The sequence below is a fragment of the Cobetia sp. QF-1 genome (assembly GCF_002213105.1).
GTDB classification, from domain to species: Bacteria; Pseudomonadota; Gammaproteobacteria; order Pseudomonadales; family Halomonadaceae; genus Cobetia; species Cobetia crustatorum.
This window is the reverse complement of record NZ_NBVS01000001.1, coordinates 115,344-171,569: the sequence shown is the minus strand read 5'-3', so window position 1 is coordinate 171,569 and position 56,226 is coordinate 115,344. Positions and strand designations below refer to the sequence as shown.

55 protein-coding genes, 1 tRNA gene and 1 pseudogene (1 of these 57 cut by a window edge) are annotated in these 56,226 nt (G+C 56.3%); 31 read left to right on the top strand and 26 right to left on the bottom strand.

What is annotated here, in order from left to right; genetic code table 11:
• Nucleotides 1–534 carry the 3' portion of an amino acid ABC transporter ATP-binding protein gene (locus CFN46_RS00795; RefSeq protein WP_024951715.1) on the top strand. The gene continues 231 nt to the left of window position 1, outside the view, so only the last 534 of its 765 coding nucleotides appear in the window; its start codon lies off the left edge, out of view; it ends in the stop codon at nt 532–534.
• A gap of 125 nt (nt 535–659) precedes the next feature.
• Here the strand turns inward: CFN46_RS00795 and CFN46_RS00790 are convergent, their stop codons facing one another.
• Entirely contained in the window at nt 660–899 is a 240-nt protein-coding gene (locus CFN46_RS00790; RefSeq protein ID WP_035159419.1) for a late competence development ComFB family protein, read from the bottom strand.
• Nucleotides 900–1,035: 136 nt separating this feature from the next.
• The gene (locus CFN46_RS00785) at nt 1,036–3,024 is read right to left on the bottom strand and encodes a cation:proton antiporter (RefSeq protein WP_088742449.1); all 1,989 of its coding nucleotides are present in this window, start codon (nt 3,022–3,024) and stop codon (nt 1,036–1,038) included.
• 76 nt (nt 3,025–3,100) lie between these two features.
• On the opposite strand from CFN46_RS00785, the gene CFN46_RS00780 reads away from it, so the two are divergent.
• On the top strand, nt 3,101–3,466 hold the full coding sequence (locus tag CFN46_RS00780) for a YqcC family protein (RefSeq protein ID WP_088742448.1): 366 nt from the start codon (nt 3,101–3,103) through the stop codon (nt 3,464–3,466).
• A gap of 66 nt (nt 3,467–3,532) precedes the next feature.
• On the top strand, nt 3,533–4,033 hold the full coding sequence (locus tag CFN46_RS00775; RefSeq protein ID WP_024951712.1) for a gamma-glutamylcyclotransferase family protein: 501 nt from the start codon (nt 3,533–3,535) through the stop codon (nt 4,031–4,033).
• Nucleotides 4,034–4,137: 104 nt separating this feature from the next.
• Here CFN46_RS00775 and brnQ read toward each other — a convergent pair whose 3' ends face one another.
• From brnQ to CFN46_RS00765, 3 genes are all read right to left on the bottom strand, one after another.
• Nucleotides 4,138–5,478, bottom strand: coding sequence for a branched-chain amino acid transport system II carrier protein (gene brnQ, locus CFN46_RS00770; RefSeq protein WP_217897767.1), 1,341 nt, complete (start codon nt 5,476–5,478; stop codon nt 4,138–4,140).
• Nucleotides 5,479–5,650: 172 nt separating this feature from the next.
• Nucleotides 5,651–5,782 (bottom strand): hypothetical protein, encoded by a 132-nt coding sequence (locus CFN46_RS17680; protein ID WP_254918368.1) that lies wholly within the window; start codon nt 5,780–5,782, stop codon nt 5,651–5,653.
• 25 nt (nt 5,783–5,807) lie between these two features.
• On the bottom strand, nt 5,808–7,118 hold the full coding sequence (locus CFN46_RS00765) for a DUF1853 family protein (protein WP_088742447.1): 1,311 nt from the start codon (nt 7,116–7,118) through the stop codon (nt 5,808–5,810).
• A 1,040-nt stretch (nt 7,119–8,158) separates the two neighbouring features.
• Here CFN46_RS00765 and CFN46_RS00760 point away from each other — a divergent pair.
• From CFN46_RS00760 to CFN46_RS00725, 8 genes are all read left to right on the top strand, one after another.
• Nucleotides 8,159–8,500, top strand: a complete 342-nt coding sequence (locus CFN46_RS00760; protein WP_088742446.1) for a hypothetical protein — start codon at nt 8,159–8,161, stop codon at nt 8,498–8,500.
• A 108-nt stretch (nt 8,501–8,608) separates the two neighbouring features.
• Nucleotides 8,609–8,941 carry a hypothetical protein gene (locus CFN46_RS00755; RefSeq protein WP_024951708.1) on the top strand — a complete coding sequence of 111 codons (333 nt, stop codon included), beginning with the start codon at nt 8,609–8,611 and terminating at the stop codon, nt 8,939–8,941.
• A 296-nt stretch (nt 8,942–9,237) separates the two neighbouring features.
• Nucleotides 9,238–10,008 (top strand): haloacid dehalogenase type II, encoded by a 771-nt coding sequence (locus tag CFN46_RS00750; protein WP_024951707.1) that lies wholly within the window; start codon nt 9,238–9,240, stop codon nt 10,006–10,008.
• Between the two features lie 1,564 nt (nt 10,009–11,572).
• A complete protein-coding gene (locus tag CFN46_RS00745; protein WP_024951706.1) occupies nt 11,573–11,914 on the top strand; it encodes a hypothetical protein in 342 nt (113 codons plus the stop codon).
• A 77-nt stretch (nt 11,915–11,991) separates the two neighbouring features.
• Complete coding sequence (locus CFN46_RS00740) at nt 11,992–12,321, top strand: hypothetical protein (protein WP_024951705.1); 330 nt, start codon at nt 11,992–11,994, stop codon at nt 12,319–12,321.
• A 52-nt stretch (nt 12,322–12,373) separates the two neighbouring features.
• On the top strand, nt 12,374–12,706 hold the full coding sequence (locus CFN46_RS00735) for a hypothetical protein (RefSeq protein WP_024951704.1): 333 nt from the start codon (nt 12,374–12,376) through the stop codon (nt 12,704–12,706).
• Nucleotides 12,707–13,175: 469 nt separating this feature from the next.
• On the top strand, nt 13,176–13,382 hold the full coding sequence (locus CFN46_RS00730) for a hypothetical protein (RefSeq protein WP_024951703.1): 207 nt from the start codon (nt 13,176–13,178) through the stop codon (nt 13,380–13,382).
• 321 nt (nt 13,383–13,703) lie between these two features.
• Complete coding sequence (locus CFN46_RS00725; protein WP_088742445.1) at nt 13,704–14,387, top strand: alpha/beta hydrolase; 684 nt, start codon at nt 13,704–13,706, stop codon at nt 14,385–14,387.
• A gap of 103 nt (nt 14,388–14,490) precedes the next feature.
• On the opposite strand, the gene CFN46_RS00720 is transcribed toward CFN46_RS00725, so the two are convergent.
• Nucleotides 14,491–15,024 (bottom strand): DUF6314 family protein, encoded by a 534-nt coding sequence (locus CFN46_RS00720; protein WP_088742444.1) that lies wholly within the window; start codon nt 15,022–15,024, stop codon nt 14,491–14,493.
• Here CFN46_RS00720 and CFN46_RS00715 point away from each other — a divergent pair.
• The gene (locus tag CFN46_RS00715) at nt 15,023–15,910 is read left to right on the top strand and encodes a carboxylate/amino acid/amine transporter (protein WP_088742443.1); all 888 of its coding nucleotides are present in this window, start codon (nt 15,023–15,025) and stop codon (nt 15,908–15,910) included. The two genes, CFN46_RS00720 and CFN46_RS00715, sit on opposite strands and share 2 nt — an antisense overlap.
• 54 nt (nt 15,911–15,964) lie before the next feature.
• On the opposite strand, the gene CFN46_RS00710 is transcribed toward CFN46_RS00715, so the two are convergent.
• The gene (locus CFN46_RS00710) at nt 15,965–17,605 is read right to left on the bottom strand and encodes a PLP-dependent aminotransferase family protein (protein WP_088742442.1); all 1,641 of its coding nucleotides are present in this window, start codon (nt 17,603–17,605) and stop codon (nt 15,965–15,967) included.
• A gap of 150 nt (nt 17,606–17,755) precedes the next feature.
• Here CFN46_RS00710 and CFN46_RS00705 point away from each other — a divergent pair, with 150 nt between their 5' ends.
• Nucleotides 17,756–18,658 carry a DMT family transporter gene (locus tag CFN46_RS00705; protein ID WP_024951698.1) on the top strand — a complete coding sequence of 301 codons (903 nt, stop codon included), beginning with the start codon at nt 17,756–17,758 and terminating at the stop codon, nt 18,656–18,658.
• Between the two features lie 123 nt (nt 18,659–18,781).
• Here the strand turns inward: CFN46_RS00705 and CFN46_RS00700 are convergent, their stop codons facing one another.
• From CFN46_RS00700 to CFN46_RS00690, 3 genes are all read right to left on the bottom strand, one after another.
• Nucleotides 18,782–19,423 (bottom strand): OmpW family protein, encoded by a 642-nt coding sequence (locus CFN46_RS00700; protein ID WP_088742676.1) that lies wholly within the window; start codon nt 19,421–19,423, stop codon nt 18,782–18,784.
• A gap of 391 nt (nt 19,424–19,814) precedes the next feature.
• Nucleotides 19,815–20,408: an OmpW family protein gene (locus tag CFN46_RS00695; protein ID WP_024951696.1), complete on the bottom strand. Its 594-nt coding sequence runs from the start codon at nt 20,406–20,408 to the stop codon at nt 19,815–19,817.
• A gap of 365 nt (nt 20,409–20,773) precedes the next feature.
• Nucleotides 20,774–21,604 carry a lipopolysaccharide kinase InaA family protein gene (locus tag CFN46_RS00690; RefSeq protein WP_024951695.1) on the bottom strand — a complete coding sequence of 277 codons (831 nt, stop codon included), beginning with the start codon at nt 21,602–21,604 and terminating at the stop codon, nt 20,774–20,776.
• Between the two features lie 472 nt (nt 21,605–22,076).
• On the opposite strand from CFN46_RS00690, the gene CFN46_RS00685 reads away from it, so the two are divergent.
• The 10 genes from CFN46_RS00685 to CFN46_RS00640 all read left to right on the top strand — a co-directional run bounded on the left by CFN46_RS00685 (nt 22,077) and on the right by CFN46_RS00640 (nt 32,390).
• A complete protein-coding gene (locus tag CFN46_RS00685; protein ID WP_024951694.1) occupies nt 22,077–23,693 on the top strand; it encodes a cytochrome ubiquinol oxidase subunit I in 1,617 nt (538 codons plus the stop codon).
• Nucleotides 23,694–23,699: 6 nt separating this feature from the next.
• Nucleotides 23,700–24,833: a cytochrome d ubiquinol oxidase subunit II gene (gene cydB / locus CFN46_RS00680; RefSeq protein ID WP_024951693.1), complete on the top strand. Its 1,134-nt coding sequence runs from the start codon at nt 23,700–23,702 to the stop codon at nt 24,831–24,833.
• Nucleotides 24,834–24,960: 127 nt separating this feature from the next.
• A complete protein-coding gene (cydX, locus tag CFN46_RS00675) occupies nt 24,961–25,062 on the top strand; it encodes a cytochrome bd-I oxidase subunit CydX (protein WP_024951692.1) in 102 nt (33 codons plus the stop codon).
• Nucleotides 25,063–25,164: 102 nt separating this feature from the next.
• Nucleotides 25,165–25,467, top strand: a complete 303-nt coding sequence (locus CFN46_RS00670; protein ID WP_024951691.1) for a cyd operon YbgE family protein — start codon at nt 25,165–25,167, stop codon at nt 25,465–25,467.
• A gap of 586 nt (nt 25,468–26,053) precedes the next feature.
• Nucleotides 26,054–27,169, top strand: coding sequence for a glycosyltransferase family 2 protein (locus tag CFN46_RS00665; RefSeq protein WP_024951690.1), 1,116 nt, complete (start codon nt 26,054–26,056; stop codon nt 27,167–27,169).
• The gene (locus CFN46_RS00660) at nt 27,159–27,653 is read left to right on the top strand and encodes a GtrA family protein (protein WP_141103611.1); all 495 of its coding nucleotides are present in this window, start codon (nt 27,159–27,161) and stop codon (nt 27,651–27,653) included. Before CFN46_RS00665 ends, CFN46_RS00660 begins: the two co-directional genes overlap by 11 nt.
• On the top strand, nt 27,650–28,849 hold the full coding sequence (locus CFN46_RS00655; RefSeq protein WP_088742441.1) for a hypothetical protein: 1,200 nt from the start codon (nt 27,650–27,652) through the stop codon (nt 28,847–28,849). The genes CFN46_RS00660 and CFN46_RS00655 overlap by 4 nt, the downstream gene beginning before the upstream one ends.
• Nucleotides 28,824–29,519 (top strand): hypothetical protein, encoded by a 696-nt coding sequence (locus CFN46_RS00650; RefSeq protein WP_024951687.1) that lies wholly within the window; start codon nt 28,824–28,826, stop codon nt 29,517–29,519. Before CFN46_RS00655 ends, CFN46_RS00650 begins: the two co-directional genes overlap by 26 nt.
• 186 nt (nt 29,520–29,705) lie before the next feature.
• On the top strand, nt 29,706–30,545 hold the full coding sequence (locus tag CFN46_RS00645; protein WP_248623635.1) for a mechanosensitive ion channel family protein: 840 nt from the start codon (nt 29,706–29,708) through the stop codon (nt 30,543–30,545).
• Between the two features lie 141 nt (nt 30,546–30,686).
• Nucleotides 30,687–32,390 (top strand): glucosyltransferase domain-containing protein, encoded by a 1,704-nt coding sequence (locus tag CFN46_RS00640; protein WP_248623638.1) that lies wholly within the window; start codon nt 30,687–30,689, stop codon nt 32,388–32,390.
• Nucleotides 32,391–32,486: 96 nt separating this feature from the next.
• Here CFN46_RS00640 and putP read toward each other — a convergent pair whose 3' ends face one another.
• The 4 genes from putP to CFN46_RS00620 all read right to left on the bottom strand — a co-directional run bounded on the left by putP (nt 32,487) and on the right by CFN46_RS00620 (nt 39,119).
• Nucleotides 32,487–33,968 (bottom strand): sodium/proline symporter PutP, encoded by a 1,482-nt coding sequence (putP, locus tag CFN46_RS00635; RefSeq protein WP_024951684.1) that lies wholly within the window; start codon nt 33,966–33,968, stop codon nt 32,487–32,489.
• A gap of 440 nt (nt 33,969–34,408) precedes the next feature.
• The gene (gene putA / locus CFN46_RS00630; protein WP_088742675.1) at nt 34,409–37,588 is read right to left on the bottom strand and encodes a bifunctional proline dehydrogenase/L-glutamate gamma-semialdehyde dehydrogenase PutA; all 3,180 of its coding nucleotides are present in this window, start codon (nt 37,586–37,588) and stop codon (nt 34,409–34,411) included.
• Nucleotides 37,589–37,995: 407 nt separating this feature from the next.
• Complete coding sequence (locus tag CFN46_RS00625) at nt 37,996–38,754, bottom strand: AraC family transcriptional regulator (RefSeq protein WP_051510802.1); 759 nt, start codon at nt 38,752–38,754, stop codon at nt 37,996–37,998.
• Complete coding sequence (locus CFN46_RS00620) at nt 38,754–39,119, bottom strand: hypothetical protein (protein ID WP_024951682.1); 366 nt, start codon at nt 39,117–39,119, stop codon at nt 38,754–38,756. The genes CFN46_RS00625 and CFN46_RS00620 overlap by 1 nt, the downstream gene beginning before the upstream one ends.
• A gap of 171 nt (nt 39,120–39,290) precedes the next feature.
• On the opposite strand from CFN46_RS00620, the gene CFN46_RS00615 reads away from it, so the two are divergent.
• Entirely contained in the window at nt 39,291–39,962 is a 672-nt protein-coding gene (locus CFN46_RS00615) for a helix-turn-helix domain-containing protein (protein ID WP_024951681.1), read from the top strand.
• Between the two features lie 123 nt (nt 39,963–40,085).
• On the opposite strand, the gene CFN46_RS00610 is transcribed toward CFN46_RS00615, so the two are convergent.
• The 3 genes from CFN46_RS00610 to CFN46_RS00600 are packed head-to-tail and all read right to left on the bottom strand — an operon-like array spanning nt 40,086 to nt 43,029.
• Nucleotides 40,086–41,606: a tripartite tricarboxylate transporter permease gene (locus CFN46_RS00610; RefSeq protein ID WP_024951680.1), complete on the bottom strand. Its 1,521-nt coding sequence runs from the start codon at nt 41,604–41,606 to the stop codon at nt 40,086–40,088.
• Nucleotides 41,606–42,043, bottom strand: coding sequence for a tripartite tricarboxylate transporter TctB family protein (locus CFN46_RS00605; protein ID WP_024951679.1), 438 nt, complete (start codon nt 42,041–42,043; stop codon nt 41,606–41,608). Before CFN46_RS00605 ends, CFN46_RS00610 begins: the two co-directional genes overlap by 1 nt.
• Complete coding sequence (locus CFN46_RS00600; protein WP_024951678.1) at nt 42,043–43,029, bottom strand: tripartite tricarboxylate transporter substrate binding protein; 987 nt, start codon at nt 43,027–43,029, stop codon at nt 42,043–42,045. Before CFN46_RS00600 ends, CFN46_RS00605 begins: the two co-directional genes overlap by 1 nt.
• A gap of 476 nt (nt 43,030–43,505) precedes the next feature.
• On the opposite strand from CFN46_RS00600, the gene CFN46_RS00595 reads away from it, so the two are divergent.
• Nucleotides 43,506–44,864, top strand: coding sequence for an MFS transporter (locus CFN46_RS00595; RefSeq protein ID WP_024951677.1), 1,359 nt, complete (start codon nt 43,506–43,508; stop codon nt 44,862–44,864).
• Between the two features lie 189 nt (nt 44,865–45,053).
• Here CFN46_RS00595 and CFN46_RS00590 read toward each other — a convergent pair whose 3' ends face one another.
• Complete coding sequence (locus CFN46_RS00590; protein WP_051510799.1) at nt 45,054–46,073, bottom strand: tripartite tricarboxylate transporter substrate binding protein; 1,020 nt, start codon at nt 46,071–46,073, stop codon at nt 45,054–45,056.
• A 359-nt stretch (nt 46,074–46,432) separates the two neighbouring features.
• On the opposite strand from CFN46_RS00590, the gene CFN46_RS00585 reads away from it, so the two are divergent.
• The 5 genes and pseudogenes from CFN46_RS00585 to CFN46_RS00570 all read left to right on the top strand — a co-directional run bounded on the left by CFN46_RS00585 (nt 46,433) and on the right by CFN46_RS00570 (nt 49,407).
• Entirely contained in the window at nt 46,433–47,473 is a 1,041-nt protein-coding gene (locus CFN46_RS00585) for an adenosine deaminase (RefSeq protein WP_088742440.1), read from the top strand.
• 172 nt (nt 47,474–47,645) lie between these two features.
• A tRNA-Gly gene (locus CFN46_RS00580) sits at nt 47,646–47,719 on the top strand.
• A 64-nt stretch (nt 47,720–47,783) separates the two neighbouring features.
• Nucleotides 47,784–47,936, top strand: a pseudogene (locus CFN46_RS17830) (DUF6538 domain-containing protein); the annotation flags it as partial.
• A 327-nt stretch (nt 47,937–48,263) separates the two neighbouring features.
• Nucleotides 48,264–49,010, top strand: coding sequence for a site-specific integrase (locus tag CFN46_RS17540; RefSeq protein WP_176426385.1), 747 nt, complete (start codon nt 48,264–48,266; stop codon nt 49,008–49,010).
• 52 nt (nt 49,011–49,062) lie between these two features.
• A complete protein-coding gene (locus CFN46_RS00570; protein ID WP_088742438.1) occupies nt 49,063–49,407 on the top strand; it encodes a hypothetical protein in 345 nt (114 codons plus the stop codon).
• 224 nt (nt 49,408–49,631) lie between these two features.
• Here the strand turns inward: CFN46_RS00570 and CFN46_RS00565 are convergent, their stop codons facing one another.
• The 6 genes from CFN46_RS00565 to CFN46_RS17535 are packed head-to-tail and all read right to left on the bottom strand — an operon-like array spanning nt 49,632 to nt 52,076.
• The gene (locus tag CFN46_RS00565; RefSeq protein WP_088742437.1) at nt 49,632–50,441 is read right to left on the bottom strand and encodes a hypothetical protein; all 810 of its coding nucleotides are present in this window, start codon (nt 50,439–50,441) and stop codon (nt 49,632–49,634) included.
• Nucleotides 50,442–50,458: 17 nt separating this feature from the next.
• Nucleotides 50,459–50,692, bottom strand: a complete 234-nt coding sequence (locus CFN46_RS00560; protein ID WP_088742436.1) for a hypothetical protein — start codon at nt 50,690–50,692, stop codon at nt 50,459–50,461.
• Nucleotides 50,682–50,882, bottom strand: a complete 201-nt coding sequence (locus CFN46_RS00555) for a hypothetical protein (RefSeq protein ID WP_088742435.1) — start codon at nt 50,880–50,882, stop codon at nt 50,682–50,684. The genes CFN46_RS00560 and CFN46_RS00555 overlap by 11 nt, the downstream gene beginning before the upstream one ends.
• The gene (locus tag CFN46_RS00550) at nt 50,879–51,280 is read right to left on the bottom strand and encodes a DUF5681 domain-containing protein (RefSeq protein WP_141103610.1); all 402 of its coding nucleotides are present in this window, start codon (nt 51,278–51,280) and stop codon (nt 50,879–50,881) included. The genes CFN46_RS00555 and CFN46_RS00550 overlap by 4 nt, the downstream gene beginning before the upstream one ends.
• Complete coding sequence (locus CFN46_RS00545; protein ID WP_088742433.1) at nt 51,277–51,921, bottom strand: hypothetical protein; 645 nt, start codon at nt 51,919–51,921, stop codon at nt 51,277–51,279. The genes CFN46_RS00550 and CFN46_RS00545 overlap by 4 nt, the downstream gene beginning before the upstream one ends.
• A complete protein-coding gene (locus CFN46_RS17535) occupies nt 51,918–52,076 on the bottom strand; it encodes a hypothetical protein (RefSeq protein WP_176426384.1) in 159 nt (52 codons plus the stop codon). Before CFN46_RS17535 ends, CFN46_RS00545 begins: the two co-directional genes overlap by 4 nt.
• 357 nt (nt 52,077–52,433) lie before the next feature.
• Between CFN46_RS17535 and CFN46_RS00540 the strand changes: the two genes are divergently transcribed.
• On the top strand, nt 52,434–53,042 hold the full coding sequence (locus tag CFN46_RS00540; RefSeq protein ID WP_088742432.1) for a recombinase family protein: 609 nt from the start codon (nt 52,434–52,436) through the stop codon (nt 53,040–53,042).
• 265 nt (nt 53,043–53,307) lie between these two features.
• Here CFN46_RS00540 and CFN46_RS00535 read toward each other — a convergent pair whose 3' ends face one another.
• Nucleotides 53,308–54,879: an AAA family ATPase gene (locus CFN46_RS00535; protein WP_088742431.1), complete on the bottom strand. Its 1,572-nt coding sequence runs from the start codon at nt 54,877–54,879 to the stop codon at nt 53,308–53,310.
• Entirely contained in the window at nt 54,876–55,250 is a 375-nt protein-coding gene (locus CFN46_RS00530) for a hypothetical protein (protein ID WP_088742430.1), read from the bottom strand. Before CFN46_RS00530 ends, CFN46_RS00535 begins: the two co-directional genes overlap by 4 nt.
• Between the last annotated feature and the right edge of the window lie 976 nt (nt 55,251–56,226).

The window sequence follows — 56,226 nt, the reverse complement described above, 5'->3', positions numbered from 1 at the left end:
TTGCGCCGCAACAGTGCATTCGTGTTCCAGAACTATGCACTGTTTGCCAACAAGACCGCGCTTGAGAACATTGCTGAAGGGCTGATTGTCGTCAATGGCTGGCCGAAGGCCAAGGCGCATCAACGCGCACGTGAGATTCTCGAGCGTATCGGCATGAGCGAGAAGGCGGATGCCTATCCGGCGGCGCTATCTGGCGGACAGCAGCAACGTATCGGCATTGGTCGTGCGATGGCAGCTCAGGCTGAGGTGATTCTGTTTGATGAGCCGACGTCAGCGCTGGACCCGGAATGGGTCGACGAAGTGCTGGAGCTGATGAAGCAGCTCGCTGTCGAGCGTCAGACCATGATCGTGGTCACGCATGAGATGCAGTTTGCGCGTGATGTGGCAGACCGAGTCATCTTCATGGAAGGCGGGCGCATCGTTGAACAGGGGCCACCCAGTCAGCTGTTCAGTGCGCCGAAGGATGACCGCACGCGTGCCTTCCTGCGCAAGGTGCTCAATGAAGTGCCGCCGCAGTGCGCTGCGGGCATATAACGGCTCATTTGAAGTGAGTGTAGAGATGTACTGAAAAAGCAGCCGCCCTGGCTTTCACCGGGGCGGCTGCTTTTTCACAGGCATATATCATTGCGCGGTGTCGAAGTGCCATGCATTGTCGACGGCTAGCTGCGGCGAGGCATGGAGCGCACCTTGGCAAAGGCATCCTCCAGCGCTAGTGTGACGCGTTCTTCCAGCAGCTCCTGTTCGGCAGGTGCCATGTAGAAGGCCATATCGACATCGTGGCGGATATAGCGCGGTGCCAGCTGATTGAGCGCGATGCAGGCCACGTCCTCGCGGCTGTCGCCATCCATGCCGATGGCCTCGGGGTGCAGTCGCAGTCGATCAAGCACGAGTTGCTCCATGTAATTGTGAACGCCTGCTGTGGTCGTGTGCCACGAGGGCTCTTGATGAGTTGCGTGCTGTCCGTGCATGAGAAATCCCCCTGCGTGATAAGCAATGCCATGGCTTGCTGCGAGTGGCCTCCTCTCATGGGTGGCGTCAACCAGACAGCAGCCGCGCTTCCGCCTCTTCAATATGATCAGCCAAACCGGATAATACCAGCGTGTCGCCACACGCCAGCAGTAGTGCACCGGTGGGATCCTCAATACATTCACCGTTGGCACGTACTACGCGCGCGATAAGAATGCCGCAATGCTCCGGCAGAATGATTTCATCGAGCCGGCGCTCACAAGCCCAGGCATTGGCGGTCAGGGTCAACGGGTGACGCCTTAACAGAGGGTTGCCGCGCTTGTCGATCAACTGGGACTGCTGACCGTGAAAGTAGCCATGCAGCATGCTGTAGCGCGCTTCACGAGCACTCTGGATCGAGCGCGCGACGCGACGGAAGGGGACCTCGAGATTGACCAACACATGTGATACCAGCATCAGTGAGCCTTCCAGTACCTCGGGAATGACTTCGGTCGCGCCAGCCGCCTTGTAGGTCTCAAGGTCCGCATCATCCTGTGTACGCACCAGTACCTTCAGCTTTTCCAGTTCCAGCGGCTGAATGGCGTGCAGAATGGCCAGGGCATGCGAGAGTTGGTTGACTGTAATCACGACCTGACGCGCGCGCTCGATACCGAGTGCGCGCAGAATATCCTGGCGCTGGGCATCACCGAACACGACCGGCTCGCCTGCGCTGGCGGCCTCATGCACACGGATGGGGTCGGTATCGATGGCGATCCACTCTATTTTCTCCTGTGTCAGAAAGCGGCCAACCGTCTGACCGACCCGCCCGAAGCCACACACGATGACATGGCCGCTCATGGGCGCCGTGGCCGCACTTAGCTCTGCCGTGGTATGCGGGTTTTCCTGTGTGGGAGTGCGCGAGCGACACAGTCGTTGAGTCAGGTAATGGTTGTGGCGAATCAGTGAGGGAGTGACCACCAGAGAACCAATGATGATGGCCACCACCAGCCCGATGGTATCGGTCTCCATCAATTGTTGCTGGCTGGCCAGTGCCAATAACGCGAAGCCAAATTCGCCGCCCTGTGCCAGTACAAGTCCAGTGCGCAGGGAGGAATCCAGTGGCCGACCGGAAAGTTTTGCCAGGCCCGTGATCAACAGCGCCTTGGCTGCCAGCAGACATGCTACGCCGATGACCACCCAGTCCCACTGGGCCAGCAGCACTTGTGGGTCCAGCAGCATGCCAACCGAGACGAAGAACAGGCCCAGCAAGATGTCGCGGAAGGGCCGAATATCGGCTTCGATTTGATGCCGGAAATGGCTTTCACCGAGCATCATGCCCGCCAGGAAGGCCCCCAGCGCCATTGATAGATGCAGGCTATGGGTCAGCCAGGCGGAGAATAGCGCCACCAACAGGGCGGTAAGCACGAACAGTTCTTCAGAGCGTGAGCGTGATATTTCCTGGAAGACCAGCGGCAGTATCCATTTGCCAATCGCCAACATCACGATGACCAACCCGATACCCTTGGCAAGCATGATGCCGAGCTCGCTGAGCAGATGGCTTCCATCTCCCGCCATGGCCGGAATCAGGATAAGGAATAGTAGCGCGGCGAGATCCTGGAATAGCAGCACGCCGACGGCGGCATGGCCGTGCGGGCTATCCAGCTCATTCCAGCGTGCCAGTTCACGCGTCACGATGGCAGTGGAGGAGAGGCCCAGCGCTCCCGCGGTGACAAGAGCTGCCACTGGTGAAAGCCCGAGCGCGTAGCCCAGTGCCCAGAATAGCCCGCTACACACGATGACCTGACAGGCACCGAGTCCGAAGACCGTTGTCTTGAGCGCGCGCATGCGCGGTACCGAGAACTCGAGCCCGAGTGAGAACAACAGAAACACCAGTCCAAACTCCGATAGAAAGGCGAGTTCTTCCGGACGACCTATCAAGCCTGCCAAATGTGGCCCGACGAGAAAGCCGACGGCTAGATAGGCCAGTACTGGAGGCAGATTCAGTCGTCGGAATAGCGCCGCCGCCACGACTGAGGCGCCGAGCAGTATCATCACATCATTGAATACGGTATCTGCCATCCGGCCCTCCTGGCCTTCCACAAGCATCAACGAGATAATAACGTGAACGCACCACGCATGAATTGACGGAGATCGCATGAACCCGACAGAGCAACCGAGAGATGGTGAGATGGCCGGCAATCCCTACGACGAACTACGGGATCTGCTGGTACGTCTAGAAGCGACCATGAAGGCGGCGGATCTGTGGCGCATGGAAACACCGCTACCGGAAGCTTTCATGAGTGTGGAGCCGTTTAGTGTCGATCGTATGGACATGGGGCAATGGTTACGCTTCGTGTTCATCTCTCGACTGTCTGCGCTGATCGATGCGCGCGGCACCTTCCCGGCCAAGTGTGAGATAGCTCCGGCTATTGAAGCCTGGTTGAAGGATGCGCGCCCTGAGCGTCGCGTTGCAGTCACCGAAGTGATTCGTGAGATCGATACGCTGATCACTGAGCACTGAGCACTGAGCACTGAGCACTGAGCACTAAGCACTAAGCACTAAGCACTAAGCACTGGAGAAGTCTACATGGCCTACTACTTCGCCTACGGTAGCAACATGAATGCGGAGCGGGTTTCAGCGCGCATTGGAGATACGCGGCGGGCGCTACTGGGGTGGCTGGAAGGTCATCGGCTGGCGTTTGACAAGGCGTCAAAAGTGGCAGGTATTGCGCATGCCAATGTGCAGCCTGCCGGTGACTCACGTGTCGAAGGCGTCCTCTATGAACTTGCGACGCCAGAGCAGATTGAACTGATGGACCCCTTTGAGGGTCGGCCGCACGAATATGAGCGCTATCTACATCCAATCGAGACCCATGAGGGCGTGATTGAGGCGTGGGTCTATGTGGCATTGCCGGAGCGAACGACTGAAGGTCTCAAACCGGCTCGCGAATACCTTGATCACTTGTTGGGTGGGCAAGGTCTACTGTCACAGGCATATTTTTCACGCTTGGCGGCGGTGGAGGCTGAGCACTCGCTGGATGACGCGACGTTAGCCCAGCTAGGGTTATCGCGCACGACGCCTCGGTAGACTATATTCCAGCGTCATAACGCGATTGGCACCATGAAAAAGCCCACCCCTCATGATGAAGGGTGGGCTTTTTTACGCTCGGATGCAGACCTGGGTCCAAGTGATCAGCTGTTGCGAATCAGCTCCGGGTCCAGGTTTGACTGTTCACGACGACTGGTCAGCAAGCCGATGATCAGGCCCATCAGTGCCGGTGCCAGCCAGCCAAGATTCATGGAGGCCAGTGGCAACAGCGGCTCGATCCTATGCGAGATTGCCATCAAGGTATCGATACCGCTGGCTTCAAAGCCATCCAGCAGGCTGACCAGCAGGGTTAGGCCCAGGCTCCAGGTGAACACGCGTGGTGCATCATGTAAATGTGGACGCAGGTAAGACAGTAGCGTCAGCACCAGCACCAGTGGGTAGAGCGTCACCAGTACCGGAATCGAGATGCTGATCAGTGCTGCGAGCCCAAGATTGGCGATCAGCGCTGAGGCGATGGCCATCACCACGACCAGGGCACGATAGGGCACCGCGGGCAGTAGACGATTGAAAAACTCGCCACAAGAGGTCAAGAGGCCAACGGCAGTCGTGAGGCAGGCCAGCGTGATCACGAGCGCAAGAATCAATTTGCCAGCATCACCAAACAATGCCTCGACATACACCGGGATCAGCTCACCCTTGCCTGCTTCCGTCACCAGCGCGTGACTAGTGGCACCCATGTAGGTCAGCGGCAGATAGACTGCTGCCAGACAGATGGCAGCAATGGCGCCCGCCCATAGCGTATAGCGGGTCACGTCAGCGGTAGCGGTCACGCCGCGTGCCTTGATGGCCGAGACGATCAGGATGCCGAACACCATTGAGGCCAACGCATCCATGGTCAGATAGCCCTGCTGGAAACCGGTCATGAAGGGAGACTCGGCCCACTCAGGGCTGACAGGGCCTAATGGCCCCTGCGGATTGATGATCGTGAAGGTGGCAATCAATGCCAGCAGCGCGATCAATAGCGGCGTCAGCCACTTGCCGACGACATCCATCAGCTTGCCTGGGCTCAGCGCAATCAGTGTCGCGACACCGAAGAAAAGCACTGAATGCAGTGCCAGACCGCTCTGCGGCGTCATGTTGATGAACGGGCGCATACCCATTTCAAACGCGACGGTACCGGTACGCGGAATGGCAAACATCGGTCCGATGGAAAGATAGATGGCCACGCCAAAAGCTGCAGCTGCCCATTTGGGGAGCGGCGAGGTGATCTTGTCGAGCCCACCACCAATCACGGCAACCGCGACGATACCGGCCAGTGGCATGCCAACACCAGTAGCAAGAAAGCCGAGTGCCGCCGGCCAGAATTCAGCACCAGCACCTTGACCCACCTGAGGCGGGAAGATGATGTTGCCTGCACCAAGAAAGAGGGCAAAGGTCATGAAGCCCAGCGCCACAATGTCGAGGCTGGAAAGTCGAGTTTTCAAGATGAAGTCCTGCGGATTCAGCGGATGCGTTGCGGCATACAAGATGTCGTGAAGCCAGCAGTGTGCCGGTAAAACGACAGTATGCCGAGAAGCCGTTGGCCAGCGACAAGGGTGGGTCACCAGCAAGCCCGAGAGCAATGGGGTGGTGTTGCACGCGGATCATATGGCGAGATCATGCGGCGACGGATGTCGAGGCCGTGATCAGACGCGGCGCATTATCGTTGATTTCACGTAGCAAGACAAAGTGCGTACCGCTAGCCGTGGTGTTGCGGTGAGGTACGTAGTACGTATCAGCAATGGCCATCAGTATTGGCGGTCCATCCTCATCGCTATTGCCAGCGTACTTTGTTCACAGGGGGCAATGGCACCTGGTTTGGCCAGTCGTCGGGGACGACAAATACGCGCCATTGATGGCTGACATGAGTGGTGGCAGAGGGAATGACAGAGTGTGAGGTGACCGATGAGATTTCCGGCGTCAGCTCGAGCCATAGCTGGCGAGGGTGCGGTGGTCGTGAGGTGTGCTGCTCGCTCACACAAAAATGTTGATGCAGCCAATCATCCAGTGCGTGCCATGGAACAAGATCCTCTTTCAGTGGCGGCGCTAGCCAGGCAGGCTTTTCTCGCACGATACCTTGCAGACACTGCTGCTCGCGGACAGCCTCATCTGTACTGATCTTGCTCAGTGCAGCACAAAAAGCAGGGAAGTCGCTCAAGTGCACCCACCAGCCTGCCTGCATCGCAGTATCAGGATGACAGCCAGCGGGAGGCGGGAGGTGATCTGCCAGTATCGTCTCTGGCTGCCAGGGGCGAAAGAGACACCCGGGGAGTGCCAGCTGTTGCTGAAGAGGTACTTCAGGCTCGACTTTCTCAAGGCCCGTCTCATCACGTTCAATCTTATCAAGTGCCGCCCTCAAGGTGTGCAGTCCTTTGGGAGTGTGGGCCAGCGGCAGTTGATGATGCAGGCTGCGCTGATACTTGATGGCCAGGCTGTCAGCGCCACCGGGTCCTATCCAGCGTGCTGGGCTATTTACCGCCCCGGGGCCTTCTGGCAATCCGAGATAGAACTTGATTGCGACCTCCAGGTGCGTCGGCGCGCGCTCGCTGCTGGTCTGGTAGATCAGGTCTAGCTCACCCAGCGTAATTTTGGCGTCCTTTATCGCCAGATTACTGATCAGGAGCCGGCTGTCGGGGGCGTGCTTCAGGACAAACTGCCACAGCAGCTCATGATAGCGGCCCAGTCGATAGTGGCGGTGCTCATCAATGGCGCCTTCAAGTATCTGCGGTTGCTGTTCAAGCTCACTCAGCCAGCGATGACGCACGTTGCTATCTGCCAGTCCGAGGCTCGACAAGGACGGGCGTGGATAGGCAGAGATATGCAGCAGGTCCGGTGTACTCAGTAGCCAGGCAATATCTCTGACTAGCGGATGGTGATAAAGCGCGCTCGACGCTCGCAAGTCATGGGTCGCAGCACCAGGGGAGGCCAGCCACTCAGCAACAGAGGACGTGGACGAGCCAGGTGGGGAGTGAGAGGCATGGCCCTGATCAGCTGAGACTTGGGTCGCAGAGGCTTGCTGAGCAAGAGGGCGGTCAACAGCGCTCTCAAGCGCTTCCCTTGCACTATCTGAGGGGATAATGGGCATGTTGCTCAGTGTATCGCAGTGGGGCTGGTGAGGAATATGGCTCACGGCAGCTGCCTTTAGATGTCATCACTCAACGCTTGAGCACGTCGGATACCCATCGAAGAGACGGGTTGCAAAGTCCTAGACTTGATCTGCATCAATCAAGCCATTCAAAACATTACCTTTAACGCATTTAACATTGCTCGCCAAGCAGTCTAATAGCACGCAATGACGCATAATTGATTCTTTTTTAGAATCAATTCAGTTGCCGAGTAGAGGTGTGTCTGCCTATTTTTCGCAGTTCCATCGATGTCGCCGTGTGTGCTCTGCGTGAATGGGCTTGGCAGCAGAAAATTTCCTGTTCACCTGTGCATCACCTTGGCAATGACATCATTTCCTGTGCTTGTGAGAAAATGTCATGTTCTGGTAAGGCTAGCACGCGTAAAACGTACTCCTGATAGCCAGAGTGATTTCATGAATCTCGCTCTCTGAGCACAATATTTTTCCTGAAGAGTGCATGAATACTGGGCTTTGAGTGAAGGTAAAAGAAAAATACGCATTTTTTCGATTTTCTAGCATCCAGTTGTGACGACGTAGCGTATTACTCATCAGCACATGAAGGCACGCCCTGCTGTACGAATCATGTTCGACCAAGGGTGAATGGAGATGTGTTGATTTACACCGAAAGTCGATAGCCTAAAAAGAGGGTGCTGCACGATATTTGGTAGCAAGGAGCAGGAGCTTTTTCGCTGTAAATATTGTACACAAATTATACCTAAGTGTTATTTAAATTGTATTTCAGGCTTGGCCGCTGCATCAAGAAAACACAAGGTGGCTGGAGTGTGATGTGTCAGTGCGTTTCTATTTGGGAAACAGTAGGCTTTCCGTAAAAGGGCTGGTTAGAAAGCGTCATAAATATTAGTCTGTTAATCATTAAGGCACAGCAAGGCCGCCATGGCTTGAAAGGTTTGACCCGGACAGGGGTCAGCAGTATCCGACCTTCACTCTAGGCGCTCACTATTAGCGGAAAACATCCGCATCAAGGGACCAGGAGTCTTCTCATGAAAAACATTTCTCTCACAGCATTGTTCACCACCGTCATTCTCGCTACTGCAAGTACCTCTGCACTGGCCGCCGATGACAGCCCCGTTGCACAGCGTGTCCAGGAGTCATTGAGCAGCCAGCAGATCGTTGGTCAGGCTCAGTCTGCCACTACTCAGCAAGCAGCCTTTGCTGGCACTGGCATGAGCATCGCTGCGAGTCGTGTCGAGCAGTCCCTGAATGCAAACATGATCAAAGGTGAGCGGATGGGGAGCGTGTCCACTTCTCAGGTCTTGGATAATGACAAGGGCAAGAGCGTTGCCGCCACTCGCTTTGAATACGCCTTGAACGACAACGCCTGATGGCAGAAGCGCGATATGCGCACTGCGCGACCGTTCTCGCCGAATGCTGAGCGTGTAAATGTCTGGCTTATGAAGAGCTGCAAGACCTAATTTTCCCGGAGATATCTCATGAAACTCATCAATACCTTGATTGCTACCGCCGCACTTTCCATCGCCACCACGGGTATTGCTGCCGCTGATAGCGTTGCCGATGCCCAGGTGCGCTCCACGCTGAGCGAGCAAACCATCAATGGACAGGTGCAAGTTGCTGCCACCCAACAGGCCACCTTTGCTGATACCGGCATGAGCGTTGCCGCAGGTCGTGTTGAGCAATTGTTGAGTACTGACATGATCAAGGGCGAGCGCCGCCAGCGAGTATCTGATGTCCAGAGTTTCACTAATGATGCCGGCAAGAGTGTCTCTGCTACTCGCGTACAGCATGCACTTGAAACAAGTGTCTAATTTGTTGATTGACTAATCTAAATAAATATCATGTGACATGATGCTTATTGTTATACCGATTACCATTGTCATGGTGAATGCTGGGTATCTTTTTAGAGCCAATATGACCAGTGGAAATGATTATATGATAGCTGTTGAGTAAATAACGATTTTCGCGTGTAGTGATGATAAATGTTACTCAGTCTCTAGTAAGTGATTGATTTAAATGGCATCATGGCTCACGTATTTTAAACGAAATCATATGCTGAAGTTTTGTATATGACACTCCGAGCTAAACTGATACTGGAATTCCTGTTATGCCAATCTTGAAATCACTGAAGACATTGACATGTTCTTTGCTCCTCGGTGCGAGTCTTGTTTCCGGCTATGCGATGGCCAGCGATGCTGTTGATAAGCCCAAGGTACTTATCTTTGATGTCAATGAAACATTGCTTGACCTGACGTCCATGCGCAGTTCCGTGGGTGATGCGCTGGGTGGTAGAGAAGATCTGCTCCCGTTGTGGTTCTCCACCATGTTGCATTATTCCCTGGTCGATACCGTAACCAAGGATTATCACGATTTTGGTCAGATCGGCGTTGCTTCATTGCTGATTGTCGCCCAAAACAACGATATCGAGCTCACAGGCGAGCAAGCCAAGAAGGCTATCATCACGCCATTGTTGACGCTGCCGCCGCATGCTGACGTCAAGGAAGGTCTGGCGGAGCTGAAGGCACAGGGATACAAGATCGTCAGTCTGACCAACTCTTCGAACAAGGCTGTCAAAGCCCAGTTCGAAAGCGCCGGCTTGCTGTCGTATTTTGATGAGCGTTACAGCATTGAAGATATCAAGATATATAAGCCTGATCTGCGCTCTTATGAGTGGGTGCTTGAAAAACTCAATGTAAAGCCAGAAGAAGCAATGATGGTGGCGGCGCACGGTTGGGATGTAGCGGGTGCCAAGGAAGCTGGTTTACAAACGACCTTTATTGCTCGTCCTGGCAAAGCGCTTTATCCGCTGGCCAAGCAGCCGGATCACGTCGTGAAAGATTTACATGAACTGGCTGATATATTAGGTAAGAGCGAATAATCACCGCGTACAATGTGTTTGTATTCGGTAATTAATCAAGACGCATCTTCAAGTGAGATATCGTTCTCTGCATGATGATGTGTCGCTGGCCCTGGTCGTCTTGAGAGTCAGGCGGTCGGGGTCAGTGAGAGCTGGCTTCATAGTCGTCGTATGAACATGATGTCGCGTGTACGTGAAGTGGTATAAGCGCGAGGCAGCGCATGAGGGAAAGACGCCTTCATGCATGCTTGCGGTATTTGATCCTTTCTCTCGTCGGTAGAATCTTCACGCAAGGGCGTTATGCTCTGTGCTCATGATGCCTTATGCGCGCTCGATCTGCCGCCTCCTTTCTTGAGTGTTTTCCTGTCTTGAATGTCACTGTCTCGATATTCATTGCCCGCTACTGGCGGGTTTTTTTGTGCCTATCGATAAGTGCGGTAGGCCTGCCTATCAGCCTTTTGCTTAGCTATCCCCTCGTAATGCTGCCATCTGAGTTCCGTCGATAGCTCCTATAAGCGAGTGGATAGAAGGATGGGTAGTGAATCAATGGGCAGTGATGGATGAGTCGCTAGACAGTCGAGGCTATCGATATCGCAAAGCATCTCCGTGACATCTTGGGTGAGGGGTTCTTGCCTGCAACGGTAGCGGTATAGGTGAAACTTTATTCTCAACCTATTGAAAACATTGTATTTAGTGAAGGGTTTGCAGTTCGCTGACTGTTCGAGGTCAGTGCAGGGAGCAGCATTGATTCATGGTTGGAACCAATGCTGTGCCTGAGGGAGAGTATTTCTCAGTACATGATGCGTTCACAATGCGTGTCATCGAGGAGGCGGGGCAGGTGCCTGCCTCAGTGCTTTAGCCAACAGAAAATGTTGGATCATCTGAAGGCCGCCCTGTCAATGTAGTCATTTTTCGTAGTACCCGGTGGCTGTCCCGTTCTAGCAAGGCTTGTACGCGGAAAACAGTATTTCATTAGCATAATCGTGCATATGAGCTGAGGCTGGTTGGCACATTTTTTTGCTGATGTGTGCATTAATTATGGTCTTAAGATGCGCAATAGAGAAAAAAACGCATTTTTCCGATTTGTTGGCATCCAGCTTGGACACTGTGGCGTATTACTCATCAGAACATGAAGACACACACGCAGCATGAATCATGTTCGACCAAGGTGGTGGATGAGGCGTGATGGTTTACTCCGAAAGTCGATGGTATGGGGGCGGGGTGCCGTGCAGTATACGGCGGTATTCGTCAGCAGAAGCCAGGCATCGCTTCATCAGCATGGTTGTACGTGAGTTGTCTTAAGGTGTGATTTTAGTGGTATGTCACGCTCGGTCAGCAGATCGTCAGAACGCTGGGCAAACGAAGGAGAGTTTGCAAGTGTGTTTCTCTCAGGGAAACAGTGAGCTGCCAGTGGGATGGCTAGTTAGAAAGCGGATTAAAGATTAGTCTGTTAATCATCGAAGCACAGCAAGATCGCCAGAGTTTGAATGATTCGACCCGGACAGGGGTCAGCAGTATCCGATCTTCACTCTGAGCACTCACTATCAGCGGAAAGCATCCGCATAAAAGGACCAGGAGTCTTCTCATGAAAAACGTATCCCTCAAAGCGCTGTTCGCTACTGTTATTCTCGCTGCAGCAAGTACCTCTGCACTCGCTGCTGATGACAGCCCTGCTGCCCAGCGTGTTCAGGAAGCCGTGAGCAGTCATCAGATCATCGGTCAGTCGCAGTCCCCTGCTACTGGTCAGCAGAGCTTCTCCGAAACAGGCATGAGCGTTGCCGCTGGACGCGTTGAGCAGTCCTTGAACGCGCAGAGCCTCAAGGGCAGCAGCACTGCTTCACTGACCAGCGCTAATCCGGTGGTCAATGATCAAGGTAAAAGCGTTGCTGCCAGCCGTGTTCAGCAGAGCCTCAGCGATAACGCGTGATCTTCCAAGGCGTGATGAATCGCGCTAGATCATGCAAGCAACGTATATCGACATCTAACCCGTTTTGGAGAATCCCCATGAAAACATTGAATACCTTCATCGCCGCTGCTGCTCTGTCTATTGCTGCCACCGGTGTCGCTTCTGCCGATAGCGTTGCAGATCTTCAAGTACGTGACGCCTTGAGTGAGCAAGCTATCCAAGGTCAGGCACAGCCTGCCAGCACCCAGCAGATCGTTGTGGAAAGTGGCAAGAGTGTTGCTGCCAGCCGTGTTGAGCAGTCTCTGAGCGCTGACATGGTCAAGGGTGAGCACATGAATACTGTATCCACTTCCCAGGCCCTGGCTAACGACAAGGGCAAGAGTGTTGCAGCAACTCGCTTTGAAGATGCACTGAACGACAACGCCTGATATCAGACAACATGTCTGAATATTTAAAGACCTCAATTCTTGGAGATATCTCATGAAACTTATCAATACTGTTATTGCTACCGCTGCTCTTTCCATTGCTGCCACAGGTATTGCTGCAGCAGATAGCGTTACCGACGCCCAGGTGCGTGCTTCACTGACCGAACATGTCATCAATGGTCAGGCCCAGCCGGCCGCCATGCAGCAGGCAAGTTTTGCTGATACCGGCATGAGTGTTGCTGCAGGTCGAGTCGTACAGTCTCTGAACGGAGATATGATCAAGGGTGAGCGTTCTCAGTTGGTTTCTGATTCCCAGAACTTTGATAACGATGCCGGCAAGAGTTTCTCTGCAACACGTGTACAGCATGCCCTCAGCGAAAGTGTCTGAAGTCTCGTTGACATGATATTGCTGAAAGGATGATGCGTTTTCGAGAAATATGCGGAGTCCCCAGTGCCCACTGATTTTTAGTATTCGACACCATCCAGCACTCTATAGCGTCAGATATCCGACAGTGTGTGTAAGCACTTGATACAAGAAAGTCGTGCCGTCGCAAGAGCCTTACATGTTGACATAGATAAGGAAGCTGCCCGATGTGCAAGCCCGGAATTCTGTCAGTCGTAAGTCGCTTGATTTGACCGCCGTATCCCTATCGGTGGTCAGTATAAAACTCGTTATCTGCATTCATTGTCTTTCTTGTTCTTCTCGTGCCTCTACTATTCATTACATCTTTTATACTGGGTGATCGACAGTCATCATGGATTTCATGAATGGCTATGGTTTATTCAGAATGAGCCGGATGATTATGAATAAGCGTATTCGGCACTACATTCGATAATTCATTAAGGAGAACTGCATCATGATCAAATCATTCATGACTCACGGCTTGACAGCCCTTGCTCTCGCCACCAGTGGCCTTGCCGTTGCAGATGTTCAATCTGAAGATGGGCAGCATTACCAAAAGACAGAACAGCGCTATGCTGCTCACTCGGATATAACGATTGCCAGTCGGGGTAATGTATTATCTGAAAGCGCCAGCCGCAGCGATAAAGGTGCGCATCGCTAGAGTATCTCGTATTCGGATCTCCGTCGTGTTTGTCTAGCATCATGGCAACATCTTCCAATGACTGTGATCGTCAAGGGATATCCACGATACTGGTAGAACGCTTGAGTAAGTGCTTTGTTTGCCACATTGCCTCCTTGGTCTTGGTGGCGACAACAGAACCCTTTCTCAAACGCTTTCCTGTCCTGGATGTCGCTGTCCCGATATTCATTGCCCGCCACTTGTTGGTGGGTTTTTTTATCTCTGTCAGTCAGGCGGGTGGCATCCGCTAGCGTCAGTGATAGGCTTGGCGGCGTTTATGTCTATCCATGACAGGAGTTAATGATGAGTGACGCTTCACGGCAGCATGGCCACCGCGCACCTCAGGTGATTGAGCCTCAAGGGCAGGTGGATTCCTGTGTTATCTGGCTGCATGGATTGGGTGCAGATGGCAGCGACTTCGTGCCGGTCGTACCAGCACTTGGCCTTTCGGCTGGCCATGGTGTGCGCTTTGTCTTCCCGCATGCTCGCGAACTAGCGGTTACCGTCAATGGTGGCATGCGCATGCCTGCCTGGTACGACATCCTTGAGATGAATCTCGGACGTCGTGTCGAGGAGTCGCAATTGCGTGAGTCAGCAGCCTACGTGCATGCGCTGATTGAAGAGCAGATTGCGCAGGGTATCGAGAGTCGCCGTATCATTCTGGCAGGCTTCTCTCAAGGTGGCGCAGTGGTCTACGAAGCGGCATTGAGTTGCGAGAAACCGTTGGGCGGGTTGTTGGCGCTATCTACCTACTTCGCGACCAGCGCAACGCTTCAACCTTCGGCCGCGAATCAAGGATTGGCCATCAGCGTGCATCACGGCACTCAGGATGACGTCGTGCCGCTCTCACTGGGAGAGGCGGGTGCTGAGAGTGCGCGTGCACTAGGGCACCCGGTTGAATGGCAGACCTGGCCGATGGCCCATGCCGTCTGTCTGGAGGAGATCGAGGCGATCGGTGAGTGGTTCATGGCGCGTCTGAAAGGTTAGCAATTTGGCAATAGCGTCAGTCGACTGACGGGCACGTAAGCAAAGAGGCCACTGACGGAGTGATTCGTCGGTGGCCTCTTTGTATCTGCGTTATCGGTCGCCCTCAGCAGCGGTATTGATAGGCGAGGGATTCATCCTTGCGCGGGCCAGTGATGCGCCACTTCAAGAGAAAGCCCGTAGCGTTGCCCCTGGTGTCGCGCTCGATGACCAGTGTTGCGGCATACAGATCATCAATGCACAGATGGGCCTCACGACTGGTGAAGTGATCCGGTCCTTTTGCGTCATCATTGATCAGGTCGAACAGGAATACTGCCGCATCACGCCCCCGTCGTTCATGGCTGAGTGCAAGGGCATCGCCGGTCGGGGAGAGCTGCCAGCGATAGCGATTGTTGAAGGTGACACTGCTGGGTTGCCCTTCCAGCGTAAACTGGCCCTGCTCGATGAATACCAGGTCGTCTGCGCCATGATTGACGGGTTCTGATTGCACTTCCACCGTTCCGATACCGCGCCCTGACCAGGCATTGCGGGATTCAGGCCCCGAATGCGACGAAAAATTCAGCTGGCGAATCTGCGCGAGCAGCGTGTAGAGGGTTACAATAGGTGTCAACTTCTTCTGGCTACCGGGTTTACTCGTCATGTCTTACCTGATTGGTGTCACGGCCCTCTGGGCCTTCTCGTTTTCCTTGATCGGCGTCTATCTGTCCGGTCAGGTTGATAGCTATCTGGCCGTGCTGACGCGTATTCTGCTGGCCTGTCTCATTTTTGTGCCCTTCCTGCGACCGCGTGCCATCTCTGCGCGGATTCGTTGGCAGCTGATGGCGATTGGCGCGATCCAGCTTGGCCTGATGTATATCTTCTTCTATCGCTCCTTCCTGCTGTTGCCGGTGCCGGAAGTGCTGCTGTTCACCATCTTCACGCCCATCTACATCACCTTGCTGGATGACCTGATGCAACGGCGATTGTCGCCATTCTACCTGCTGACCGCCGTGATTGCGGTGATCGGTGCGGCGATCATTCGTTATGACGGCATTAGTGATGGCTTCTGGCTGGGATTCGCGGTCGTGCAGGGCGCCAATCTGTGTTTCGCCATCGGCCAGGTAGCTTATCGCCAACTGTCACCGCAGTTGCCGAAGGATGTCGCACATCGTCATGTGTTCGGCTGGTTCTATCTAGGAGCGCTGGCGTTGGTCATCGTGATGTTCCTGCTGTTTGGGAGTACTGAAAAACTGCCGTCACAGCCGGTTCATTTCGTGGTGCTCGGCTGGCTGGGTATTGTCGCATCTGGTCTGGGTTACTTCCTGTGGAACAAGGGGGCGACGCGCGTTGATGCGGGGTCTCTGGCGATCATGAATAACGCATTGGTGCCAGCTGGCTTGCTGGTCAACCTGTTGATCTGGAACCGTGATGCCGACCTTGCGCGCCTGGCGCTGGGCGGGGCGGTCATCGTGGCGGCGCTTGCGATCAATCAGTTGTGGGCACGTAAGCGTGAACAGAGATTGCGCGTTACGGCCACCACTGGCTAAGCGCATCCGGATGCCGCGTTAGTGGACAGGCTTGAGCATCAGGCAGAGCTAGTGTCAGGTGTCAGATAGCGTCAGGTGAGAGAGGGCATACTTCAGATGCGTCGTCAGACGTTGGAGTGTGCCCTTTTTTTCAGCGGATGGTCGGTCATCAAGTTGCGCTGCATTGAGGCGAAGCCCGGCGCTGCTGGCATTGAATAGACTGCCGGGCAGTGTCGCGATGCCCGCAAGCAATAGTGTGTGATAGAGCTGCTCCAGTTGCTCGGCCGTCAGTCCCGGCAGACCACACCACTGTAGATAGCCACCACTTGCTGGCGGTAGCCAGACCTGTTCGCCCAGCTCGCTACGCAGGTGTTCGCGCAGCATCTCGAGACGTCGTGCATAGCAGCGCCGCATGCGGTGTACGTGGCGGCCATAATCTCCACTCGCAATCAGCTCGCTCAAGGCCGCATGCATCCACGGCATGTCGCCCATGCCACTCGCCCAGCGTGCGCGAATCATGCGCTGCATGCCCAGCGGAGAGGCGTCGTCAGGCTCGGATAGCCACAGCCATCCGCAACGGGTACGCGGATCAAGTGTCTTGGAGAGCGAGCAGAGTGTGATCAGCGCCGGCATTCCACTTTCGGTTTCAGTTCCTCGTTCAGCTTCAGCCCCTGAAGAATGGTGTTGCTTGAGGTCTGTCAGCCACGGGCGCCGGGTGTCAAAGCTCAGTTCAGCAAAGGTCGCGTTCTCGATCAGCATGATGCCGTGACGTGCCGCCAATGACAGCAGGTGCTGGCGGTCTGCCAGGCTCAACTGTCCGCCTAGCGGGTTATGGCCATCGGGTGTCACGATCAGGGCATCCAGTGTGAGCCGGAAGTTGTCGCACGAGGCGGCTTCGAGCAGAGGGCTTGCTGACCGGTCACTGTCCAGCATCAGCGCAAGCGCCTCAACATCCAGCCCGCTATGGGCGTGTGTTGGCAGAGCGATGGCCTGATGACCATTGGCCTCGATGGCGGCCAGTACGCCGAAATAGCCCGGCGCCTCAACCCCGATACGGCAGCGCCCGTGGTGCGCGCGCAGCTGCCCAAGGATGAGTGACATTCCTTGCTGTGCACCCTGGCAGATCAGCAAGGCATCGCTATGGCAGGGGTGGCCGCTGGTGGTTAGGTGATGTGCAATCGCTTCTCGCAAGGCACTTGAGCCAGGGGGTAGGGCATAGGCGCTGGGATGCTCGTCGTGATGACTGAGATGTTGACGTGCAAGTCGATAGAGTCGCCGTACGGCAGGGGCATCAAGCTCCGGATGTGCAGCACCAAGCGGTGCCAGTGTCGGATCGCTGGCATGTGCCATGGCCTGCCATGCTGGATCACTGATCGTCAGTGTCGATACGGTGTTCGGAATGCTGCCTTTTACATCGCTTTGCGTAGTATTTGCGCGGCTAGTCCGCGTCACGTGTTGAGGCGCTGGGGGAGCATTCTTGTCTGATTGAGCGACGCGATAGCCAGTGCGCGGGTGGGCAATGATGAGTCCAGCGGCTTCCAGTTCACCATAGGCACGAATGACACTGTTGAGCCCCAGTCCTGTCTGCGCTGCTTGCCGGCGTAAGGAAGGCAGGCGTTGTCCTGCTATAAGGTCACCGTCGTGAATCTGATCTCTCAGGTTCTCGGCCAGTTGCTGATAGCGTGGTTGCTGACGATAGTGCTGGCTCTCGCTCATGTTGTTCTGTACCTGTCGAATCACCCATTATCTGTATCTTGTATCCCCTGCGGCATTCGCTGCAAGCTGTCGTCAATGATGGGCGATTAACCATGAACGGTATCTTGCCTTTTTCGCCATTCCTCTAGGTAGTGATCGGGAGTCTGCGTGATGTGGATGCCACTGTCGTTTGTGTTGCTCTTCTCGACCGGCTTTATTGCCGCGCGCTTTGGCACGCTGGATGCCGAGCCCTTTACGCTCTTGCTGGTACGCAGTCTGGTGGTCTTGCCGGTGCTGGGCGCGATCCTTCTGTTGCGCCGCCAGCCGCGGCAATGGGGGCGGCGTCAGGACCGATTCGCACAGTCAGGTATTGGCATGTTGCTGCATGGTGCCTATCTCGGCGGGGTGTTCGCTGCAGTGAAAGCGGGGTTGCCAGCCGGCTTGACGGCACTATTGGTCAGTCTACATCCGTTGATTACGGCGGCACTGTCGCTACCAATGTTTGGCGTACGGCTGGGTGGGCGTCAATGGTTGGGCTTGGCGCTGGGCGCGATCGGCGTCTGTCTAGTGCTCGGAGCCGGTCTGCTGAATGATGAGGCTGGAGAGTCTGTTGATTGGCCACTGATTGGGCTGGCCTGGTGTCTCGTGGCGCTCGTGGGGGTTTCGAGCTCCACGCTGTGGCAGAAGCGAGTGGGCGGGCGAATGGGGTTGGTTGAAGGATTGATATTTCAGTATCTCGGAGCGGGTGGTGTCTTTGTCGTGGCGGCGAGCAGTGTCGGCAGCTTCGCCTTTGACCCGACGCCGCGCTTGCTTTTGACCATTGCCTGGCTGGTGATCGCTATCTCGGTCGGTGCGATCTGGCTACTGATGCTGATGCTGGAGCGTGGCGAGGCACATCAGGTCGCGCGTACCTTCTTTCTGGTGCCGCCCTGTGCGGCGCTGATGGCATGGTGGCTATTTGATGAGCAGTGGAGCCCATTGATGGTGGCGGGCGCAGCTCTAGTGGTGGCAGGTTTGGCGCTGGATCGCCCACAGGCAGTGAAGTCACCGGTGGCGCCACAAGTGCCACGTTAGATTTTGGTCATCAGCTGGCTTCCAAGGCTTGAAGCATCAGCGCCCCGCCGGCCATTCTCGAGGCCAGCGGGGCGCTGTCGTCTGATATGGGTGCTGTGTGCCACGTACTGTGTGCCGGGACGATCAGAAGCGGTAGCTGATGCCGGCCATGGTCACGATGGGGTCAATCTCGACCTTGTCATGGATGCTGCCAGCGACGGTAACGTCGGAATCAATATCCAGATACCAGACGGCGACGTTGGCGGCCCAGTGCTCGTTGATCACCAGATCAGCGCCGATCTGGGCGGCTGCCCCCCAATTATCATCCATCTCGAGCTTAGTACCGTCGTCGAGAGTTTCATCAGAAAAGTGGGTGTAGTTAATACCGGCGCCGATATAAGGCTGAATACGTGACTGGCTTCCACCGAGCGGATAGTACTGCAGGGTCAGTGTCGGCGGCAGGTGATCCACAGAGCCGGCCTTTTCGCCATTCAGTGAGATGTCATGCTCGAAGTTCTGTGCGGCCAGCAGCTCTATCCCGAGGGTATCCGTGAAGCGATATCCCAGTGTGAAGGCAAACGCGCTGTCATCACCGACATCAACATCGGCGTCAATGGCATCAATGCGGCCGTTATCGCTGGTGGGTGACACCTTGGCAACGCCGATGCGGGTCCAGAACTGATCCGCTCCGTAATTGAGCGAACTTGCCTGTTGCTCAGCAGCTACCGCAGGGGTGGCAACAAGACCTGTCAGGCTTGCAAGTGTCGCCAAACCTAGCAAGCGCATTGTGCGCTGACGGCGCTGCTGTGCTCGGGAAACGAGGTGGGGCTCAGAAGAGGTGAGGGGCTTGATGGCTGGCATGATCGCTCCCGAATGGCTGGCTTGAGAAAGAATGAGCCGTCAGTCTAGAGAGAGAGGAAAGTAAAAAGTTGATCTGAGACAAGGGTTTGCGAGCACGTCTAACAAGACATATATACGTTTGATACAGGTCAGTTTTCGCAAGCGACATGTGAAATATGTCGAGGACGCGCTTGCTGTAAGTCATTGAAACACACATACGAAAACGCCGCAGACCTGAAAGGTCTGCGGCGTTTCTACGAGAGCTTGATAAGACTTTACGGATCAACCGTCTAGCGTATCGCCATCTCGCTGCTTACCTAAGTACGTAACGATGTACTTAGAAGCGGTAGGTCACACCGGCGCCGACGGTAACCGGATCCAGTTCGGTGTCGTTGACATCCTGACCGTTGATCTTGGTGTCAGCCTTGACGTCGGCATAACGAGCGAAGCCGTTGACTGCCCAGGATTCGTTGACCTTCAGATCCACACCCAGCTCGGCAGCAGCGCCGTAGCTGTCGTCGATGTCCATGCTCTGTCCGTAAGCGGATTCGCTGGAGAAGTGGGTGTAGTTCAGGCCAGCACCAGCATACGGCTGGATGCGAGCATCAGTGCCGCCCAGCGGGTAGTACTGAAGCATCAGATTGATCGGCATCTGGCTGAAGTTGCCTTCGCCATTTTCGAAATCGGTGCTGAATTCTTCAGTGGACTGCAGGGCAACTGCCAGCTTGTCGTGGAACATGTAGCCCACGGAACCGGCGAAGCCAGATTCGTCCTTGGCTACCAGGCCATTGCCGTTGTTGGACTTGCCGTCAACCTTGGCAACACCACCGCGCAGGAAGATATCACCCTTGCCATAGGCCATTGCAGATTGTGCGCCCATTGCCATGGTGCCAGCGATAACAGTAGCGGTCAGGATCTTGATAGCGTTCATATGTAATTCTCCTAGAAGCATTAGCCTCGTGGGCTTCCTGTCAGCAGTGCCTCGCTATCGTATGGCCTTGGCCGGGTACTCTGCGTGGCTGCGTCGATCAGGGGACGAGACGAACTATAAGAAACACTGTTCTGTTTGGCAAGCATTTTTTTAGAACAATGTTTGAAAACATTTATAGCGTCTTGTTAGCGGATGTTACCGATTATTTCAGTAAACGTGAATGTCTCGAGGCTGAGACTCCAAATGGCGCTGTTGGGAGACATCCGTGTTCATGTTTCTGACAGGTTAATGAGACCTTGGTATTAAGAGGTCTGTGGCGTGAGCGCATACTACACAGTGTGTGTTCACGCCACCAAGGTGCTGATTCAGTGACGCTTGCGTTGGCTGCGCAACTCGAGCTGATTCAGCCAGCGGCTGATCTCTGTTGACTGAGGGGCGGTGTCGCAATATATCGCCAGAAATTGACGCCAATCGTCTTGCTGCCAGTGTGTGAGGCGCCTCCACAGTACATAGAGGTCACGTAGGCACTCATGGCGGCGCAGCACGAAACGCCGCGTCTTCTCGAGGTCGATGATCACGGCGTCCATCTGCTGATTGGCATCAGAGGATGTTTCCAGGCGATTAAGGAAGAGGTGCTTGGGGAACAGGCAGCCATGCATCATCCCGGCTTGATGTATCTGACGCACCAGGCGAGCACTGGCAGTGATGATTTGCTTGCGACGCGCGCTATCCAGCTCCGGCCAGCGTGCGTGCCAAGTATCCAGATCATCGCGACCGGTCAGATCAAAGGTGATCAGGATGGCGCGCCAGTGCTTACCCTGCTTGCGCTCACCGTACCAACCAGCCTCTACCGCAGGGATGCCTAGCGAGTGATAGCGGCGAATCGCGCGCCATTCACGTGAAAAGGTAGGCTCTCCCCAAGGACGGACTATGCTACGTGCCAAGTGGTTGGTTTGACGTTTGAGGTATAGCCGGTGTGTTTGGCCATCTTCATCCTTCAGCGTCAGCAGCGAGACCGTCGAGACGCCACCGCGTTCACGGTTGGGGATATCGACGTCCTCTGCTGCCACTTGCCAGAGGCGTTCGAAGCTATTGAGCTCATGGTGTACCAACAACTTGGCAAGCGCAGGTTCACAGTAATCGGCATGCCCGCGCGGTGCATTTGCACTGGGGCTGAGAGCGGGAAGTTGAGTCATGGAAAGTGTTCACGAGCCAGGAAGACAATGAGTTGGAGGGATGGCATTCCCTGCGCTCCTCCAACAATGAAGCGTCATCATAGTTAGCCTGCTGGAGAAGGGGTAGTCAGCGGCAGGGCAAAGTTGAGTTGCTGGCGGGTAAAACCTCACGCAGGAGTGTGGTCGATAGTCGCAGTCGCACTATCACTGGGGCGACGAGTCTCCAGTCGAAAAAATGGATGGTCGCCAGCATTCATGCGGCCTGTGGCCATGCAGGGCCCCTGTGTGTGCGAGATCTGCACTCCCTGCGCCCCTCGCTGCGACAACCTGCCATCTGGAGCGCTGCGCAGGAGCGGTGAAAATGGTGGTCAAGGTTCTAGCACCTGTGTGCTTGCCGGCGAGGGACGGGCCTGACGCCATTCTCCCGTCTTCGGTGGCAAGCGCATGCAGTGACGGCAGTTTGACCGTCCGCCTTATCGCAAAGGGGTAAGACATGATCTCCGATACCGTTGTGGAGTTGTCACGGTTCCAGTTTGGCATGACCGTGCTCTATCACTTCCTGTTCGTACCATTGACCATTGGCATGGCGTTCCTGCTGGCCATCATGGAATCCCTGTATGTCATGACCGGTAAGCAGGTCTATCAGGACATGACGAAGTTCTGGGGCAAGTTATTTGGCATCAACTTTGCGCTTGGCGTGGCCACGGGCCTGACGATGGAGTTCCAGTTCGGTACCAACTGGGCTTACTACTCGCATTATGTAGGTGACATCTTTGGAGCACCCTTGGCTATTGAGGGGCTGGTGGCCTTCTTCCTGGAATCCACCTTTGTCGGCCTATTCTTCTTCGGCTGGGACCGTCTGACCAAGCGTCAGCACCTGCTGGTGACCTGGCTGGTCGCATTTGGCTCCAACTTCTCTGCGTTGTGGATCTTGATTGCCAACGGCTGGATGCAGAATCCGGTCGGCGCGGAATTCAACTTCGAAACCATGCGCATGGAGCTGACCAGCTTCTCTGAGGTGGTCTTCAATCCGGTCGCCCAGGCCAAGTTCGTTCACACCGTGTCAGCAGGCTATGTCACTGGCGCCATGTTCGTGCTCGGTATCAGCGCCTTCTATCTGCTGAAAGGGCGTGATCTCGGCTTTGCCAAGCGCAGCTTCGCCATCGCCGCCGCCTTTGGTCTCTTCTCGGTGGCCTCCGTCATCGTGTTGGGCGATGAGTCCGGTTACGAGGTTGGTGACGTGCAGAAGGCCAAGATGGCGGCTATTGAAGCGATGTGGGAGACCGAGCCAGCACCTGCCTCCTTCACGCTGATTGGTCTGCCGGATGAGGAGACCCAGCACACCGACTACGGCATTCATATCCCGTACGTGATGGGGTTGATTGGCACACGCTCACTGGATACTGAAATACCGGGAATCAAGGAGCTCAAGGCTGAGCACCGCGTGCGTATCATCAATGGCATGAAGGCTTATGACCTACTCGAACAGCTGCGTAGCGGCCAGGATGATATCGCGACCCGTAAAGCCTTCGATGCCGTCAAGAATGATCTGGGTTACGGCATGCTGCTCAAGCGTTACGTCGAGACGCCGTCTGATGCGACACTTGAGATGATTGACAAGGCGACTGATGACTCCATTCCGTCCGTCGCGCCGCTATTCTTCTCTTTCCGCATCATGGTGGCGTGTGGCATGGCCATGCTGTTGATCTTCATCGGTGCCGTCTGGATGACCGCCAAGCACCGATTCGACGTGCGTCCCTTCCTGTGGATCTGCCTGTTATCGATTCCGCTGCCGTTCATCGCCGCAGAAACTGGCTGGTTCGTCGCGGAGTTTGGCCGTCAGCCGTGGGCAGTCGGGGAAATCCTGCCGACCTTCATGGCAGCTTCCAGTCTGGAAGAGTCTGACCTGTGGTGGTCCATCGGGGGCTTCATCGTCTTCTATAGCGTGTTCTTCGTGATCGAGATGTGGCTGATGTTCCACTTCGCACGCAAGGGACCGTCCTCGCTGCATACCGGTCGCTATCACTTCGAGCGCGATGGCATGAGCAACGGTGCCGTGGCGGAAGATGATGGCATGTCTCTCAATCCTTCGCCGTCATTCAAGGAGTAATGGACCATGTGGGATTATGAAATCCTCAAGCTGTTCTGGTGGGTGGCGGTAGGCCTGCTGCTGATCGGCTTTGTCATCACCGATGGCATGGACATGGGCGCAGCGATGCTGATGCCGTTGGTCAGCCGCAGTGACAGTGAGCGCCGTGTGGTGATCAATACGCTTGCGCCGCATTGGGATGGCAACCAGGTCTGGTTGGTGACAGCCATCGGGGCAGTGTTCGCCGTCTGGCCGGTGGTGTACGGCGCTGTATTCTCCAGCTTCTATTTCGCGATGCTGACCATTCTATTCTCACTGTTCTTCCGCCCGCTGGGCTTTGACTATCGCTCCAAGCTCGAGAGCACCCAGTGGCGCGCTTGGTGGGACCGCGGCATCGTGGCGGGTAGCTTGATTCCGACCATGTTCTTTGGACTCATCTTCGGCAACCTGTTGCAGGGTATTCCGCTGGAAGTCGATCAGTATATGCGTGCCAGCTATACCGGAAGTTATCTGGGCTTGTTCAATCCGTTCGCACTGCTATGTGCTGCGCTGTCGATCAGCATGGTGATGCTGCATGGTGGTACCTGGCTGGTCGCACGCGCCGATGATGTCATCGCGGCACGCAGTGCGCGTCTGGTGCAGCCATTGGGACTGTTGACACTGGGCCTGTTCGGGCTGGGCGGTCTGTGGGTGTGGTTGTCAGGCATGGGCTACGGAATCGAGCAGATGGGCGATACCGGTAGCGCACTCCAGTTGCTCGATAAGCAGGTCGGGCCGGGTAGCTGGCTGGACGTTTACAGCAAAGAGCCGCTGACACTGCTGGCACCTGCCAGTGCCGTCGTGGGCGTACTGGCAGCGATGCTGCTGGCAGCCAAGCGCAAGGGCGGCGCAGCCTTTACGGCAAGCTCCCTGGGCACTGGTGGCGTCGTGGCCACTGCAGGCATCAGCATGTTCCCGTTCATCGTGCCGTCCTCGCGCATGGGAGAGGCCAGCCTTACGCTGTGGGATGCGGTCTCCAGCGAGCTGACACTCTCCATCGTCACCGTAGCAGGGGTGGTGATGGTGCCGACCATCATCCTCTATACCACCTGGTGCTACGTGAAGATGTGGCGTCGTGTGACGGTCGATCATATCGACTCGAGCGGGCATAGCCTTTATTGAGCCGTTGTCGCTCGAGTTGAACACTGAGCCACTCTCAGCTGGCAGCCCTTGACGGGGCTGCCAGGCACGAGAAAACATCCTGACAGGTAACAGGCGAGGGCAGTTCCCTCGCCGGGAGGCAACGATCATGTGGTATTTCGCCTGGATTCTCGGTGTACTGCTGGCCTGCTTTGCGGGCATCATCAATGCATTATGGCTTGAGCAGACCCATACCTTTGACGATGATTGAGTAACATGTCGTCTAGCGGCATGCTTGAAGAAGAGGGCATGCCGCCGTCATGCTGATCACCGCTTTGCGGTGACTCGGCCACAAGACAAGGGAGAGCGTACGATGTCACGACCCTGGTATGAATCACGCCCTCCGGCCTGGAGCCGTACACGCCCGGCGCATCTAGCCTCGCTGATACTGGCCTCGCTCGTCGCGGTCTGGATGTTACTAGGCCCCGATGCCATCGCCTCAATGGCGACCGGGCCGCGCTACGTGATGCTACTGATAGCGTTATGGGGGCTGGGCGCTGGCTTCACGCATGGTGTCGGGCTGGTGCCTCATCATCCGCATCGCGCCTGGTTGCTGGGGGCTCCACTGAGTTGGTGCCTGCTCATCATCACGCTGATTGCACTCAGCATGAGCTGATACACGTCACATCCTTGCTGAATGTGGAACATTGATGTGACAGCTCGCTCGTATTCCCTTGGAGATACAAAGGGCTGTCCATGTGATGGCCCTTTGTATCTCTGCTGTTTACTGTCAGTGGTCTGCCTGCTCGCTACTGCCAAAGTATAAATATCGCTTTACTTGAACTGATCTCTCGCCCTATAACGCCTGTGGTTTATGTGCCATCCCTGCTGATGACAATGCGGTCATGCGATGCAGCTGACATTGTAATTACGGGGGGCGTCCCCACCTTTTGATAGCAACCTCTTTGTCAGATTGATGGCAATACCTCTGGCAGGCATCTTTCATGACGCGCTTTTTTATGGCATGTCTTTACTGATCAAACTTTATTGAATGAGCGCGAGCTCGATGCAGGGGGGGGGACGGTGGCTGCGTAGATAATCTGCCAATAGAGACTGAGAAGAGGCGCCTTCGAGAGAGACTGGAAATAGTGGTTCGTTAACGCCTGATCCGTGCTGAGAGCGATATATCATGGGTCAATCACCCTTGTAGTGAAGCAGACCTTTTGGGCTTTATTCGGGTCTCTTTTATGGAGGAGAAAGATATGCGATCTCCCACTGATTCGCCCCGTGCACAGACTGATAATGATCGGACAGCATCTGCAACGTATATTCCTCGTGACATGACACGTCGTCAGTCAGGGGATTGGATGCTGTCGCTGGTGGTGCCGGTGATGAACGAAGAAGACACGATTAGCTTGTTTCTGGAGGCGATCGAGGAAACCCTTGGTGACAAGGTGCCGCACCTGGAAATCCTGTTCGTCGATGACGGCTCCAACGATGGCACTCTGACCTGCCTGGAGGCCGCCGCCGCGAGCGACTCACGCGTACGTTATCTGAGTTTGACACGTAACTTCGGTAAAGAAGCTGCGATGAGCGCCGGTATCGAGCAGGCACGCGGTGATGCCGTCGTGCCAATGGATGTTGATTTACAGGACCCGCCCGAAGTGATTCTCGACTTCATTACTCAATGGCAGGCCGGCTATGACATGGTTTATGGCGTCCGAGCAGCCCGCAATGAAGATACGGCGACCAAGCGTCAGACGGCGGGTCTGTTCTATCGCGTCTTCAACCGTGTGACCTACACCGAAATTCCGCGTGATGCGGGTGACTTCCGTCTGCTGGATCGACGAGTCGTTGAAGCGCTACGCCGCTTGCCGGAGCGGAACCGCTTCATGAAAGGGCTGTTCTCTTGGCCAGGCTACCGCTCTGTCGGTGTGACCTACCAGCGCCCGGGGCGTACGGCGGGCGTTACCAAGTTCAATTATTGGAAACTGTGGAACTTCGCTCTCGATGGTGTGGTGAGTTTCTCCACCTGGCCGTTACGTGTCTGGACCTACTTGGGCGTGGGCGTCGCAGCACTGGCCTTCCTCTATATTCTCGTCATTATCAGCAAGACCGTCTTCTTCGGCATCGATGCGCCGGGTTATGCGTCATTGATGGTGGCGGTACTTTTCTTTGGTGGCATGCAGCTGATCTCCATCGGCGTGCTCGGCGAATATCTGGGCAGATTGTTCATGGAAACGAAACAGCGGCCGCTCTATTTGATTGATCACGACAGCCTGCATGACAGTCCGCCGTCAACGAGCTCGGTAGACCGTGGGCTCGATAGTGGTTTGAGCACCGCCCGTGTTGTACGAGGTGTGCAACGTGAGCGCTGAGCACAATACCCAGGATGAGAAAATGGATAGGGGGCAGAAATCAGACGGCGTGGGTTCAATCTCAAGTGCATCTTCAAGCTCGGCTCCGCACGTCGGACAGCGTGCCAAGCAAGAAGCAGGCACTGCAACGCGCTTCGGCTTGGTAGGGCTGGCCGCGACGGGGGTCCATCTGGCGGTCGCTGCCACCATGTTGGCGTTGTGGCCGGGGCTGAATGAATTCATCGCCAACATCGTCGCCTTCTGTATCGCCTTTCAGGTCTCGTTGATCGGCCATCGACGGCTGACCTTCAAGCGACAGGGGAGTGCCTGGCGGTTTGCGCTGGTGGCGGCAGGTGGTTTCGCGCTTAACAATGGCTTGCTGGCGGTGCTGATGCGTGGTCTTGATCTCTCGGGCTTTCTGGCCATTGCGATTGCCACATTGTCAGTCCCGATCGTGACCTATATGGCCTCAAGGCTGTGGGCTTTCAAGGAAGAGCATGCATGAATGACACCGTGGCCGCAGCGGGTCGTACAGTCTTCACGGGCAGTCTGAGGCGTTTTGCAACACAGACCCCCGCACCACAAGAGGCGTTATCACGGGCCAAGGCTGCGCGTATTCCCTGGCTACATATTCTGTTGGCGCTGGTCGTCACGCGCGGTGTGTGGCTAGCGATCGCAGTTTACGGTGATCAGAGTTATCTGCATGCGATGGCGCAGTTCGACGGTAGCTGGTTCAAAGGCATCATGACGCGTGGTTATGATATTCAGGCACAGGGGCTGAGCGATGGTGATGCCGGCAATTGGGCCTTCTTCCCTCTTTATCCCGCGCTATTGTGGCTAGTGACGCTGGGCGGGCAGCTCAATCCGGATCTGATGGGCGTATTACTGAGCAATGCGCTGCTGGTCGTGGCGCTGGGTCTGGGGTGTCGTTACCTGGCGATCACGCGGCCCGGCGCATCAATGCAGCTGTTTGTGTGGCTGACGGCCAGCATGCCTTACAGCTTTTACTTCAGTGCTGTCTATTCAGAGACGCTGTTCTGGCTACTGTGTTTTGCCTCATTGATCGATTGGCGCTGTCAGCGCACAGGTCGCGTGATGCTGTGGACACTTCTGTTGTCGCTGACGCGCGCAACGGGAGTGTTCTGGGTGATCGCGATGGGTATCGAACTGCTGGTTCGCTTGCGGTTATTCGCGTTTGTCGAATTATGGCGCCGTCCAGACTGGCTGCTGATTGGCGTGATGGGGCCACTGGGGCTGTTTCTGTTCATGGCAGTGCTCTATTACCAGACTGGCGATGCCTTGGCGTTCAGTCATGTGCAGATTTCGTGGGGCCGCGAGATGGGCAACCCTTTCGTGAACCTCATTGAAGGGCTGAGTTATTGGCTGACTGCACCGGAAACACTCCGTCCCGCCTGGCAGGCCAGCATGGCGCTGGTCGGCATCGGCCTGATGGCTTGGCTGGGTGTGCAGCGTCGCTGGCTGGAGATGGGTCTTGCGGGCTTCACGCTGTTTGTGCCGCTAGCGACCGGCCTTGATGCAATTCCCCGCTATATGATTGGCATGCCGGTGTTTGTGCTGGCGCTGCATGACCTGCTGTCACGTGTGCCACGTTCATTGGCGTGGATGCTGGTGGCTCTGGGCGCGATATTTAATCTGTGGCTGGTGGAGAACTGGTATGACGCAGCATTCTGGCTTGTCTGAGCAAGGCGCCGAGGCGCTCTATGCTGCGCCGCGTATCGCTCACCGTCAGCGCCCGTGGCTATTGCTGATGACTGCCATCGTGCTGGCGTTCGAATTGTCGATGCTATGGCTGGCGCGTGATCCGCAGGTGGATGACCACTATCGACGCTACTTCATTGATCACGCGACAACCTGTTATCGGCCTATAGGCGAGGTGCCGGTAATTGAAATGGGCAATACCTATGCCGTTCGCAAGGGGGAGGTGCTGGGTAACTGCGGCGTGCTATGGGCCGGTTTCTATTCACCCAAGGAGGATCAGGCGGTCAGTGCTCGGCTGGCGGAGGTGACGCTGCGGTTGAAGGTCGCGCCGGGTCTCCATCAGCCAGTGGTGGTCGGCATGGACCTCTCGCGTTATCCGGATAACGCCGAGCCATTACCGGTGCAGGTGGTGGTCAATGGCACCTTATTGACGCATTGGCCTGTCGGCGGTAGCAAAGAGCGTTTTGAGGTCGATATTCCTGAACGCCTGATCGCCAGCGATGGCAGTATCAGCATGACTCTCAAGGGGCCGCCGCCCATCGCACCACGTGATGTAGGCCTGAACGCCAATAAATTCCCGATTGGTTTACGGTTGGATGTCATTGCTCTGCACAGTAGTCCAAGAACGACTACACAGAAGGCTGGCGAGTAGCATGTATTGGCAAGCTGGCACTGACGGCAGGGCCATAGTCAGGTAAATTATGCGCGTTAACGGTGTGACCTGTGGCAAAAGAACCTGTTCAGTCAATGCGAATCTGGTGATCAAGGGTCGCATTGTCATTAAAAAAGCGTCAGGCAGGCATGAATCTGCCACGTAAAGAATGCTCAAGGAGTTGTCGTGGAATTTTTGAATGCCATTCCCATGGAAACTGATCAGCTATTCGAGCTGGCGCTGCTCTGGGGCGGAACCCTGTTGTCAGCACTGGTTGTGCTGGTATGCGGCATGTGGGTGGCCAAGCGTCTGACCCAGTGGGTGACATCGCTGTTGCAGCGTAAAAGCATGGACGAAGCGGCGGCCGGGTTTGTGGGTCAGATTGCCTACGCCATTCTGGTAGTCATGGTATTGCTGACCGCACTGGATCAAGTCGGCGTGGATACCACCTCCATGATTGCGGCATTGGGTGCGGCGGGTCTGGCCATTGGCCTCGCGCTACAAAGCTCGCTGTCCAATCTGGCCTCGGGCTTCTTGCTGATCACGCTGCGTCCGTTCAAGAAGGGCGATTATGTCGAGGCGGCAGGCACTTCTGGCAGTGTCGATCAGATCACCATGCTGCAAACGCGCTTGGTCACGCCGGATAACCGCAAGGTGACCGTGCCGAATTCCAGCGTGATGTCCAATACCATTACCAACTACTCGGCATTGCCGACGCGTCGTCTGGATTTGGTAGTCGGTGTCAGCTATGACGACGATATCCGCAAGGTCAAGGCAGTGCTTGAGGAGTTGGTCGAAGGTGATGAGCGCATCATGAAGGAGCCCTCACATCTGATTGCCGTAGCGGAATTGGCTGATAGTTCGGTCAACTTCAACTTCCGCATGTGGTGCAATGCCTCTGACTACTGGGCACTGAAGTGGGACATGAACGAGCGTATCAAGCTGACCTTCGATGAGCGCGGTATCAGTATTCCTTACCCGCAGCGTGATGTGCATATCCATCATGCGAGCGCTGTTAACGAGTGATATTGTCATCGTCCCAGTGATTTTCGGACGCTCGATCGAAAAAACGCTACCTTCGGGTGGCGTTTTTTTGTGCCCTAATTGGTTACTCTCAAGCAAGGTTGTGTTTCATGACCCTCTGACAGGGAGTGTTGTCTCTTGCGCGTGATAGCAAAATTCACTCAAAACGAACGACGTCAGGCACGCTATCTATTGCTGGCCAGCTTTGTGGTGTTGGGAGTTGGGGTGTGGCCGTTGCTTGGCAGCCATGCGTTATATCTGGATGATATGGGCCGTGCGTTAGACGGCTATTTTGGTTGGAACATCAATGCTCGGCCTGCGGCAGAAGGCGTCATGCGCTTGCTGGGCTTTGGCGATGCGTTGGTCAATATAGCCCCCTTGCCACAGCTGGCAGCATGGGTGATCGCCGCCGTCATGTCGCTGGTATGGTGGCGCCAGGTGCCAGGACTGCATCCGGTAGTCTATGTACTGGGTAATGCGTTGATCTGGCTGACGCCCTTTACGCTGCAGAACTTCACCTATGTTTTCGACAGCTTGCCGATGACGATTGCGCTCGCCAGTGCCGTACTGGCGAGCCTGCTGCTGCGACAGCCATTGTCGTCATGTCCGTCTTCATCACTCCAGTCTTTATCACTCAAGAACCGCTGGCGGCAGCTCATGGTTGCGACGGCGCTGCTGTTAGTGGCGCTATGTAGCTATCAACCGGCGCTGAATGCCTTCCTTGTGCTCAGCTTGCTGGAAGCGTTGTTCAGCGCTTCAGTGAGGCGTTCAGACAATGATCTAGCCTATACCTCGGTCAGTGGCAGCTGGCAGGACTTGCTGCAGCGTGCGGGCGTAGTGATTGCTGCACTGGTGTTGTATCTGCCGTTATCGAGACTGCTGGTAGCGGGAGAGTACAGCCAGCAGCATGGCCGCATGCTCGACCCTGGCGATCTGATGGCGTTACTGGATGGTGCGAGAGGTAACCTGCAGGCGGCAGCCAATGCGTGGCGTGGCGGGATGGATCACGTCAGTCTGGTTCTCAGCATGCTGCTGCTGTTGATCGTACTCATCATGGCGCTGGTGGGCGCTGGCGCGTACAGCAGGAGCGGAGGGAAAGGCGATGCTGGGCGTTCAGCTGGCTGGCGAGAACGAGGACTTGAGGCTTCCTTCAAAAGACTCAGTCGCGGGCTCTGGTTACTGCTATTGATTCCTGCGCTATGGGGGCCGATGTTGCTACTGGCAGAGCCGGTATTTCACTCTCGCACGCTGGTGGCATGGGGGCCGTTGCTCGGCGGTATGCTGATGCTGGGACTGGCAGGACAGGAGAATGTGAGACGGCATCAGCGCTATATGGTTCGCGTGTTGTTGACGGTGGCGGCGCTACTGTTGATGCGTCAATGGTTGATCTTTGCAGCCTGGAGTAACGCACTTACCACCCAGCAGCACTATGAAGCGCAGCTGGCGGAGCGGATCGTGAGGGATGCCAGTACGTTAGGACTGCCGTTGAGCTCTGTACGTGACTCCGCGACCTTCAATCCGTTGTCACCACTCCCGATACTGGTACTCGGCAAGGCGCCCATTGCGCCATTGGCAAGGGTTGCCCAGCGGCAGGTGCCCGCCGTGAAACAGAATTTGATAGCTGCTTTTACGCCGAATAATTACTGGGCAGTGGTGCGTCTACGCACGGCAGGTGCCAGCGCAGTTACCCTGCTGCGTGACCGGAGTCTGAAAATGCAGTTGGCGGAGCGCACGGCTTGCCGTGCTGTGTTCACTACACCATTGGTGCCGTATCAGCTGTGGCAGTCTGATGGTGTATTGGTCATTGATTTTCGTGACATGACACAGGCATGCGTGACCAATGATTGAGGCGCACAAACGTAAAACGCCGCCCCGAAGGGCGGCGTTTTACGTCATGCCGTATGGCAACATCAGAGGCCAGTATGTACACCGGCCAGATCAGTCTCAGGCGTGATTATCAACCTTGTCGAACTCAGCGAGGATATCCTGGCTAGGCTCTTCAGTAGCGATGCTGACCACGTAGATCGCGATGTAGGCGAAGATGACGCCCGGAACGATCTCGTAGAGATCGAAGATGCCACCGGAGAGCTGCTTCCAGACCACCACGGTCACGCCGCCGATGATGATGCCGGCCAGCGCGCCAAAGCGGTTCATGCGACGCCAGTACAGCGACAGGATCAGCGCCGGACCAAAGGCAGCACCGAAGCCTGCCCAAGCGTAGGAGACCAGTCCCAACACACTGGAATCCGGGTCCAGCGCCAGAATCCACGCGATGATGGCAATGCCGACCACGGCAAAACGACCGACCCAGACCAGTTCAGTCTGGCTTGCATTCTTCTTGAACAATGCCTTGTAGAAGTCGTCCGCCAGTGCAGAGGAGGAGACCAGCAGCTGGGAGTCAGCGGTGGACATCACGGCTGCCAGAATGGCGGCCAGCAACACGCCGGCAACGGCCGGGTGGAAGATGAAGTTCACCATGACCATGAAGATCTTCTCGCTATCGGCCAGATCTTTCGGCACGTAGACGAGACCCAGCAGGCCGATGCAGATGGCCGCGAATAGACCGATGGCAGACCACACCACAGCAATGGTGCGCGCTGCCGGGATGTCCTTCTCGCTACGGATAGCGGCAAAGCGCGCCAGGATGTGCGGCTGGCCGAAGTAGCCCAGGCCCCACGCCAATGAGGAGATGATGCCGACCAACGTCAGCGCCTCACCGGTAGAGGCGTCACGGAACCACTCGAGCAGCAGCGGATTCTCAGCAGTGATGCGTGAGGTCGCTTCTGCTACGCCGCCCATGTCAGTCAGGGCAACAACCGGTACCACGACTAGTGCGACGGCCATCATCAGGCCCTGGATAAGGTCAGTCCACGATACCGCGAGGAAGCCACCGAAGAAGGTGTAGGACACGATGGCAATGGTGCCCAGCGTTACGGCGACGGTGTAGTCGAGTCCGAAGACGGTCTCGAATAGTTTGCCACCGGCAACCAGACCGGAGCTTGTATAGAAGAGGAAGAACAGCAGAATGAAGATGGCTGAAATGACGCGTAGCATCTTGGAATTATCGCGGAAGCGCTTCTCGAAGTAATCCGGTAGCGTCAAGGAGTCGCTGGCGACGAAGCTATAGATACGCAGACGACGTGCCACAATTAGCCAGTTTAGCCAGGTGCCGGCCAGTAGACCGATACCGATCCAGGCAGCAGATAGACCGCTCAGGTAGGCAGCACCCGGCAGGCCCAGCAGCAGCCAACCAGACATGTCAGAGGCACCGGCGGAGATGGCAGACGTCCAAGGACCGAGTGAGCGGCCACCCAGAATGTAGTCCGACATATCGGAGGTGCGCTTGTAGGCCAGCAGGCCAATGCCAAGCATCACCGCCAGATAGACGGCAAATGTGATGAGTATCGTGGGGCTATTTTCGACCATCGTGGAATAAATCCTTTGCGATTATTGTTGTCAGACACCGAACGTTTCATGATCCCTTGGAGACGGCGCCACTCTTGTACATATCAGTGCTGCAGGGATGCCAGTCATTGCCGTGTCGCCTGAAGACTGACCAAATATCAGGCTGAATGACTGGAGCTGACTGCATTCTGATTATGTTCAGACTAGCGCATAACAGGATCTTCTGACGTTCATGTGTCCCCGCATGTTGCGTGACGTAGCAAGCGGTCAGATGTGCCGCATGCCCACCCATCCATTCGATAGATAGGCATGTGGCACATATCACGAGCCAGTGAAGCGCCCGCAGGCACCTGGGTGCTGTTCTACCCCGATACCGCCTGGCGACTGTTACGCGTCCGCGTCATGCAGTCCTCTGCCAGGCATTACCTGAACTGCCCGCCCAGGGGGCGGGCAGTTCAGGTTTATTCTTCGCCCATGGCCAGAAGAGACGCGTTGCCACCGAGTGCCGTGGTGTTGACGGTACGGGTTTTCTCGGTAGCGAAACGGTGCAGATAGTGCGGGCCGCCAGCTTTAGGGCCGGTACCAGAGAAGCCCTGGCCGCCAAACGGCTGGACCCCGACTACTGCGCCGATGATATTCCTGTTGATGTAGACATTACCAACACGAATTTTCTGTGCAACCTTATAAGCAAAACTTTCGTTTCGGGAATGTACACCGAAGGTCAGTCCGTAGCCGAGGCCATTGATGGTATCGATGACCTTGTCTATCTCACCGCCCTTCCAGGTGGCGATGTGCAGGATCGGGCCAAACTGCTCGCTTTCGAGGCTATCGATGCCATCGATACGCAGCGCGACCGGTGCCACGAAGGTGCCGTGCTCAGTCTGACGCGGATCCAGACTGGACTCGGCGATCACACGGCCTTGCTCGCGGTAGGTCTCGATGTGCTTGAGCAGACCTGCGCGTGCTTCTTCGTCGATAACCGGGCCTACATCGGTGCCCAGGTTGCGCGGGTCGCCGATGTTCAGCTCATCCATTGCACCTTTGAGCAGCTCAATGACGCGTTCGGCGACATCTTCCTGCACGTAGAGGACACGCAGGGCTGAACAGCGCTGTCCCGCACTCTGGAAGGCAGATTGCACTACATCATTGACGACCTGCTCTGGCAGGGCGGTGGAATCGACGATCATGGCGTTCAAGCCACCAGTCTCGGCAATCAGCGATGGCAGCGGGGCGTTTTCACGTGCGGCCAACGAGCGATTGATGATCTGTGCAGTCTGGGTGGAGCCCGTGAAGCAGACGCCAGTGATGCGCGGGTCGCTGGACAGCACGCTACCGACGGTCGGGCCATCGCCTGGCAGCAGCTGGACGACATCACGCGGCATACCCGCTTCACGTAGCAGCTCGACTACGCGATGTGCGACCAATGAGGTCTGCTCAGCTGGCTTGGCAACGACGGTATTGCCGGTGACGGCAGCGGCGACCATCTGACCGCAGAAGATCGCGACCGGGAAGTTCCAAGGGCTGATGCAGGCAAATACCCCCTTGCCGCCGAGCAGGATCTGGTTGTGCTCACCCGTCGGGCCTTGCAGCTCAGTCGGCAGGGCGAAGTCAGCACGTGCACGCTTGGCGTAGTAACGGCAGAAGTCGACGGCTTCACGAATTTCAGCGATACCATCCGTCAACAGCTTGCCACCCTCGCGGGAGCACAGCGTCATCAGCTCGGCGGTATGGGTTTCCATCAGGTCACCGAAGCGCTCGAGAATCGCGGCGCGCTCTTCGACCGGTGTTTGCTCCCAGCGCGGGAAGGCAGCCCAGGCAGCATCGACAGCGCGCGATGCTTCTTCTGCGCTGGTCCATTGTACGTGACCGAGCGTGACGCGACGGTCGAATGGGCAGGTGACGGTCTGGCGGCGTTCAGCATCCGGGGCAACATCGAAGGCCAGCAGCGGACGCACGTCATAGACGGTATCCATGTGCGTCGCCATCTCATCGATCAGCGGCTGATACTGGCTATTGATGTTGAGGTTGATACCCCGTGAGTTGCGGCGACCTTCGCTATAGATATGCGGCGGCAATGCAATGCGCGGATTGTGGTAGGTCGCGTACTGATTCAGGGTGACGACCGGGTGGGTACACAGGCTTTCGACTGGCACGCGCGGGTCTACCAACTGGTGAACGAACGATGAGTTGGCGCCGTTTTCCAGCAGACGACGCACCAGGTACGGGAGCAGGTCCTTGTGGGCACCGACCGGCGCATAGATACGGCACCAGGTCGCTTTGGGCGCACGCTTCAGCGCGGCTTCATACAACGCTTCGCCCATGCCGTGCAGACGCTGGAATTCGAATTGACGTGTCTGTACGGCATTGGCGACATCCAGGATGGCGCTGATGGTATGGGCGTTGTGCGTCGCGAACTGCGGATAGATACGGCCACGCGTATTTTCGGACAGCAAGAAGCGTACGCAGACCAGATAGCTGATATCAGTGGAGGCCTTGCGGGTGAACACGGGATAGCCTTCAACACCCAATTCCTGGGATTCCTTGATCTCGCTATCCCAGTAGGCACCCTTGACCAGACGTAGCGGAATCTCGTCACCCTGCAGATCAGCGATACGGTTCAGGTACTGCAATGTCGGCAGCGCACGCGTGGAGTAGGCCTGCACGACCAGACCGAACTTGCCCCAACCGCGGCAGGTATCGCTCTCGTAGACTGCACGGAAGACTTCCAGTGAAATCTCGAGACGGTCGACTTCCTCAGCATCGATGGTCAGTGCTACGTCGAGCTCACGGGCGATGGTCGCGAGTTCACGCACGCTACCGACCAGCTCTTCCAGCACTTGGGTGCGGCGGCCGAATTCATAGCGCGGGTGCAGTGCAGACAGCTTGATGGAGACAGACGGTGACGGTGTGCCGGCCTTCAGCTTGCGCGACGTATCACCCACGGTGCGAATGGCACGCGCGTAGTCATCGAAGTAGCCCTTGGCATCGGCACGTGTGCAGGCCGCTTCCCCTAGCATGTCGTAGGAGTAGGTGTAACCCTTGTCGAACTGCGGCTGGGAGCGCTTGAGCGCTTCCTTGATGTCACGGCCGAGTACGAACTGCTTGCCCATGATCTTCATTGCTTGATACATGGCGCGGCGGATGACGGGCTCGCCCAGGCGGTTGACCATGCGATTGATGAAGGTCGCCGGCTTGCCATCTTCCTTGGGCAAATCCATCTTGATGACGTTGCCTGTCATCAACAGGCCCCAGGTAGAAGCGTTGACGAACCAGGACTCGCTTTGGCCCAGGTGAGATTTCCAGTCGGCCACGCCTAGCTTGTCTTCGATCAAGGCATCGGCAGTGTCCTTGTCCGGAATACGCAGCAGCGCCTCGGCCAGGCACATCAGCAACACGCCTTCCTGGGTATTCAGGCTGTACTGCTGGAGAAGCTCGTCGATGGAATCGACGGCAGTGTCCATGGTGCGGATTTCACGTACCAGCTCGGCGGTCTGGTCACCAATGCGCTTGGCATCATTGGCTTCAGCACTCAATAGCGCGACCAGCTCTGCAACGTAGGCATCTTCATCGACCAGGTAGTGATCGCTGACACGTGCAAACAGCGTGTCCGGCGCCTGTTGCCAGGTGGCCGGTGCGAGCATGTCATTGGCACGCAGAATGCTGGCAGACAGCGCATCCTTGGCGATAGCGGGATGACTGTTCGGAGTCGCTGCGATGGCCTGATCGGTGGAAGTGGCGGTAGTCATGGAGCAAACCCCTTGCTGCTGGGCGGCGGTACGCCGAAAAGGATGGCCGGGTCGAGGCACCGTGGATGCTGTCATGAGCATCAGAGGAGCGAGACATCGGCACGTCTGGATGTATACCCGTGAATGTAGAGTGGTGCAGGGGGGCGGGTCTTTCCAATTTCACGGGTGCGCATGCCAAATTCACGGACATGGTGTTGAACTGGCACGCTTCTCCGACCTTTGTCGAAGTTCATGAAGAGAAATGCGACGATCTTATGCGACTAAAGTCGTGATTGGCGAGTTTGTACTGCGGATCTTGCGTCTCAAGTCTTGCGTAGGGCCGAAGGCGGGCTGCCTAGGTGCTTGCGGAAGGCATGCGAGAACGCGCTCTGATTTGCAAAACCGCAACGATCAGCAATCTGGGATAGTGAGAGTTCTGTTGTGCCCAGCAGGTTGCGCGCCTGCTCCAGCCGTCGGCGTAGCAAATACTGATATGGCGATAGTCCCGTCAGTATCCTGAAGCGTTCGCTGAAGTGCTGCTCCGACAGGTAGGACTGACGTGCTAGATCGGCAACCGTTAGTCGCTGATCGAGATGTGTATCGATATAACGATTGAGCGCGACCAGATCCAGCTGACGGCCCGTGCTGCCTAGCGCGCTCATTGGCTCGGCGAGCCGTGTGTTGAGGCAGGCCAGGAAGGTCGCCGCTAATAGATCGCCAGGTGCTTGCTGATAATCATTGACCTCGGCGAGCATGAACTCCAGGTAACCACGCAGCCGCGTATCCAGCGTGAAGAAGCGCGGGCGTTCGAACAGGCGCTTCAGCTCACGATGAGTGCCGGTCAGATAGGGCGCATCATCGGGCAGGTCAAGTATCAGCTGGCGGTTTTCGCCGATGCCAGCGTAGTAGTGCACATGGTCTGCTGGCACGATACAGCCGGTCAATGGGCGAATCTCGCCGCCTTGTCCTTCAATCTCGAATTCGGCTAGTCCATCCAGTCCTATCACTAACTGATGGTAGCTGTGGTCATGATGCTCTCGCAGGTTGGAGAGCGGAATCAGGCGCATCTCGCTGGCGGCCATCAGGCGCGAGTCTCCGCCACGCCGGTGCGTGCGCGCAGATGCCCGAGCAGTATGCTGAGTTCCTCGCGGCCTTCGCGGGAGAAGAGCGCGCCGCCCTGCGCCAGCTGCCACGGACGGGCGTGATTGTCGAAGATGCCCTGGCAGCGTCGGCGCAGGCTCTCGAGATACTCATCATGGCGAATCGGATAGCCAATCACGGTATGCCATTCGTTCTCGCTGATTTCACCGTTGCATGCCTGATCCAGTACACGGGCAATATCGCTGAAATCAGTACGAAAACGCGGAGTACGCGCCATCATCAATAGGCCGACCGTCGCGAGACAGACGATCAGGCAGACCACGAAAGTGATGATGAACAGTGACATGGGCGAACCTTGTGAAAGCGGAGGCGAAAAGTAGAGACCAATAACCGTATTCTACCATGCTGGAGGACGTGCATTGTCAGTGGAACGCGATTGACATGTTCTGCCTGTCAGAACGATATGGCATGATCCAGGTACGCATGTCTTTCTTTTCCTGTGCAGGAGCCTCTGATCATGGCCAGTCAACGTGTTGAAGCCGTCGAGCGTGCCCTGACTCTGCTGGAAGCCTTCACGCCTGCCGCCCCCCGACTGACACTCAATGAGTTGGCGCAGGCCAGCGGTTTTTACAAAAGCACCATCCTGCGGCTGATGGGCTCGCTTGAGCACTTTGGGTATGTCGAGCGCGATAGCCACGGAATCTACTCTATCGGTGCGGCGCTGGGTCGCTTCGCCCAGTTGGCCCCTGCGCAGTCGGTGCGTGAGGCGCAGTTGCGTGAATGGTTGGCGGCGCTGAATGCGGCTAGCGGCGAGACTGCGAGTTTGATACTGGTCGAGCACGGTAGCCTGCCGGATGCGCGGCCTGTCGAGGGTATGACACGACCACGCCAGGCAATGTGCCAGTACGTTCAACTCAGTCAGGCGCCCTTGCGACACCAGTTGGAGGAGGGTGAGGTATTGGATATGGCACTGACTGCGCTGCTGCAGCACTGCGTGGATAGCGGACAGCTTGAAGTGGGTGAGGCAGAAGGGCTGACTGTTGCCGCATTGGCTGTGAGCGTGGCGCCGCAGCAGGATGACGCCCTGGCACCTGCCGAAGTCATCGTCGTGAGTGGCCCAGCGGCACGTCTGACTCCGCATCAGGCCCATCAGGTGTTGGAAGAGTGGAAGCACGGCACGGTGTTTTAGCAGGCCTGCGATGCATTGAGTATCGGGCGTTCGCCCATGAAAAAGCCCCCGCACGTTTATGTGTGGGGGCTTTTGTGCACTGGTGCTGCTCGTGCATTCTATCAGGTGTGCATCACGCTTGTTTCAAACGCCGGTGGTGGCCTTGGCGGCGCCCATGCGGCGACGCAGAATCGGTCCGACGATGACGGGTAGTACCAGTCCGGCAATCGCAATGCACCACAATGTGATGGACAGCGAGCTACCGATCAGAATGGTCCAGTCACCATCAGACAATTGCATGGCGTGACGCAGGTTCTTCTCCATCTCTGGCCCGATCAGCATGCCGAGAATGACCGGTACCAGCGGTATCTCCAGCTTGCGCAATACGTAACCACCGACACCGAAGGCGACCATGAAGTACAGGTCAAACACGGAGTGGCTGATAGAGTAGATGCCCACGAAGGCGACCATCGTCACTACCGGCAGCAGGTACTTGGGCGGCACGGACAAAAGTTTGACGAAGATACCGACCATCGGAATGTTCATCAGCAGCAACAGCACGTTACCGATCAGCAGCGCGGCAATGACACCCCAGACGATATCGCCGTGCTGGGAGAACATTAGCGGACCCGGCGTGATGTTCAACGAGATCAGCATCGCTAGTAGAACGGCGGTGGTGCCAGAGCCCGGCACACCCAGTGTCAGCATCGGGACCAGTGCGCCAGAGGCGGCACCGTTGTTACCCGCTTCCGGTGCTGCAACGCCGCGTGGATCGCCATTGCCGAAGTTGCCTTTCTTGCCGAGAATCTTCTTCTCCAGGGTGTAGCTGATGAAGCTTCCCAGCGAAGCGCCGGCCCCCGGCAGTACGCCGGCGATGAAGCCCAGCACGCCACCGCGGAAGGCGGTCGGCAGGATAGCGACAATATCCTTCATCTTCAGTTTCATCTTGTTCATCGCGATCATCGGCTTGCCTTCACCCGCGTTTTCTTCGATGAAGAACAACAGCTCGGAGATGGCAAACAGACCGACGATGGCAATGATGAAGTCGATGCCTTCATACAACTCAAGAATATCGAAGGTGTAGCGCTGAGTGCCGGTGGAGGCATCGATGCCGACGGTGGCGATGATCAGGCCGATCGCCGCTGCCATGATGGTCTTGACCGGATTCTTGCCGGTGATGCCGCCGAGCGTGGCGAACGCCAGCACAAACAGTGCGAAGTATTCTGCCGGGCCGAAGGTCAGTGCGAAGCTGGCCAGCCACGGTGCCATCACGATCAGACCGATGGTCGCGATCAGGCTGCCGATGAAGGAAGCGATCGCCGAGATGGCCATCGCTTCCGCCGCCTTGCCCTGCTGCGCCATCGGGTAGCCATCCAGACAGGTCATCATCGCTGGCTCATCGCCCGGGATATTGAGCAGGATGGAGGAAATGCGGCCACCGTACATGGCGCCGGCATAGACTGACGTCAGCAGAATCAGTGACGTTTCCGGGCTCAGCCCCAGCGTGAAGGCTAGCGGGATCAGAATTGCCACGCCGTTGGCAGGGCCAAGGCCCGGTAATGCGCCAATCAAGGTGCCAAGGAAGGCGCCTAGAATGGCAAACATCAGGTTTTCAGGTTGCAGCGCGAGGCCGAAGCCCTGCATCAAGAAGCCAATACTTTCCATTACGCCACCTCCAGGATGCCCAGCGGCAGTGGCAGTTCAAGCACGAAGTTGAACAGGGCAAAGACGACGATGCCGCCAATCAGCCCCGTAGCATAAGCCTTGAGCGGAGCCGCCCCCATGCGCCAGCACAACGTGCCGACCGCAAAGGTGGTAGCAACGATGAAGCCCAGTGGCTCCAGCAGCGCGGTATAAAGACACAGCACGACAATAGCGCACACCATCTCGAGACCAGTGCGATTCCAGGGCCAGCCATTGCTGGGATCTGGGCGCAGCATCAGGTAGAGGCTGCTCAGTCCCAATACGATCGACAATACCGTCGGGAAGGTTTCAGGGCCGATGGACTCAGCCCCACCAAAGGGTTCGGGGAACTGCTGGGCACCCCAGCCGTACGCGACGGCCAGGGTGAGCATCAGCAGACCAAAGATACGGTCATTCATCAGCGAATCAGCCCAATGTCCTTGGAGAGCGTCTGGATGTCCTTGATCTGCGCCTTCACGAAGGCATCAAACTCGGCACCCGATTTGTGGAACGGCATCAGGCCGCTCTTGGTCATCACGTCCTTCCATTCATCGCTGGTGTAGACGTTATCCAGCGTGGTGGTCCAGTACTGCTCGGCGTCATCGCTGATGTCGGCCGGCATGTAGAAGCCACGCCAGTTGGGCGCGACGGCATCGATACCCTGCTCGCGTGCGGTGGGGACGTCAGCCAGCTTGCCCGGCAGGCGCTCTTCGGAGAGCACGGCCAGTACCTTCAGATCACCGGATTCCATGAAGCCTTGAATCTCGGAGATGTCACCGGTGAAGGCCTGCACGTGGCCACCGACGACCTGGGTAATCGCCTCACCGCCGTTGTTGTAGGACAGGTAGGAGACCTTGGGCAGGTTCTCGACACCGGCTGCCTGGGCGGCGATCAGCACCTTGAGGTGATCCCAGCCACCGGCCGCACTCCCGCCGGCGAACTTGACGGATTTCGGGTCTTTCTTCAGCGCGTCCATTACTTCGGACAGGGTGTTGTAAGGCGAATCCTTGGAGACGGCGATAGCGCCGTAATCGGCACCCAGAGCGCCGATCCAGTTGACCTGATCCTGATTCATGCCCGGGAACTGGCCCTGAGCCAGACGCGTAGTGGTCGCGGTGGACGCGGCTACCAGCAGCTGCTCATCACCGGCGCGCTTGGAGACGGTATGTGCGAAGGCGACGCCACCACCGGCACCGGCCATGTTGATGGTCTGGACATTGCCTGGCACGTATTCGAGATCAGACAGCAGCTTGCCGACGCTGCGGCAGGTGAAATCCCAGCCGCCGCCCGGGTCTGCCGGTGCGATGCAGTCGACCTTGCCCTTGGGCTCGAAGGCGAGGGCCTGGGCGGACATGGCGGTGACCACCGCGGCGGTCAGGAGTTTGAGAGACAGATGGCGTGTCATGGCGACCTCTGGAATTATTAATTTATTGTGAATGCACATGGCGTGAGTCAGAGGGATAGAGCGGTGCTATCTCGACGTGCTATCCCAACCTGACAACAACCTTACAGTTCTGTAAGGCGAAACTTAATTCTGTATGGTGAAATTAGCGCTCAGATCATTCCCTCGCAAGATACCCATTCGTCGCACCGACCTTGGTCGAAAGCCCATTTTGCGCACTTTGTTGGTGCGTTTTTGTGTTCACACCTTCGAAAGGAAAAGGGCACAGACACGCATCAATCCATATATGAATGCCTCGAATAGGGGGCTAGGCTCGAATTGAAGGCGCAGCCCGGATATATCGGAAGAAAAAGCTTGGGTGTATTTCATGCGTTGTCGCAAATAAACCCCGATATGGCGTTGCAGTAAAAGCAGGACTACCCCCTTCGTATTAGCGTGTGAAGCTCATTGGAGTAGCGCAACGCGATAAGGGAAATATCATGAACAACGTGTTGTCAGGGGTCTGGGCGCTGTTGCTTGGCATCGTGCTGATCATGCTCGGCAACGGGATGCATTTCACACTGATTGGCCTGCGGGGCGGAATCGAGGGGTTTTCCTCGACCGAACTGGCTATCGTCACCTCCGGCTATTTCATGGGTTTCCTGTCTGGTGCGCGTTACACACCGTTGTTGATCCAGCGGGTCGGGCATGTGCGTGTCTTTGCTGCGCTGGGAAGTTTCATGTCAGCAGCGCTGATTGCCTTGCCGTTACTGGCCGAGCCCTGGGCCTGGACGTTGCTGCGCGTGCTGGTGGGCTTTTGCATGTCTGGCATCTATGTCACTTCTGAGAGCTGGCTGAATGCGGCGGCCACCAATGAGACTCGTGGCAAGGTGCTTTCGGCCTACATGATGGCTCAGACACTCGGCATCATCGGGGCGCAAGGATTGTTGACGTTGGGCGATGCCGGCACCTCGGTACTATTCATCTGTGCCTCAATACTCGTATCCATCTCATTTGCGCCCATTCTCTTGTCGGCCGCCGCCGCGCCCGTCGTGTCGGTGGCGCGCCCCATGTCATTGAGCAATCTGTTCAATGTCTCGCCGTTGGGTGCCATCGGCATCTTTCTTCTGGGCGGTGTCTACGCCATACAATCGGGAATGGGGGCCGTATTTGGCACCCAGATCGGACTGTCGAGCACGCATATCGCGCTGTTCGTCGCCATGCTGTTTGCGGGGGCACTGGTGATGCAGACCCCGATTGGCTGGCTATCTGACCGGATGGACAGGCGCATACTCATCTGCGGGCTGTCCGTCATGGGGGCAGGGTCTAGCATGATGGGGTGGATGGCGGGGGACGCGCTATGGCCGTTAATTGCTGCTGCCTTCTTTGCGGGAGGGGTGACAACGCCGCTTTATGCCTTGCTCCTCGCCTACACGAACGATTCCTTGTCTGCAGAGGATATGCCCGGTGCGTCAGGTGGCTTGGTGTTTGCTTTCGGGCTTGGGGCAATCCTTGGGCCGCTCGCGGCGGGCGGGATGATGGAGGGGATTGATCCTTACGCTTTCTGGCTGGTCATTGCGGCAACCTTCGTGGCAATCGCGCTGTATGCGCTCTATCAGATGACACAACAGGCGATGGTGCCGGTCAGTGAAACCGACAGCTACCTGAACATCCTGCCGACGGCGTCACCCTTGGTGGTGGAGGCCGCTGGTGAGTGGGCCCATGAGCATGCCGAGGATGAGCACGAGGCCCGTGAGCGTGAAGAGGAATACGAAGGCGAGCCGGCTCTTGAGTCAGAGCGTGAATCAACTCTCGAACCAGAACTTCCTGGCGCGGAGCTGCCTGCTACGCGCCAGTAAATGAAGAGCCAAGGCTGAAAGTGCTCCGAAAGGCAGTAGGTATGGGGTGAAACGAAAAAACGCCATCCCATGACATCGGGATGGCGTTTTTTCGTTAGTGGGGCTCGTCACATGCGGTGCGAAACGGCGCAGTGGCAGGTCAGTCGTGAAACGTCGCCAACGCGTTGTGATGACTGGACGCTCAACGAATTACAACAGACCCAGATCTGTCGAAAGCTGCTCGACATCGCTGACCTGCTGGGTAATGAAGGTGTCTAGTGCCTTGCCCGATTTGTGGAACGGCATCAGGCCATTGTCCTGCATGGTCTTCTGCCATTCAGGGCTATCGGCCACCTTGTTGAGGGCAGTTTCCCACCAATCGAAGGCGGCGTCTGATGCGCCACCCGGTAGATAGAAGCCCCGCCAGTTGGGGGCGATTACATCAATGCCTTGCTCGCGGGCGGTCGGGATATTGCTGTATTGGCCTGGCAGGCGCTCCTCACTGAAGACGGCCAGCAGGCGCAAGTTGCCTGACTCGACAAAGCCACGTGCCTCGCTCATGTCGCCGGTGAAGGCTTCCAGGTGCCCGCCCATGACTTGAGTGATCGCGACTGAGCCGGAGTCATACGCCAGATAGGGCAGGGCACGTAGTGATTCTATGCCCGCCGCGCGTGCCGCCATCAATACCTTGAGATGATCGAACCCTCCCGCTACATCGCCACCGGCAAAGCGCACCGATTTAGGGTCTTGCTTCATGGCCTCCAGCAGCTGTGTCAGCGACTGATAGGGTGAGTCGGCGGCGACGGCTATCACGCCATAGTCAGCGCCGAGTGTGACCAGCCAGCGTACGTCATTGACCTTGCCACCCTGATAGCGATGCTGGCCGAGTCGTGTGGTGGTCGCACTGGAGGCCGCGACGATCAGCTTGTTGTCATCGTGGCGCTTGGATTTCACATGCGCGAAGGCGACGCCGCCACTGGCACCGGGCACGTTGATGGTCTGCATGCCGGCGGGAATGATGTTCTGCCCATCCAGCAAGCGTGCGACGCTGCGGCAGGTGAAGTCCCACCCCCCGCCGGGCTTTGCGGGGGCGATACAGTCGGTCTTGCCTTGTGGAGTGAAGTTTTCCTCGGCGGCGAGGGCGGAGGTATTCAAGCCGACTGCCAGCAGAGCAGTGCTCGCGAGCAAGGTGGCAGTCGAGCGGCATTGGCGGCGTAAATCAAAGCGCATGAGGGTGTGTCCTTTATGATGTGTCAGCGTGAGTCGTTATCGTTGTTGTGGTGAATCTTTTTGTAGGAAGCCTTGAGCGCACCGCGATCTCTCATGCAGCGCCAGCATCAAAAATAGTCTATTCGTAAGCCATGCTGAATACACCCAAGGCGAAAGGGGCATGCTGGCCAGATTGCGCTGTTCGTGCATCGAGACTCCTCAATGTGGCCTCCAGGTTGCTAGAATTGCGCTATCAGACTGCGCCTATGTGTCGGTAGGTCCGTCAGGAGGGAAAGTGAGTTCTTGTCTCGTGATCATCTTTTCATCACCGCGCGCTTAATCACGTTCTGTGTAGTCACCCTTTATTCAGGAGACGGGCCATGACCCTAACCCCGCGTACGCATGATTTTCTCGCCCGTTTGCCGAAGGTAGAGCTGCATCTACACATTGAAGGCTCTCTGACGCCTGCACTGATGTTCGAGTTAGCGGCAGAACAAGGCATCGTGCTGCCCTATGCTTCGCTCAAGGAGGTCGAGGCGGCTTACGATTTTGCAGACTTGCCGGCCTTCCTCGCCCTCTACTATCAGGGCATGGGTGTGCTCAACGATGCCTCACATTTCTATCGTCTCGCACAAGATTATTTCCGTCGTGCCAGTGCCGATGGTGTACGTCATCTAGAGCTATTCTTTGATCCGCAGGCGCATCTAGCGCGCGGCGTGAGTCTCGAAGTACAGTTCGTCGGGTTGGAGCGCGCCTGCCTCGAAGCCGAACGCGAGTTCGATATCACTTCCGCATTGGTGCCGAGCTTCCTGCGTTGTCATTCTGCCGAGTCTGCGCGTGAGCTGTTTGACGCCCTGATTCCCTTCGAATCACGCTTCGTGGGTGTCGGCCTTGATAGCGCCGAGATCGGCAACCCGCCGGAGAAATTTACCGAGGTCTTCCAGCTGGCGGGTGAGCGCGGCTGGCATCGTGTCGCCCACGCGGGTGAGGAGGGGCCGGTGGAGTACATTCGCACCGCGCTTGAGGTGCTGGGCGTGGAGCGTATCGACCACGGCGTGCGTTGTCTGGAAGATGCCGCCCTGGTCGCGGAGCTGGCCGAACGCCGCATTCCACTGACGGTCTGCCCGCTCTCCAATGTCGCGCTTAAGGTGGTGGAGCGCATGGAAGACCACCCGTTGCCGAAGTTGATCGACGCTGGCCTCAACATCACCCTGAACTCGGATGACCCGTCCTACTTCGGTGGTGGCATGCTCGACAACTTCGTCGCCGTGCAACAAGCGCTCTCGCTGAGTGAAACACAGTGGATCACCCTGTGCCGCAATGCCATCGAAGCCGCCTTCCCACAGCGTGGTGACGGCCTCGGCATGAGTGATGCACGTCGTTGCCAGCTGCTGGCGCAACTCGACACCTGCGCTGTGTGATCCTCGCGGCTGCGTCGCGAATGAGGTCCATTGATTACTGAGTACAATCAATGGCTTGGGAAAACCAAGGATGAGTAGGGCACAAGGTACGACAACTACTCCATCAGATGTTGCTTGACCGTGTTAAGTCGTTGAGTACAATGCAGTTCTGGCGTGCGCAACGGTCCGCCCTGCGGGTGTAGCTCAATGGTAGAGCAGAAGCTTCCCAAGCTTAAGACGAGGGTTCGATTCCCTTCACCCGCTCCAGATGCGTAACTGCCTGCCTTACAGACCGATTTAGCCCCCAAGGTCACACACTGGGGCACACGTCATGGCAGTTCCGTACACGATCCGCAAACCCTCCGGCTTATACTATTTCCGCATTCGCATTCCTCGCGAATATGGCCACCTTGGCCGCGAGTTCAGCCTTTCGCTATCCACTACCAACAAGCATGAAGCGCGTTCTGCGGCTGCTGCTATGGTGGTGAAGGCTTTCGATCTACTTCCCACTGTTGATACCATCAGTGAGCTAAAGGCATCGCTCTCAGACCGTCCACAAGCTCGCTCACGCCCCGCTATACCCGCACCCCAATGCCTTACCCTGCGCACCCTATGGGATCGCTACGCAGCCCATCAGCTCCATGATGCGCGTGGCAAGACTAGACACGAATCCGCCCATGCCCTCGATGTGTTCATTGAGCTATCTGGTGGCGACTTGCCATCGTCAGAGTTCACCAAGGCTCGTGTGCGTGACTTCGTGGCCGCCCTAGCCTCATACCCGTCTCGTAGAAGCCTAGGCAAGATGGCATCCATGACGCTGACTCAGATTCAAAGCGGTGACTACCAGCCCATCAGTATCCGCACACAGATAAATATCATTTCTCGCTTGTCGTCTTACTCAAACTGGCTGGCCGGTCACGGCTACATCGAATCCAACCCCCTGGCTGGCATCCGGCCCAAGGCTCAAAAGCAGGCGGCAAAGCAGAAGACATGGAGCCAAGAAGACATCGCTCTGTGGTTCTCGCCTGACCACTTGGACACCTTGCAGGGCTGGCAATACTGGCTACCACTCATGGGGCTATATACCGGCGCTCGCCTGGAAGAGCTAGCAGCCTTAAAAGCTACGGACATACACGAGCACGAAGGCATTCATTATTTCGAGATACACGACCGCGATGGTCGTCACATCAAGAATGCCGCTTCCAGCAGGCTGGTGCCAATACACTCACGCCTTGTTGATTTGGGCTTTCTGGAGCTTGTTGAAGGCAGGAAAGACCATGAACGCCTGTTCGAGCTGAGTCCTTCACAGGGCCGTTACGGCTTCAGTGCTTCCAAGTGGTTTGGTCGCCATCGCAAGAAGCTTGGCATTACTCCAGACTTCCACGGATTGCGCCACACAGCAGCCGAATCGCTCAGGCTGGCCGGTGTTCAGGGTCATGCAATATCGTGGCTCCTGGGCCATTCTGGGGCCACCATGACAGACCATTACGGGCGCGATGGTAATCCCATCCACCGGCTACCACTGGTGCGTGAGGCTGTGGAGAAACTAGTCTTCTGATATTCGAATAATCTCCTACACTCCATGTGCATACACAAGCATGGAGGCGGTGATGACAAGCAGACGCAATATGGCGATACCCTCAGTAGAAGAAGAGAAAAAAGCATTCTGGGGGGATTTAGGGGATTGGGACAATGACCAGCCTATCGAATACACCATCCAAGAGACGAACGATTTAATACTGTGGTCAGTCAAGCTATCCGGGGTTCAAAGTATGGCGAGAGCGATTGTGGCTCTGATCAGCGGACTAGGTGAAGGCGAGATACTGAAAAGCAACATACTGGGCACCATGAGCGCCGAGGAAGCGAAAGAAGAGGCGGCGAATCAGAATAATAAAGCGTACAAGATATGGGAGGAAGTTCAGGATATTATAAGGGCTAGGAACCCACACTTGTAATAATGAACATGGCCGCCATTCTTAATCGAGTGGCGGCCCTTGTGTGAATTAATTACTGTCTTAGGCTGGCGCTTGGAATCCCCCCCCAAATCTTCTGAAGTTTGGACGGTAACGCCCCCTGGGGGACGTTGTTGGTGTGCTTTGGAGCGCTGACCGGGCCGCAGCCAACTGCTGCTTTCGCCTTGGCGGCACCGATATGACGGAGTGGTCCCTTGGTAGCCATATCACGCCACCTCCAGCAGGATCGCCGCGTCTGCGGGCTTCTCGATGACAAGGCGACCGCTCGCTAGATAGCTAGTCAGGTCTTTTTCTTGGCACAGCGCTGCATATGCTTCAGCGCTCAATGTTGTCCAGTCCTGACCAGTCAGATGCGCGGACTGGCAGCCGATACCGCCGCCGCTGTTGAAGATGCGCACACTGCCATCGTGGTCGGAATTAACTGTATATAAGGCCGGTTTTGCCTGTTCAAGCGACGCGATGGCCTGAAGGGCCAGGCTATAGGCGTTGCGCTTGCCTACCTCACCCATCTGCACTTCGCGAAGCCCCTCAGGGTTCAAAACCCCCGCCCAAGTCTCCAGCGCAGGCGCTGACAGGCCGTCATGCCAGTAGCCTTTGAAGGTGGTGAGGCCAGTACGGATCAGGCAGCGGAAACCAGCGATGATGGCTGACATGACATCGTGCTTTTGGTCGTCGCTCATGCCAGCGGTAGCCGGTGCTACCTGAGATGCAATGAAGCTGCCTTGCAGGCTGAGGGACGGTGTAGCGGCGCGTTCGGCGCACAATGCGGTGAAGTGGGCCAGGGTTGACGTGTAGCTGTCGGAATCGCGCACGGTTAGCTTGCGCGGGGTGCCCGCATCACACACGGCGACGAGCACAGCGCGGTAGGATTCACCCACCAGCGGCGAGGAAATGTCTCGGAGCTGTTCCGCTTCAGTGAGAGCAGTTTTCCATGCCTTGCCCGCTGCTTTGGCAGCAGCCTGTTGAGATTTGTCTTGTGCAATGATTGCGTTTGCGAGAGTTTCGATGCCCGTCATTTTGAAATTCCTTTGAATCAGTGGAGGTTATTCATGATGTCGATGACGCCCTGCCAGGCTTCCAGATTCTCGGCGGCTACTTCGCGCGGTATATCTGGATAGTCGAGCTGGAACTGGGTCAAGCTGGGAAGGGTGTCGCCGTATTTGAGCAGGGCGTTGAAGGCTGGGATGTCTGCGGGTGCCAGACCGGTTTTCGTAGTGGCTTTCAGTGCCTCTAGAGCTTCCAGACGGCCCCTCAGATTACTGACCACGACGCGCTAGCCATTCAGCGCGGACGGCCTGCTTGGCTGCCCAGGCTTCCTGATCGGTGGCGTATTGAGTCTTGGGCGCATCAGATACGGCACTGCGGCGGGCGATCATGGAATCTCTTGCCGCCTTGCGTTGGGCCTGGGCGTGATCGCGGTTCATCTGTTGGCGTTGCTCGTCAGTTACATAGTTCATTTCAAATCCTCGAGTTGTGAGATGCGCTGCGAAATTTCGTCGATCTCAATCTGTCGTGATAGCTGGCCCATTGCAGTTACGAGCTGAGATGCCGTGTCAGGTGGTATTTGCCCCGCAGCTGCTGCGGCGATAATGGCTCTTGAAGTGCCAGCTAATCCGGCGTCTTCCGGTATGTCGAAGGTCACTCGCTCGGCGCTGGCTTTGATCGGCGGTGTAAGTCTCTCTATGCAGAGCCTCAGAGCCACTGTGTCGCCTTCCAAGGCTAGGGCGATTGCCTTGTCTATCAGCTCTTGGGAGCTGCCCTGCAATGCCTTTCTGACTAGCATCGCGCCCGCTGAAGGGCGTCCTGCCGGATTGCCTGACTGCCCAGGCTTGAAGCTGCGCTTGTTCGCGCTCATTGGCTGCACCATTTCCCGTCCACCTTACGAGCAGCTACCACGCGCTTAACGTGTGGGGCCACATCAGGACAAGTCGCGTAGCATCGACGGCATTCACCGTTCACTATCTCTTCCCGTGCCACCGCATATCCCCACGCCTCTAGCAGTTCGCTCAGCCATTGGCTGTAGTATTCGCGTGATTCATTGGTCAATGGCTTCGGGATGGCATAGTAGGTGACGTAGATCTTGTCTTGATATGCGTGGCCAATCGCCTTGGCGCGATCATCTGTTACCAGGATGTCGCCCTTGTCGTCGGTAAGATCACTGACGATGGCCAGCATAATGTCTGCCTGTACATTCACGCGGAGGTGATAGGCGAATCCCTCAATGCGCTCCATCTTTGCCTCAAGATCTTCCCCGTCAGCACGGGCCACCAGTGAGGAGAATCGACCTACGCGCTCCACTAGGCCCTCGCGCAAGCATTTTTTGACCAACGCGATATCCAGGTTTTTATTGGCAGTAAGGGCTAACCCTTTCTCGATCATGTACCGATTTCGCATCGCTGCACCTTCCTCGGTACGCGGGAATGCCTCTGCCACTTCGTGATCATTACGCGCTGCCGCTAATTTGCGTTTAATCCGCTTCATTTCCGACCCTTTCATGATTGTCTCCCCGTCTGATTAAGAATCACCGCGATGGCTTGTACGTCACCTGCATCGGCCTTGGCTTTCAGGACTTGCCAATAGCCACGGATCGCATCCTGAGTGGGCTTCACTTGCTTTGCTCGCCCCGAGCGGTTGGATTGATTGGCCTGCATATTCCTGACCCCTTTTGCGCTTATCTGCGCTGATTCGAGTTGATGAATCTATTTTACACTTTTTTACTTTACTTAGAAATTGCATTGTGCTATAGGACGAAGCGTCCGGTTTGTTTTTACCCTTCCTGATCGCAGGCAATATCAGGCCCCATGGCTACTGATGGCCTGGCCAGTTGGTGCTCATCGGCATAGCGAATTATCTGAAACGACCCCGATAGAAAATGGCTATGGTGTCACTTTTAGGTATACCCAAAGAGGAACAGTTTCCTCTGCTTATATCGCATTGATATTGGATTAAGTGACACCCTGTCGTTACACTGCAAAAAGTGACACCCAAAAGTGACAGGGAGAGGCACCATGAAGGCAGCGCACATCTACATGCGGGTCAGTACCACGGGGCAGGACATAGAGCGGCAGAAGCAGTTGGTGTCGGATGCGGAGGCCCAGGGCTACTACATAGCGGGCGAGTACAGCGACACGGCCAGCGGCACCACAAGCGAACGGCCAGAGCTTCAGCGCATGATTGCTGCCATCCGGCCAGGGGACGTGGTGATAGCTGAGAAGATCGACCGCATCACCCGTGCGCCACTGGCAGACGCTGAGGCGCTTATTGACCGGATAAAGGCCAAGGGGGCACGGCTTTCAGTTCCTGGGCTACTGGACTTGAGTGAGATTGAAGCGGAGGGGATGGCCAAGATCGTGCTGGATGCCATGCAGGATATGTTGCTGCGGATCGCGTTACAGATGGCGCACGATGATTACCAGACGCGGCGAGAGCGCCAGCGTCAGGGCATTGAGATTGCCAAGGACAAGGGCGTGTACCAAGGCAGGCCACGAAACGAACCGATGCGGGAGCTGGTTCGAGTGCTATTGGTGTCGGGCATGGGTACCAGAGAGACCGCCAGAGCGGTAGGCGTATCACCCACGACGGTGACACGCATCAAAAAAGAGCTGGGATCGGAGTGATGTTGCGCGGCAAAGCCATGGCAAAAGGGATTTTGATTTGCTGGTGTTTGCCACGATTTGCCACGGTTTGCCATTTCTTGGCAAGCCGCTAGCCCGCATGGTTGGTGGGTTCTTCATGATTCGTCGCAAGTCATGGCAAGAGATGGCAAAACATTTCCATTTGCTTGCCACTTCTCCCCCCTATAGGGGGAGAAGGTGGCAAAGGTCGGTATACTGAAGATTGACCACCCACAAAAAACCCCACCGATTGGTGGGGTTCTGTTCTCTACACCACGCTGATGGAGTCGCCATCTCTGTTGATCTTCCCTCGATCACACAATGACTTCAGGCAACGCGATAGAGCTTGGCCTGAACTGCCAGCAGCAAGACCGGCAATCTCTGGATGAGCCTTGAAGGCATCACGGACAGCCGAGTAAGCGCAGCTACCATCCGGCGAGCCTTCAGCCGCGACCATTGCTTGAATCACACCGAACAGTGCCGCCTCCTTGGGCTTAAGCTCGCGACACGCGGCCATCTGCTCGCCAAGACTGGCTATGCGAGGCACCAGTGATGTGAGGGGACGCCCCTTGCGGTCGACACGGCCGTTCAGGGTGACGCTATCCAGTGTGCAGACAACAGGTGCGCCCGCTTCGACATCCTTCGCCTTGGTTGTTTTTACGGTGGCTTGGGTGCCGTTCTTGGTAACCGACATCTCAAAATCGCAGGCAGCCCGTATAGAGCTGGAGCCACGTGCGCCCTTATCCGCATCCTTACCGCTGTGGTGGACGAGGAGAACTGTCGCACCTAGCTGCTGGGTTAACATGCCTGCGCCTTTAATGACGGCTGCTATATCTTTGGCGGAGTTCTCATCGCCCTGTTGCATAGACCGGTGCAGGGTGTCGGCTATGACCATGTGGATGGGTAAGCCCTTGCGACGTGACAGCTCTGCCAATGTCTGCTGGAAGATGCCGACCTTACGATGGTCATCGAGAGCGATATCTTCTGGGAAGATCACCATATGTGGGGCTCGGACACCGCGAACCTGCTCCCAAGCAGCCTTGCGCACACGCAGCCCGTTACCACCCTCAGCCGCGATATAGACCACGATGCCAGGCTCTGCGTCGACTTCCACATGCTGCCAGTTCGTACCAGTGGCAATGCTCATGGCCATGTCGAGAACTACAAAGGATTTACCGGCACCGCTGGGGCCATAGACCATGCCGAGCGAGGCCGCTGGGACCAGGTTATCGAGCAGCCAAGGAGTGCTGGCAATACGATCAAGCTCGGCGTCGTCATCTGCAAGGAACATCTCTAACCAGCGCTCTTGTATCGACTGCTGCTTGGGTCGCTCCACGACCTTGAGTTCCGGCTTGGCCTTTACCTGTTCGGGTGCCGTAAGGCCGTAGAAAGCAATCTCGAACATGGCGGTGGTCTCTTCGGCGTCGATATCGTCAGGGTTGATGGCTAGAGCGCTGTCGTTTGGCAGGTAGGTGCCACGGATCAAGTCCCGGGCATTGGTTAGCAATGGGTCGTCACACTCATCAGAGATGAGCTGTTGAGCCAAGGCATACAGGCTGCGGCTCAAGGGCGCTGCACCAGCCTCTGGGGCTAGCAGCTCGCTCAACTCATCAGCAGTGGCCCCAAGGTATAACAAGCCCTCATCGCCCTGTGTGATGCCACGCAGCAGCGATTCAGATGCCTCAAGCTGGAGGGATTCGGCCACCTCATCGTTCGCCCAATCAATGGTGATGAAGTCGGCCACGACTGAATAAGCCGGATGGAAGGCGTAGCACCTGGCTGGTGGTACTGAATGATGGCGCTCGACATAGTGGCGCAGGGTTTCACTGAATCTACTCATGCCACGCCCCCACGCTCTGCCTTACCTTGGGCCTCTAGCCACAGCAGCAGCCGACCGCGAAACTCTTCATCTTCCAGGATGTGATCCAGCCATTTACGCTCTACGCGATATTCACTGACAGTGACTCGGGTGCCATCAGCACGAACCTTGCCTCTGCGACGCGTCTCGATTGCCCAACCCATCTTGTCGCGCAGATCCATAGCACGGCGGGCAGCATTCCCCATACTGACTTGAGACAGTTTGTGGTTATCGAGGAATCCGGTGTTGAACATCAACCATAAGCAGCGAGCGCAAGCGCTATCGACTTTGGGGAGCTGGGGAAGGTCATTGTTAACTACATGTTGACCGAACAGCGAGAATTGAGCGTCCATTACTTCACCTCCCGACGTGCCTTGAGAGCCTTCACGTCAGACATGCGCCACAAGGACTGGATTCGCCCCTTACTGGAGACTGCGGGAGTGCAGTGACGGTGAAGAGTAGAACGGGAGATGCCAGCGAGGCGCATGGCCCCCTTGGTACCAATGAATTGCGACATAGTTCAATATCCTGACTTGAGTCGCGCGTCAGCATCGGTCATAATGACCGTCAGTGCTTGGGTGGTGAGACACCCACGCGCGAGAGATTATAGGAAAAGCTATGAAGCCCTGCCGGAAACGGTGGGGCTTCTTTCATTTTAACTGTCTCAGTTTATCATGTTGGGATGGTTGGGTGGTGTATTTCGTGGAGAAATATTTCAGTAAGTCGTTCTTTTCAAAGGAAGTAAGGGAACATCTATCCTGTTTTAGATTAGCAAATAAGTTGGTTATCCTGACTATGCTTTTATTTATCAGATGGATAGAGAAGGGTGGTCGACGGAGGTTGGCTGAGGTAGGATTCTAGGGGACACACGATAGGTCACACTCTCGGGGTATCTCGGTCTGGCCAGGCTCGCATAACCCGCATGGTAGAGCAGAAGCTTCCCAAGCTTAAGACGAGGGTTCGATTCCCTTCACCCGCTCCAGATTCTTCAAAAAAGCCTCCCGAATGGGAGGCTTTTTTGTGTTTAGGATATTAGTATTCCTCTTGATGTGACTCCTCACATGGCGTCAGTAGGATTGGTTGAATGCCAGCATTATTGTTCTAAAGTGTTATTTGAATATAAATGCCTGGCAGATTTTAATATGTGTAATTACTCTATCAGCCTATACGAGTAAAAAGTTTATTCTTATTTGGATAATCTTTTAGCCATTACTACGATGCCTAGTGTGTTGTTACAAGATTTTACGAATAGGGCAAGATTGTGTGTTGTGAATATTGTCCACTAGGATGTTTTATGGACTTTAATAATAATTTTGTAGCCGCTTGAAA

What these genes read in the sequence shown, in the direction of transcription:
- CFN46_RS00710 (WP_088742442.1), bottom strand. Translation starts at nt 17,605, where the DNA reads ATGAGCGAGAGCCAGCACTATCGTCAGCAACCACGCTATCAGCAACTG.
- CFN46_RS17680 (WP_254918368.1), bottom strand. Translation starts at nt 5,782, where the DNA reads ATGGCCATTGCTGATACGTACTACGTACCTCACCGCAACACCACGGCT.
- CFN46_RS00740 (WP_024951705.1), top strand. Translation starts at nt 11,992, where the DNA reads ATGAAAACATTGAATACCTTCATCGCCGCTGCTGCTCTGTCTATTGCT.
- CFN46_RS00690 (WP_024951695.1), bottom strand. Translation starts at nt 21,604, where the DNA reads ATGACTCAACTTCCCGCTCTCAGCCCCAGTGCAAATGCACCGCGCGGG.
- CFN46_RS00550 (WP_141103610.1), bottom strand. Translation starts at nt 51,280, where the DNA reads ATGAGCGCGAACAAGCGCAGCTTCAAGCCTGGGCAGTCAGGCAATCCG.
- cydX (WP_024951692.1), top strand. Translation starts at nt 24,961, where the DNA reads ATGTGGTATTTCGCCTGGATTCTCGGTGTACTGCTGGCCTGCTTTGCG.
- CFN46_RS00790 (WP_035159419.1), bottom strand. Translation starts at nt 899, where the DNA reads ATGGAGCAACTCGTGCTTGATCGACTGCGACTGCACCCCGAGGCCATC.
- CFN46_RS00590 (WP_051510799.1), bottom strand. Translation starts at nt 46,073, where the DNA reads ATGCGCTTTGATTTACGCCGCCAATGCCGCTCGACTGCCACCTTGCTC.
- cydB (WP_024951693.1), top strand. Translation starts at nt 23,700, where the DNA reads ATGTGGGATTATGAAATCCTCAAGCTGTTCTGGTGGGTGGCGGTAGGC.
- CFN46_RS00540 (WP_088742432.1), top strand. Translation starts at nt 52,434, where the DNA reads ATGAAGGCAGCGCACATCTACATGCGGGTCAGTACCACGGGGCAGGAC.
- CFN46_RS00615 (WP_024951681.1), top strand. Translation starts at nt 39,291, where the DNA reads ATGGCCAGTCAACGTGTTGAAGCCGTCGAGCGTGCCCTGACTCTGCTG.
- CFN46_RS00555 (WP_088742435.1), bottom strand. Translation starts at nt 50,882, where the DNA reads ATGAACTATGTAACTGACGAGCAACGCCAACAGATGAACCGCGATCAC.
- CFN46_RS17540 (WP_176426385.1), top strand. Translation starts at nt 48,264, where the DNA reads ATGACGCTGACTCAGATTCAAAGCGGTGACTACCAGCCCATCAGTATC.
- CFN46_RS00610 (WP_024951680.1), bottom strand. Translation starts at nt 41,606, where the DNA reads ATGGAAAGTATTGGCTTCTTGATGCAGGGCTTCGGCCTCGCGCTGCAA.
- CFN46_RS00545 (WP_088742433.1), bottom strand. Translation starts at nt 51,921, where the DNA reads ATGAAAGGGTCGGAAATGAAGCGGATTAAACGCAAATTAGCGGCAGCG.
- CFN46_RS00620 (WP_024951682.1), bottom strand. Translation starts at nt 39,119, where the DNA reads ATGTCACTGTTCATCATCACTTTCGTGGTCTGCCTGATCGTCTGTCTC.
- CFN46_RS00760 (WP_088742446.1), top strand. Translation starts at nt 8,159, where the DNA reads ATGAAAAACATTTCTCTCACAGCATTGTTCACCACCGTCATTCTCGCT.
- CFN46_RS00705 (WP_024951698.1), top strand. Translation starts at nt 17,756, where the DNA reads ATGTGGATGCCACTGTCGTTTGTGTTGCTCTTCTCGACCGGCTTTATT.
- CFN46_RS00750 (WP_024951707.1), top strand. Translation starts at nt 9,238, where the DNA reads ATGCCAATCTTGAAATCACTGAAGACATTGACATGTTCTTTGCTCCTC.
- CFN46_RS00785 (WP_088742449.1), bottom strand. Translation starts at nt 3,024, where the DNA reads ATGGCAGATACCGTATTCAATGATGTGATGATACTGCTCGGCGCCTCA.
- CFN46_RS00755 (WP_024951708.1), top strand. Translation starts at nt 8,609, where the DNA reads ATGAAACTCATCAATACCTTGATTGCTACCGCCGCACTTTCCATCGCC.
- CFN46_RS00720 (WP_088742444.1), bottom strand. Translation starts at nt 15,024, where the DNA reads ATGACGAGTAAACCCGGTAGCCAGAAGAAGTTGACACCTATTGTAACC.
- CFN46_RS00565 (WP_088742437.1), bottom strand. Translation starts at nt 50,441, where the DNA reads ATGACGGGCATCGAAACTCTCGCAAACGCAATCATTGCACAAGACAAA.
- CFN46_RS17535 (WP_176426384.1), bottom strand. Translation starts at nt 52,076, where the DNA reads ATGCAGGCCAATCAATCCAACCGCTCGGGGCGAGCAAAGCAAGTGAAG.
- putP (WP_024951684.1), bottom strand. Translation starts at nt 33,968, where the DNA reads ATGGTCGAAAATAGCCCCACGATACTCATCACATTTGCCGTCTATCTG.
- CFN46_RS00625 (WP_051510802.1), bottom strand. Translation starts at nt 38,754, where the DNA reads ATGGCCGCCAGCGAGATGCGCCTGATTCCGCTCTCCAACCTGCGAGAG.
- CFN46_RS00605 (WP_024951679.1), bottom strand. Translation starts at nt 42,043, where the DNA reads ATGAATGACCGTATCTTTGGTCTGCTGATGCTCACCCTGGCCGTCGCG.
- CFN46_RS00775 (WP_024951712.1), top strand. Translation starts at nt 3,533, where the DNA reads ATGGCCTACTACTTCGCCTACGGTAGCAACATGAATGCGGAGCGGGTT.
- CFN46_RS00715 (WP_088742443.1), top strand. Translation starts at nt 15,023, where the DNA reads ATGTCTTACCTGATTGGTGTCACGGCCCTCTGGGCCTTCTCGTTTTCC.
- CFN46_RS00650 (WP_024951687.1), top strand. Translation starts at nt 28,824, where the DNA reads ATGACGCAGCATTCTGGCTTGTCTGAGCAAGGCGCCGAGGCGCTCTAT.
- CFN46_RS00765 (WP_088742447.1), bottom strand. Translation starts at nt 7,118, where the DNA reads ATGCCCATTATCCCCTCAGATAGTGCAAGGGAAGCGCTTGAGAGCGCT.
- CFN46_RS00585 (WP_088742440.1), top strand. Translation starts at nt 46,433, where the DNA reads ATGACCCTAACCCCGCGTACGCATGATTTTCTCGCCCGTTTGCCGAAG.
- CFN46_RS00595 (WP_024951677.1), top strand. Translation starts at nt 43,506, where the DNA reads ATGAACAACGTGTTGTCAGGGGTCTGGGCGCTGTTGCTTGGCATCGTG.
- putA (WP_088742675.1), bottom strand. Translation starts at nt 37,588, where the DNA reads ATGCTCGCACCGGCCACCTGGCAACAGGCGCCGGACACGCTGTTTGCA.
- CFN46_RS00730 (WP_024951703.1), top strand. Translation starts at nt 13,176, where the DNA reads ATGATCAAATCATTCATGACTCACGGCTTGACAGCCCTTGCTCTCGCC.
- CFN46_RS00685 (WP_024951694.1), top strand. Translation starts at nt 22,077, where the DNA reads ATGATCTCCGATACCGTTGTGGAGTTGTCACGGTTCCAGTTTGGCATG.
- CFN46_RS00655 (WP_088742441.1), top strand. Translation starts at nt 27,650, where the DNA reads ATGAATGACACCGTGGCCGCAGCGGGTCGTACAGTCTTCACGGGCAGT.
- CFN46_RS00745 (WP_024951706.1), top strand. Translation starts at nt 11,573, where the DNA reads ATGAAAAACGTATCCCTCAAAGCGCTGTTCGCTACTGTTATTCTCGCT.
- CFN46_RS00570 (WP_088742438.1), top strand. Translation starts at nt 49,063, where the DNA reads ATGACAAGCAGACGCAATATGGCGATACCCTCAGTAGAAGAAGAGAAA.
- CFN46_RS00695 (WP_024951696.1), bottom strand. Translation starts at nt 20,408, where the DNA reads ATGAACGCTATCAAGATCCTGACCGCTACTGTTATCGCTGGCACCATG.
- CFN46_RS00670 (WP_024951691.1), top strand. Translation starts at nt 25,165, where the DNA reads ATGTCACGACCCTGGTATGAATCACGCCCTCCGGCCTGGAGCCGTACA.
- CFN46_RS00665 (WP_024951690.1), top strand. Translation starts at nt 26,054, where the DNA reads ATGCGATCTCCCACTGATTCGCCCCGTGCACAGACTGATAATGATCGG.
- CFN46_RS00725 (WP_088742445.1), top strand. Translation starts at nt 13,704, where the DNA reads ATGAGTGACGCTTCACGGCAGCATGGCCACCGCGCACCTCAGGTGATT.
- CFN46_RS00600 (WP_024951678.1), bottom strand. Translation starts at nt 43,029, where the DNA reads ATGACACGCCATCTGTCTCTCAAACTCCTGACCGCCGCGGTGGTCACC.
- CFN46_RS00700 (WP_088742676.1), bottom strand. Translation starts at nt 19,423, where the DNA reads ATGCGCTTGCTAGGTTTGGCGACACTTGCAAGCCTGACAGGTCTTGTT.
- CFN46_RS00530 (WP_088742430.1), bottom strand. Translation starts at nt 55,250, where the DNA reads ATGGACGCTCAATTCTCGCTGTTCGGTCAACATGTAGTTAACAATGAC.
- CFN46_RS00780 (WP_088742448.1), top strand. Translation starts at nt 3,101, where the DNA reads ATGAACCCGACAGAGCAACCGAGAGATGGTGAGATGGCCGGCAATCCC.
- CFN46_RS00735 (WP_024951704.1), top strand. Translation starts at nt 12,374, where the DNA reads ATGAAACTTATCAATACTGTTATTGCTACCGCTGCTCTTTCCATTGCT.
- CFN46_RS00535 (WP_088742431.1), bottom strand. Translation starts at nt 54,879, where the DNA reads ATGAGTAGATTCAGTGAAACCCTGCGCCACTATGTCGAGCGCCATCAT.